At 35.8% G+C, this 57671-nt stretch carries 57 protein-coding genes and 1 riboswitch (2 of these 58 cut by a window edge); of the genes, 38 read left to right on the top strand and 19 right to left on the bottom strand.

Annotated elements, in window-relative coordinates:
- From adhE to OL233_RS05405, 4 genes are all read left to right on the top strand, one after another.
- Positions 1-1195, top strand: partial view of a bifunctional acetaldehyde-CoA/alcohol dehydrogenase gene (gene adhE, locus OL233_RS05420; RefSeq protein WP_275471347.1) — the 3' end only. It extends 1388 nt beyond the left edge of the window; only the last 1195 of its 2583 coding nucleotides appear in the window; its start codon lies off the left edge, out of view; the stop codon is at positions 1193-1195.
- A 145-nt stretch (positions 1196-1340) separates the two neighbouring features.
- Positions 1341-2210, top strand: a complete 870-nt coding sequence (gene mreC, locus OL233_RS05415; RefSeq protein ID WP_275471346.1) for a rod shape-determining protein MreC — start codon at positions 1341-1343, stop codon at positions 2208-2210.
- A complete protein-coding gene (gene mreD, locus OL233_RS05410) occupies positions 2203-2730 on the top strand; it encodes a rod shape-determining protein MreD (protein ID WP_275471345.1) in 528 nt (175 codons plus the stop codon). Before mreC ends, mreD begins: the two co-directional genes overlap by 8 nt.
- 133 nt (positions 2731-2863) lie before the next feature.
- Positions 2864-4510, top strand: coding sequence for a C40 family peptidase (locus tag OL233_RS05405; RefSeq protein ID WP_275471344.1), 1647 nt, complete (start codon positions 2864-2866; stop codon positions 4508-4510).
- Between the two features lie 39 nt (positions 4511-4549).
- Here the strand turns inward: OL233_RS05405 and OL233_RS11405 are convergent, their stop codons facing one another.
- Complete coding sequence (locus OL233_RS11405; RefSeq protein WP_367618491.1) at positions 4550-5260, bottom strand: prepilin peptidase; 711 nt, start codon at positions 5258-5260, stop codon at positions 4550-4552.
- Between the two features lie 136 nt (positions 5261-5396).
- On the opposite strand from OL233_RS11405, the gene OL233_RS05400 reads away from it, so the two are divergent.
- Genes OL233_RS05400 through OL233_RS05385 form a run of 4 tightly spaced genes read left to right on the top strand, consistent with a single transcriptional unit; the run spans position 5397 to position 9544 of the window.
- Entirely contained in the window at positions 5397-5594 is a 198-nt protein-coding gene (locus tag OL233_RS05400; RefSeq protein ID WP_126831768.1) for a helix-turn-helix transcriptional regulator, read from the top strand.
- On the top strand, positions 5587-7380 hold the full coding sequence (gene uvrC, locus OL233_RS05395; RefSeq protein ID WP_275471343.1) for an excinuclease ABC subunit UvrC: 1794 nt from the start codon (positions 5587-5589) through the stop codon (positions 7378-7380). The genes OL233_RS05400 and uvrC overlap by 8 nt, the downstream gene beginning before the upstream one ends.
- Positions 7381-8280, top strand: a complete 900-nt coding sequence (locus OL233_RS05390) for an ABC transporter ATP-binding protein (RefSeq protein ID WP_275471342.1) — start codon at positions 7381-7383, stop codon at positions 8278-8280.
- Positions 8273-9544 (top strand): ABC transporter permease, encoded by a 1272-nt coding sequence (locus OL233_RS05385; protein ID WP_275471341.1) that lies wholly within the window; start codon positions 8273-8275, stop codon positions 9542-9544. The genes OL233_RS05390 and OL233_RS05385 overlap by 8 nt, the downstream gene beginning before the upstream one ends.
- Positions 9545-9565: 21 nt before the next feature.
- On the opposite strand, the gene add is transcribed toward OL233_RS05385, so the two are convergent.
- A complete protein-coding gene (gene add / locus OL233_RS05380; RefSeq protein ID WP_275471340.1) occupies positions 9566-10585 on the bottom strand; it encodes an adenosine deaminase in 1020 nt (339 codons plus the stop codon).
- A 228-nt stretch (positions 10586-10813) separates the two neighbouring features.
- Here add and metG point away from each other — a divergent pair, with 228 nt between their 5' ends.
- From metG to rsmA, 4 genes are all read left to right on the top strand, one after another.
- On the top strand, positions 10814-12820 hold the full coding sequence (gene metG / locus OL233_RS05375; protein ID WP_275471339.1) for a methionine--tRNA ligase: 2007 nt from the start codon (positions 10814-10816) through the stop codon (positions 12818-12820).
- A 73-nt stretch (positions 12821-12893) separates the two neighbouring features.
- Positions 12894-13664, top strand: coding sequence for a TatD family hydrolase (locus OL233_RS05370; protein ID WP_275471338.1), 771 nt, complete (start codon positions 12894-12896; stop codon positions 13662-13664).
- Positions 13664-14251 carry a ribonuclease M5 gene (gene rnmV / locus OL233_RS05365; protein ID WP_275471337.1) on the top strand — a complete coding sequence of 196 codons (588 nt, stop codon included), beginning with the start codon at positions 13664-13666 and terminating at the stop codon, positions 14249-14251. Before OL233_RS05370 ends, rnmV begins: the two co-directional genes overlap by 1 nt.
- Positions 14238-15116: a 16S rRNA (adenine(1518)-N(6)/adenine(1519)-N(6))-dimethyltransferase RsmA gene (gene rsmA / locus OL233_RS05360; RefSeq protein ID WP_275471336.1), complete on the top strand. Its 879-nt coding sequence runs from the start codon at positions 14238-14240 to the stop codon at positions 15114-15116. The genes rnmV and rsmA overlap by 14 nt, the downstream gene beginning before the upstream one ends.
- 96 nt (positions 15117-15212) lie before the next feature.
- Here rsmA and OL233_RS05355 read toward each other — a convergent pair whose 3' ends face one another.
- Complete coding sequence (locus OL233_RS05355) at positions 15213-16316, bottom strand: ABC transporter ATP-binding protein (RefSeq protein WP_275471335.1); 1104 nt, start codon at positions 16314-16316, stop codon at positions 15213-15215.
- A 177-nt stretch (positions 16317-16493) separates the two neighbouring features.
- On the opposite strand from OL233_RS05355, the gene mgsA reads away from it, so the two are divergent.
- The 3 genes from mgsA to OL233_RS05340 all read left to right on the top strand — a co-directional run bounded on the left by mgsA (position 16494) and on the right by OL233_RS05340 (position 18717).
- On the top strand, positions 16494-16919 hold the full coding sequence (mgsA, locus tag OL233_RS05350) for a methylglyoxal synthase (RefSeq protein ID WP_275471334.1): 426 nt from the start codon (positions 16494-16496) through the stop codon (positions 16917-16919).
- 71 nt (positions 16920-16990) lie between these two features.
- Positions 16991-17156: riboswitch (THF riboswitch) on the top strand.
- Between the two features lie 35 nt (positions 17157-17191).
- Positions 17192-17716 (top strand): folate family ECF transporter S component, encoded by a 525-nt coding sequence (locus tag OL233_RS05345; RefSeq protein WP_275471333.1) that lies wholly within the window; start codon positions 17192-17194, stop codon positions 17714-17716.
- Between the two features lie 182 nt (positions 17717-17898).
- The gene (locus OL233_RS05340; protein ID WP_275471332.1) at positions 17899-18717 is read left to right on the top strand and encodes a ZIP family metal transporter; all 819 of its coding nucleotides are present in this window, start codon (positions 17899-17901) and stop codon (positions 18715-18717) included.
- A gap of 37 nt (positions 18718-18754) precedes the next feature.
- On the opposite strand, the gene OL233_RS05335 is transcribed toward OL233_RS05340, so the two are convergent.
- Positions 18755-18940 carry a hypothetical protein gene (locus OL233_RS05335; protein ID WP_275471331.1) on the bottom strand — a complete coding sequence of 62 codons (186 nt, stop codon included), beginning with the start codon at positions 18938-18940 and terminating at the stop codon, positions 18755-18757.
- A gap of 286 nt (positions 18941-19226) precedes the next feature.
- Here OL233_RS05335 and OL233_RS05330 point away from each other — a divergent pair, with 286 nt between their 5' ends.
- The 5 genes from OL233_RS05330 to OL233_RS05310 all read left to right on the top strand — a co-directional run bounded on the left by OL233_RS05330 (position 19227) and on the right by OL233_RS05310 (position 25460).
- Positions 19227-20417: a glycine C-acetyltransferase gene (locus OL233_RS05330; RefSeq protein ID WP_275471454.1), complete on the top strand. Its 1191-nt coding sequence runs from the start codon at positions 19227-19229 to the stop codon at positions 20415-20417.
- Between the two features lie 25 nt (positions 20418-20442).
- Positions 20443-21408, top strand: coding sequence for an NAD-dependent epimerase/dehydratase family protein (locus OL233_RS05325; protein WP_126831754.1), 966 nt, complete (start codon positions 20443-20445; stop codon positions 21406-21408).
- Between the two features lie 136 nt (positions 21409-21544).
- Positions 21545-22504, top strand: a complete 960-nt coding sequence (locus tag OL233_RS05320; RefSeq protein WP_275471330.1) for an L-lactate dehydrogenase — start codon at positions 21545-21547, stop codon at positions 22502-22504.
- Between the two features lie 120 nt (positions 22505-22624).
- A complete protein-coding gene (locus OL233_RS05315; protein ID WP_275471329.1) occupies positions 22625-23320 on the top strand; it encodes a response regulator transcription factor in 696 nt (231 codons plus the stop codon).
- On the top strand, positions 23310-25460 hold the full coding sequence (locus OL233_RS05310) for a sensor histidine kinase (RefSeq protein WP_275471328.1): 2151 nt from the start codon (positions 23310-23312) through the stop codon (positions 25458-25460). The genes OL233_RS05315 and OL233_RS05310 overlap by 11 nt, the downstream gene beginning before the upstream one ends.
- A 31-nt stretch (positions 25461-25491) precedes the next feature.
- Here OL233_RS05310 and OL233_RS05305 read toward each other — a convergent pair whose 3' ends face one another.
- The 4 genes from OL233_RS05305 to OL233_RS05290 form a co-directional block, all read right to left on the bottom strand.
- On the bottom strand, positions 25492-26346 hold the full coding sequence (locus tag OL233_RS05305) for a DegV family protein (protein ID WP_275471327.1): 855 nt from the start codon (positions 26344-26346) through the stop codon (positions 25492-25494).
- 3 nt (positions 26347-26349) lie between these two features.
- On the bottom strand, positions 26350-26898 hold the full coding sequence (locus OL233_RS05300) for a DUF1836 domain-containing protein (protein WP_275471326.1): 549 nt from the start codon (positions 26896-26898) through the stop codon (positions 26350-26352).
- A 118-nt stretch (positions 26899-27016) separates the two neighbouring features.
- Complete coding sequence (locus OL233_RS05295; protein ID WP_126831748.1) at positions 27017-27223, bottom strand: hypothetical protein; 207 nt, start codon at positions 27221-27223, stop codon at positions 27017-27019.
- A gap of 170 nt (positions 27224-27393) precedes the next feature.
- Positions 27394-28074 carry a response regulator transcription factor gene (locus OL233_RS05290; RefSeq protein ID WP_275471325.1) on the bottom strand — a complete coding sequence of 227 codons (681 nt, stop codon included), beginning with the start codon at positions 28072-28074 and terminating at the stop codon, positions 27394-27396.
- A gap of 259 nt (positions 28075-28333) precedes the next feature.
- Between OL233_RS05290 and OL233_RS05285 the strand changes: the two genes are divergently transcribed.
- The 5 genes from OL233_RS05285 to OL233_RS05265 all read left to right on the top strand — a co-directional run bounded on the left by OL233_RS05285 (position 28334) and on the right by OL233_RS05265 (position 35719).
- The gene (locus tag OL233_RS05285) at positions 28334-29932 is read left to right on the top strand and encodes a peptidoglycan DD-metalloendopeptidase family protein (protein WP_275471324.1); all 1599 of its coding nucleotides are present in this window, start codon (positions 28334-28336) and stop codon (positions 29930-29932) included.
- Positions 29933-30094: 162 nt separating this feature from the next.
- On the top strand, positions 30095-31429 hold the full coding sequence (locus OL233_RS05280; RefSeq protein ID WP_275471323.1) for a serine hydrolase: 1335 nt from the start codon (positions 30095-30097) through the stop codon (positions 31427-31429).
- A gap of 184 nt (positions 31430-31613) precedes the next feature.
- Positions 31614-34226: a pyruvate, phosphate dikinase gene (gene ppdK / locus OL233_RS05275; RefSeq protein WP_275471322.1), complete on the top strand. Its 2613-nt coding sequence runs from the start codon at positions 31614-31616 to the stop codon at positions 34224-34226.
- Positions 34227-34289: 63 nt separating this feature from the next.
- A complete protein-coding gene (locus OL233_RS05270) occupies positions 34290-34916 on the top strand; it encodes a CBS domain-containing protein (RefSeq protein WP_275471321.1) in 627 nt (208 codons plus the stop codon).
- Complete coding sequence (locus tag OL233_RS05265; protein WP_275471453.1) at positions 34913-35719, top strand: pyruvate, water dikinase regulatory protein; 807 nt, start codon at positions 34913-34915, stop codon at positions 35717-35719. Before OL233_RS05270 ends, OL233_RS05265 begins: the two co-directional genes overlap by 4 nt.
- Positions 35720-35754: 35 nt before the next feature.
- Here the strand turns inward: OL233_RS05265 and asnA are convergent, their stop codons facing one another.
- Entirely contained in the window at positions 35755-36759 is a 1005-nt protein-coding gene (asnA, locus tag OL233_RS05260; RefSeq protein ID WP_275471452.1) for an aspartate--ammonia ligase, read from the bottom strand.
- Between the two features lie 409 nt (positions 36760-37168).
- Here asnA and OL233_RS05255 point away from each other — a divergent pair, with 409 nt between their 5' ends.
- The gene (locus tag OL233_RS05255) at positions 37169-38284 is read left to right on the top strand and encodes an alanine dehydrogenase (protein ID WP_275471320.1); all 1116 of its coding nucleotides are present in this window, start codon (positions 37169-37171) and stop codon (positions 38282-38284) included.
- A gap of 45 nt (positions 38285-38329) precedes the next feature.
- Here the strand turns inward: OL233_RS05255 and OL233_RS05250 are convergent, their stop codons facing one another.
- Entirely contained in the window at positions 38330-40273 is a 1944-nt protein-coding gene (locus tag OL233_RS05250; protein ID WP_275471319.1) for a bifunctional metallophosphatase/5'-nucleotidase, read from the bottom strand.
- A 193-nt stretch (positions 40274-40466) separates the two neighbouring features.
- On the opposite strand from OL233_RS05250, the gene OL233_RS05245 reads away from it, so the two are divergent.
- The gene (locus OL233_RS05245; RefSeq protein WP_275471318.1) at positions 40467-40685 is read left to right on the top strand and encodes a hypothetical protein; all 219 of its coding nucleotides are present in this window, start codon (positions 40467-40469) and stop codon (positions 40683-40685) included.
- Positions 40686-40930: 245 nt separating this feature from the next.
- Here the strand turns inward: OL233_RS05245 and OL233_RS05240 are convergent, their stop codons facing one another.
- The 3 genes from OL233_RS05240 to OL233_RS05230 form a co-directional block, all read right to left on the bottom strand.
- Positions 40931-41359, bottom strand: coding sequence for a MarR family winged helix-turn-helix transcriptional regulator (locus tag OL233_RS05240; protein ID WP_275471317.1), 429 nt, complete (start codon positions 41357-41359; stop codon positions 40931-40933).
- Positions 41360-41441: 82 nt separating this feature from the next.
- Entirely contained in the window at positions 41442-41936 is a 495-nt protein-coding gene (locus OL233_RS05235) for a hypothetical protein (RefSeq protein ID WP_275471316.1), read from the bottom strand.
- Between the two features lie 3 nt (positions 41937-41939).
- A complete protein-coding gene (locus OL233_RS05230) occupies positions 41940-43379 on the bottom strand; it encodes a helix-turn-helix domain-containing protein (RefSeq protein ID WP_275471315.1) in 1440 nt (479 codons plus the stop codon).
- A gap of 274 nt (positions 43380-43653) precedes the next feature.
- Here OL233_RS05230 and OL233_RS05225 point away from each other — a divergent pair, with 274 nt between their 5' ends.
- From OL233_RS05225 to OL233_RS05210, 4 genes are all read left to right on the top strand, one after another.
- Complete coding sequence (locus tag OL233_RS05225; protein ID WP_275471314.1) at positions 43654-46059, top strand: SpaA isopeptide-forming pilin-related protein; 2406 nt, start codon at positions 43654-43656, stop codon at positions 46057-46059.
- A 124-nt stretch (positions 46060-46183) separates the two neighbouring features.
- The gene (locus OL233_RS05220) at positions 46184-46597 is read left to right on the top strand and encodes an Ohr family peroxiredoxin (RefSeq protein WP_275471313.1); all 414 of its coding nucleotides are present in this window, start codon (positions 46184-46186) and stop codon (positions 46595-46597) included.
- 34 nt (positions 46598-46631) lie between these two features.
- The gene (locus OL233_RS05215; protein ID WP_275471312.1) at positions 46632-47267 is read left to right on the top strand and encodes a nitroreductase family protein; all 636 of its coding nucleotides are present in this window, start codon (positions 46632-46634) and stop codon (positions 47265-47267) included.
- A gap of 15 nt (positions 47268-47282) precedes the next feature.
- On the top strand, positions 47283-47564 hold the full coding sequence (locus OL233_RS05210; RefSeq protein WP_275471311.1) for a putative quinol monooxygenase: 282 nt from the start codon (positions 47283-47285) through the stop codon (positions 47562-47564).
- Positions 47565-47608: 44 nt separating this feature from the next.
- On the opposite strand, the gene OL233_RS05205 is transcribed toward OL233_RS05210, so the two are convergent.
- Positions 47609-48763 (bottom strand): NADH-dependent flavin oxidoreductase, encoded by a 1155-nt coding sequence (locus tag OL233_RS05205; RefSeq protein ID WP_275471310.1) that lies wholly within the window; start codon positions 48761-48763, stop codon positions 47609-47611.
- A gap of 135 nt (positions 48764-48898) precedes the next feature.
- On the opposite strand from OL233_RS05205, the gene OL233_RS05200 reads away from it, so the two are divergent.
- The gene (locus OL233_RS05200) at positions 48899-49255 is read left to right on the top strand and encodes a winged helix-turn-helix transcriptional regulator (protein ID WP_275471309.1); all 357 of its coding nucleotides are present in this window, start codon (positions 48899-48901) and stop codon (positions 49253-49255) included.
- A gap of 1 nt (position 49256) precedes the next feature.
- Here the strand turns inward: OL233_RS05200 and OL233_RS05195 are convergent, their stop codons facing one another.
- A complete protein-coding gene (locus OL233_RS05195) occupies positions 49257-49823 on the bottom strand; it encodes a hypothetical protein (RefSeq protein ID WP_275471308.1) in 567 nt (188 codons plus the stop codon).
- A 330-nt stretch (positions 49824-50153) separates the two neighbouring features.
- Here OL233_RS05195 and OL233_RS05190 point away from each other — a divergent pair, with 330 nt between their 5' ends.
- The 5 genes from OL233_RS05190 to OL233_RS05170 all read left to right on the top strand — a co-directional run bounded on the left by OL233_RS05190 (position 50154) and on the right by OL233_RS05170 (position 54226).
- On the top strand, positions 50154-50531 hold the full coding sequence (locus tag OL233_RS05190) for a YccF domain-containing protein (RefSeq protein ID WP_275471307.1): 378 nt from the start codon (positions 50154-50156) through the stop codon (positions 50529-50531).
- 111 nt (positions 50532-50642) lie between these two features.
- Positions 50643-51035, top strand: coding sequence for a hypothetical protein (locus OL233_RS05185; protein WP_275471306.1), 393 nt, complete (start codon positions 50643-50645; stop codon positions 51033-51035).
- A gap of 67 nt (positions 51036-51102) precedes the next feature.
- Entirely contained in the window at positions 51103-52956 is a 1854-nt protein-coding gene (locus tag OL233_RS05180; protein ID WP_275471305.1) for an AAA family ATPase, read from the top strand.
- A 19-nt stretch (positions 52957-52975) separates the two neighbouring features.
- Positions 52976-53524, top strand: a complete 549-nt coding sequence (locus OL233_RS05175; RefSeq protein ID WP_275471304.1) for a hypothetical protein — start codon at positions 52976-52978, stop codon at positions 53522-53524.
- A gap of 30 nt (positions 53525-53554) precedes the next feature.
- Complete coding sequence (locus OL233_RS05170; protein WP_275471303.1) at positions 53555-54226, top strand: GTP pyrophosphokinase; 672 nt, start codon at positions 53555-53557, stop codon at positions 54224-54226.
- 56 nt (positions 54227-54282) lie between these two features.
- Here OL233_RS05170 and OL233_RS05165 read toward each other — a convergent pair whose 3' ends face one another.
- From OL233_RS05165 to OL233_RS05150, 4 genes are all read right to left on the bottom strand, one after another.
- Positions 54283-55173: a hypothetical protein gene (locus tag OL233_RS05165; protein ID WP_275471302.1), complete on the bottom strand. Its 891-nt coding sequence runs from the start codon at positions 55171-55173 to the stop codon at positions 54283-54285.
- 221 nt (positions 55174-55394) lie between these two features.
- On the bottom strand, positions 55395-55709 hold the full coding sequence (locus tag OL233_RS05160) for an iron chaperone (protein WP_367618490.1): 315 nt from the start codon (positions 55707-55709) through the stop codon (positions 55395-55397).
- 78 nt (positions 55710-55787) lie between these two features.
- Positions 55788-56156, bottom strand: a complete 369-nt coding sequence (locus OL233_RS05155) for a VOC family protein (protein ID WP_275471300.1) — start codon at positions 56154-56156, stop codon at positions 55788-55790.
- Positions 56157-56222: 66 nt separating this feature from the next.
- Positions 56223-56840 (bottom strand): helix-turn-helix domain-containing protein, encoded by a 618-nt coding sequence (locus OL233_RS05150; protein WP_275471299.1) that lies wholly within the window; start codon positions 56838-56840, stop codon positions 56223-56225.
- Positions 56841-57439: 599 nt separating this feature from the next.
- Here OL233_RS05150 and OL233_RS05145 point away from each other — a divergent pair.
- On the top strand, positions 57440-57671 hold the start of the coding sequence (locus OL233_RS05145; RefSeq protein WP_275471298.1) for a Na+/H+ antiporter. Its footprint extends 1706 nt past the window's final position; 232 of the gene's 1938 nt are visible here — the first part of the coding sequence; it begins with the start codon at positions 57440-57442; the stop codon falls past the right edge of the window.

Genomic DNA, 57671 nt, shown 5'->3' with positions numbered 1-57671 from the left:
CTTTGAAAAAAATTCTTTAAATTATTTAGAAGAAATGACTGATGTAGAACGTGTTTTCTTAGTCTGTGATGAAGGAATGGTTAAACTAGGCTATGCAGATCGTGTTATGGAAACATTACGTCGTCGTCATAATAAGGTTCAAATTGAAGTTTTCTCGGATGTTGAACCAGATCCATCAAGTAACACAGTTTACAAAGGAACAGAAAGAATGGTAGCTTTCCAACCAGATACAGTTATTGCTTTAGGTGGAGGGTCAGCGATGGATGCGGCTAAAGGAATGTGGTTATTTTTTGAACATCCAGATACAGAATTCTTTGGAGCTAAGCAAAAGTTCTTAGATATTCGTAAACGTGCTTATAAAATACCAACCGCTGAAAAAGCTAAATTTGTTTGTATTCCGACTACATCAGGAACGGGGTCAGAAGTAACACCATTCGCAGTTATCACAGACAGTGAAACAGGCGTTAAATACCCATTAGCGGATTATGCTCTTACACCAGACGTAGCGATTATTGATCCACAGTTTGTTTTATCAGTTCCTCGTTCAGTAACAGCTGATACTGGAATGGATGTTTTAACTCATGCAATTGAATCATATGTATCAGTTATGGCATCAGATTATACACGTGGCTTAAGTTTACAAGCGATTAAATTAGTATTCGAAAACTTACAAGAGTCTTGCGATAATCCTAACGAAGATAATCGTGAAAAAATGCATAATGCTTCAGCTCTTGCAGGGATGGCTTTTGCTAATGCTTTCTTGGGAATTTGTCACTCAATCGCTCATAAATGTGGAGGAGAATACCATATTCCACACGGTCGAACAAATGCTATTCTTTTACCACACGTGATTCGTTATAATGCGAAAGATCCATCGAAACATGCGATGTTCCCTAAATATGATTACTTCCGTGCTGATCAAGATTATGCTGATATTGCGAGATTTATGGGAATGAAAGGTGAAACAACAGAAGAATTAGTTGAATCACTTGCTAAAGCAGTTGCTGATTTAGGTAAAAGTGTTGGTATTGATATGAGTTTCAAAGCGCAAGGTCTAACGAAAGAAACATTAGATCAAACAGTGGATCATTTGGCTGAGTTAGCCTATGAAGACCAATGTACAACAGCTAATCCAAAAGAACCTTTAATCAGTGAATTAAAAGAAATAATTATCCAAGCATACAACGGAAAATAAGGATATAAAAGGTACGAAAAAAAGAAGTCTGCTATAAGTAGACTTCTTTTTGTGCGTAATTCTTTAGATAGAAAAAACAAATGAATAGTGTTAAAATAATGGACAGGTGTCAAAAGATTGTAAGAAAGGGATTTGAGGTGTTTAAGTGAAAAAAAATAATTCCAGTAAAAACATAATAATCGCCATAATAGTAATGGTAGTTGTCGTATTCTTAGTAAGTTTTACGGTGGCTAAACGAAATGAGTCTAAAAATTCAAGTGTTGTAGGGTCAACAGTAGATGATAGTGTTGGGTTGATAGACCGAGCGATTTCATTTCCTGTAAGAGCAATACAAGGTGGGATTTCATCTATTGGTAATTTATTTACCACCTATAATGAAAATGACCGACTAAAAAAACGTATTGATCAATATGAGGTATTAGAGAGTGAAAATGAAAGTTATAAAAAAGAAAATGCAGAGTTGAAAAAACAACTCGGTATGGATGATTCTTTAACTAATTATGACAAATTAACAGCCAATGTCATCAGCCGTTCGCCAGATACGTGGCAAAATATTTTAGTTATAGATCGCGGAGCGAATGTTGGAATCGAAACAGGGATGCCGGTTATTGGTGAAGGTGGCTTAGTAGGCCGTGTTATTGTAGCGAATGCGATGTCATCTAAAGTTGAGTTATTAACATCAACTAATCAAAATGCCAATCATTTTCCAGTAATGATTACTCCAGAAGGAAAAGAAGCTGCCTACGGTGTATTATCTGATTACTCAGAAAAAGATAATGTATTTGTGGTTAAGCAATTGACCTCTTTATCAGGTATTAAAGAAGGCGATAAAGTGTCAACATCAGGTTTAGGTGGTGGTTCACCACGTGGGTTACCAGTTGGTGAAGTTGTTAAAATTAAAGAAAGTGGTTTTGGACTAGATAAAGAAGTTTATATTAAAGCCAATTCTTCTATGTATGATATGTCAGTTGTAACTGTAATTAAACGATTAGTTGAGAGTGATGAAAATGAATAAGATATTTACAAACAGTGTAATGAAGCTACTGGTCCCTTTTATTTTATTATTTTTAATGTTGTTTGATGGTCAATTGAGTAACATGTTACGTCATGTTACTGACAATACAATTTACTTTAATAGTCATTTATTTTTAATAGGATTGATTATTTCAAGTTTATATTTTGATAAACGTTACGTGATGATCGTTAGTTTAGTATTAGGTGCCATTTTTGATTGGCATTACTATAATATTATAGGAATTAATATTGTAGTGTTACCTTTGACTGTACTCTTTATATATGTAGTATTTAAATATGTAAAACCGACAATATTTACATTGTTGATGAGTCTAGTGGTATTTATAACAGTAATGGATGGTACAGCTTATTTATTACAAGTGATATTCAAATTAACAAATCCGGCTTTTCAAAAATTTATAACAAATAATATAGGGCCAACACTGATTATGAATATTGCCATATGCATACTATTCAGTTATCCCCTTAATAAATTAATTGAAAAGAGAAGTAATGATTAAATGTTACTTTGAAATATTTTTGTAACATAGCTATTATATCACTGACATCTTCCTATGATACAATTCAGATGTTGATTAGGAAAAGTAGAAATTAACCAATTAGTTTAAAATAAAGTACACGGAGGAATACAACGTGAAAAAGCGTATTATATCAATGTTAATGCTAAGTTCAATCGTTTTAGGTGCAGTTGCTCCATCGGCGGCGTTAGCAGATGAATTAGATTCACAAATTAAAGATTCAAATAATAAAATTAAAGAGTTAAATTCAAAAGAGGCTCAAGCAAGTTCTCAATTAGTGGCGGTAAGATCAAATATTGATAATATTAAAGCTGAAGCAGCTGACTTACAAGCTGAGCAAGATCAAATTTCTGAAAAAATTTCAAAATTAGCTTCAGAAATTAAAGAATTAGATTCTCGTATTGATAAACGCGATGCTACTATTAAAGAGCAAGCTCGTTCAGTTCAAGTAGACGGAAAATCATCAAATTTCTTGGATGCAGTTTTAAATTCTGATTCAATTTCATTAGCAATTACTCGTTTAGCAGCAACTACTAAGTTAGTTAATGCAAGCAATGATTTAATGAAACAACAAGAAGAAGATAAAAAAGCTGTTGAAGCAAAACAAGCTGAAACAAAAGAAAAATCAGAAGAATTAAACCAAAATGCAGTAGCTTTAGAAGTTAAAAAAGGCGAACTTTTAGATCAAGAGTTACAACAAGAGTCATTAGTTAACGAAATTTCAGCTGAAAAATCAACTGAAGAAAATAAAAAATCAGGATTCTTACAAGCTAAAGCAGAAGCAGAAGCAGAACGTGCTCGTCAAGTTGCGTTACGTGAAGCAGCAGAAGCCAAAGCAAAAGAAATCGCTCAAGCAGAAGCAATTGCTCAAGCACAAAAAGAACAAATTGCTAAAGCTCAAACAGAAAAAGCATTGAATGAAATTTCAGGCGTTCAAAACTTAACAAATGAATCAGGTGCTTTTGTTAGTACAACTAACCCAGTTCAAGCACAAACAGAAGAAACTGAAAATGTAACAACAGAAGTTTCAGATTCAAATGTTGTATCTGAAGAGTCACAAACACAAACAGAGTCACAAACGGAAGGTACGCTTGGTACTGAAACGACATTAACAGAAGAAACATTACCTTCAGAAACAACACCGGTTGTTCCAGAGGTAACATTACCTTCAGAAACAGCACCAGTTGTTCCAGAAGTAACACCAGAGCCAACTCCAACGCCGGAACCAACACCGACACCAGAGCCAACTCCAACGCCGGAACCAACACCGACACCAGAGCCAACTCCAACGCCGGAACCAACACCGACGCCAGAGCCAACTCCAGAGCCAGCTCCAGCACCAAAACCAGAGCCGACTCCAGAGCCAGAACAAAAACCAACACCACCAGCACCACCAGTAGCAAACCCTTCAGGTAGCGCTATTGTTGCTGAAGCTATGAAACATTTAGGTAAACCTTATGTATGGGGAGCTAAAGGTCCAGAATCTTTTGACTGTTCAGGATTCACAGCATATGTTTATCGTCAAGTAACAGGTAGAGAAATTGGTGGATTTACTGTACCTCAAGAAAGTGCTGGAACACAAATTGCTGTTTCACAAGCACAACCAGGAGATTTACTATTCTGGGGAGGACATGGTGGTACATACCACGTAGCAATTTCAACAGGTGGCGGGAATTATGTTCACGCTGCTAACCCTAATGAAGGTGTTATCACTGGATCAGTTCAATGGTTCACACCAGATTTCGCAGTACGCGTACTATAATATAAAATTTTAAAGCAATCTCATAAGAGATTGCTTTTTTTATTGTAAAAAAATGATAATATAGGCGAATGTCAAAAATGGGACGAATGGAATTTTTTTATTTTGTATAGAAATTTTTTTAGAGTACAAATAAAGAATATATAATAGGGCGGATGAGGTCGCATAAAGTAATAGGTAAACTAAGTTGTTTATATTCAAGGTTAATGCCCAAAAACAAATTAGTTTAACATCACCTAGACCAATTTTTGATATTGATAAATAAGATATAACTGAGAATGTAAAATATAACAGCAAGGCATTAATAAAATGAATATGAATGGGTTGATAAAATAAATAACTTAGCACAAAGCTAATACCGTAACCTAATAAGAAAATAGTTGGAGAAAGTTCCAGATAAAGTATATCCATTATGCTGAGTATTATTGAAGTTAATATTATGATAATTTCAGGTAAGTAAACAATACTCAAATGATTCGTATAATAGAATATAAGAAATAAAAGAGGTATTAGGCATTCAATAACTGTTGACATTAGTTGTATTTTTGTCTGACAGTAACGACATTTTCCTTTTAAAAAAAGAAAAGAAAATATTGGGATTAGGTCAAGGGGTTTGAGCTTGTTTTTACATCTTGGACAATGAGAGGAAGGTGATACCAGAGATAGACCAATTGGAACTCTCTCTGCAATTACTGTAAAAAAGGACCCTAAACAACTTCCGACTAAAATAATAACTACTATAATAATAATCATCCTTTCACTAATGCTTTTCTTAAATATACGCAATAAAATAAATAACGGACTAGATGTTAAAAAAGTTTTACATTTAGTTTGTATAATGTTACATTTGAGAGGTGGAAAGGGTGTGTAGAAGATTATTACAAATAGAATGAAAGTGTTGCGAGCAGAACGTAATTGGACGCAGCAAGATTTAGCTAAAAAACTTGGAGTGACAAGGCAAACTATTTCTTCTATTGAAAAAGGTAAATATTCTTTATCCTTAAAATTGGCTTTTGAAATCTCAGAAATCTTTGAGGTAGAGTTATTAGATGTTTTTAATAATGAGGGGAGCGAGAAGAATGAATGAAAAAATAAAAGCCAAACTCGCTATTCTACCAGATAATCCCGGATGTTATTTAATGAAAAATAGTGAGGGTACTATTATTTATGTTGGGAAAGCTAAAGTCTTAAAAAATAGAGTAAGGTCATATTTTACTGGAAGTCACAATACTAAAACTGAAAAATTAGTTAGCGAGATTGATGATTTTGAATATATTGTAACGGAATCTAATAAAGAAGCATTATTGTTGGAGATTAACTTGATTCAAAAAAATCAGCCTCGTTATAATATCTTATTAAAGGATGACAAAAGCTATCCTTTTATAAAAATTACAAATGAAAAATATCCTCGCTTGATGATTGTTAGACAAATTAAGAAAGATAAAGCTCTTTATTTTGGCCCATATCCAGATTCAAAAGCAGCCAATGAGACTAAAAAATTATTAGATCGCCTATATCCTCTTAGGAAATGCAGTTTGAATTCTAAAAAACCGTGTTTATATTATCATTTGGGACAGTGCTTATGTCCAAGTGTATTTGATGTTTCTCCAAATGTATATGTTGAAATGGTTGAGGAAATCAAAAGTTTTTTAAATGGTAATTTTCAAGGGATTCAAAAAGAGCTGAAGCGTAAAATGTTAAATGCTTCAGAAAAACTTGATTTTGAAAAAGCTGCTGAGTATCGAGATCAATTAAGTGCGATTGACACTGTAATGATGCCACAAAAAATGACGCAAACTGATTTTGTTAACCGTGATATTTTTGGTTATGCCGTTGATAAAGGGTGGATGTGTGTTCAAGTTTTCTTTGTAAGACAGGGTAAAATTATTGAACGAGATGTTTCATTATTCCCGTTTTATGGAGATGCAGAGGAAGATTTTTTAACGTATATGTGGCAGTTTTATCAAGAAAGTTCTCATATTGCGCCAAAAGACGTATTTATTCCTCAAGGTGTGGATAAGGAAAGTGCGGAGTTATTGTTAGATTCTTCAGTTTTCCAACCGCAACGTGGTGATAAGAAGAAACTAGTAGAGTTGGCCTCTAAAAATGCAGAAGTCGCTTTAAAAGAGAAATTTGATCTAACTTTACGTAAGCAAGAAAGAACCCGAGGTGCTGTGGAACGATTAGGAGAAATTCTTGATATTCCTAATTTACGCCGAATTGAAGCATTTGATAACTCGAATATTATGGGAACTAATCCGGTTTCTGCAATGGTTGTATTCGTTGATGGCAAACCTTTAAAGAGTGCTTACCGTAAATACAAAATTAAGACGGTAACAGGACCAGATGATTATGCGTCTATGCGTGAAGTGATTTATCGTAGGTATTCTCGAGTGTTAAAAGAGGATTTACCATTTCCTGATTTAATTGTAATTGATGGGGGTAAAGGACAGGTAGACATTGCTAAAGATGTGTTAGAAAATCAATTAGGTGTCTCTGTTCCAGTAGCAGGACTAGCTAAAAATGATAAGCATCGAACAAGTGAGTTATTATATGGAGATGACCTTAGTGTTGTGCCATTAAAACGAAATTCCCAGGAATTCTTCTTGCTACAACGTATTCAAGATGAAGTTCACCGGTTTGCGATTACGTTCCACAGACAGTTAAGAAGTAAAACGAGTTTTGCTTCGCAATTGGATGGTATTGAGGGACTTGGACCAAAGAGAAAGAAACAATTATTGGTAGCATATAAATCGTTAAAGAATATTCAAGCAGCGTCAATTGAAGAGTTAGAAAAGGTTGGCATGCCAAAGAATGTTGCAACAAATATTTACGAGCATTTTAGAAAAGACAAAGTAGAAGGAGTGGAATAAATGTTAGAAGTAAAGACTATTTCTAAAACATTTGGAACGATGAAAGCCGTTGACGGTATTTCATTTACGATAAATGATGGTGAAATTTTAGGACTAATTGGCCAAAATGGAGCAGGTAAAACAACGACGTTTCGTTTGATTTTAGATTTTTTACAGACAGATACGGGTGAGGTGTTATGGAATGGTCACCCTTTAACGGCGAATGACTATAATATTATTGGGTATTTACCTGAAGAGCGTGGCCTGTATCCTAAGATTAGTATTGAAGAGCAATTAATTTATTTTGCTAAGTTGAGAGGAAAAACTAAAAAAGAGATTTTACCTAAAATTGATTTTTGGATGGATAAGTTTCAAGTTAAAGGGAAGAAAACAGACAAGGTAAAAGCACTGTCTAAAGGTAATCAACAAAAAGTTCAATTGATTTCAACACTTATTCATGAGCCAAAATTGATTATTTTAGATGAGCCGTTTAGTGGGTTAGATCCAGTGAATGCGGAGCTTTTAAAAGAAGGGATTATTGAGTTAAAAGATAAGGGTGCTTGTGTTATTTTCTCTAGTCACAATATGGATAATGTTGAAAAGATTTGCGATCACTTAATTATGTTACGTAATGGTGAGATGGTGTTAGATGGGAAAGTTGCTGACATTCGTCAAGCATTTGGTCGTACAAAATTGGTTATTGATTCAAAATTACCAGTGGAAGAAATTGAAACAGTTGAAGGTGTTCTAGGCATTGAAAAAGAGATTGATGGCTCATATAGTGTAATACTTGCTCATGAAGAAGCAGGTGAAGAAATTTTTGAAAAAGCGGCGGCATTAGGTTATATGCCTGTCTTTAATCAAGTGCCACCAACATTAGAAGAAATATTTAAAATGAAAGTAGGTGAAGGCCGTGAATAAATTTTGGATTGTAGCCTTAGAAACCTTTAAGCGTAATGTGAAAAGTGTGTCATTTTTAGTAATGATTATTTCACCATTTATTATGATTGGATTTACGTTATTAGCTAGCTTTGTAGGTGCTAAGTTTTCAGAAACGTCAGATATAGCTGTTATTTCAGCTAATCAAGAGCTTCGTCAAAATTATATTAAAGGCTCAACATTAGAAGTTGATAAAAAAGTGACAACAGAAGCTGAAGCTAAGAAAGCATTGGAAGCAAAAGATATCGACGGCTACTTGGTTATAAGTTTTAATAAAAAAGCTGAAACTGTTACAGGTGAGTATACTGGAACGACTAAAATGGGATCATCGGATGAGTTAGCGATGACGCAAAATTTAACTGCGACTCAATTAGATATTACCAGTAAAAAAATGAATCTATCAAAAGAGCAAATCGCTCAACTAAATGCTCAAGCAGAGTTGAAAAGTACGACAGTTGAGTTTAAAGATGGCAAGATGAAAGAGAAAAATGCTAATCATTTGGCGATGTCAATGGGATCTATTTTTATAACTCTTGCAATGTACATGATCATTTTAATGTATGCTCAAGTGACAGCATCAGAAGTAGCTTCTGAAAAAGGAACACGTATTATGGAGATTATCCTATCAAGTACATCAGCATCAAAGCATTTTTATGGTAAAGTAATGGGGATTTTCTTAGTTATCTTAACCCAAGTTGGGATTTATCTTCTTGCAGGTCTTGGAGGGTTCATGGTAGTGAAAGATATGCCTGTTGTTAAGGAATTCTTATCTGTTATGTCGATTAAGGAATTACTACTAGGCGTGTTTGGTTATAATATGTTGTACTTATTACTAGGTGTTATTATTTATACGATTTTATCAGCATTATGTGGCTCGTTAGTTTCCAAAGCTGAAGATGCGGGTAAAGCGGTAGCGCCTGTGACGTATCTAACGATTTTTGGATTTATGATTAGCATGATGTTTGGCATGAGTAATCCGCAGCATATTTTGATGAAAGTAACATCATATATCCCGTTCTTATCATCATTTACGATGCCATCTCGTATTGCTAATGGGGCTGTGAGTACATCAGAAATTTTGATTTCACTTGTGATTTTGGCAGTGACAACTCTTGTATTGTTGAAATTCTCAGCTTTAATGTATCATTCAACATCACTTGCTTATGGTGATGATGGCATGATGAAAACACTGAAAAAGTCATTTACTTCTATGAAACAAGAAAGAAGACAACGAAAAAACCGATGATTCCTCATCGGTTTTTTTATTTTATCGGTATTCTGCATAGCCAGCAGTTAAGTCGGCATGTAGACGTTCTTTTTCAGATTTAGACGTAAAAGCACCATTGACAGCGTTGTGATTTAATTTTTCCATACACGCATAATCAATGTGATACCAATTGGCTAATTTTTCATATTCATCCGTCAGTGTCGTATTAGATACTGTACGGTTGTCGGTATTAATGGTGATGTTTAAGCCCGCATCTAAGAATTTTTGGAAAGGGTAGTCTTTTAATTCAGTTACGGCTTTTGTTTGAAAATTACTAGTAGGGCACATTTCAATCGTGGTTTGTTTATCTAAACAGGCGTTGAGAACAGCTTCGTCTTTTTGAATAGCGATGCCATGACCAATTCGAGTAGCACCTAGTTCGATAGCTGTCATGACGTTATGAGGACAGCCGCACTCACCGGCATGTAAAGTAATAGGTAGGTCATGTTCTTTAGCAATTGATACAACCGATTCGAATAGAGCGGTTGGATAATTGGCTTCATCGCCAGCTAAATCAAACCCTACCACTCCTTTTCCGTAAAACTCTTTAACAGCAGTAACGACTGATTGGTTAGTGGTCTCGTCATGATGACGCATGCCACACAGTAGTGCATTAGCCTTAACACCAAATTCTTTTTCTCCTCGTTTCAACCCAGTTACAACGGCTGTTACAATTTGTTCAATGGTTAATCCTTTACGATTGAATAAAAGTGGAGCGAAACGGACTTCAATATAGCGAACATTTTCTTCGGCAACTTGCGCAATCAGGTCGTAACTAATCAACTCAATAGCAGCCTCTTCTTGAAGATAAGGAAGGACGACATCAAAGCGTTCAAGATAGTCTAAGAGACTGGTGCAGTCTTCGGGTGCGACTAATTTATTTTTTAAAGCCTCGCCTGTCCAAGCTAAAGGGTGATTTTGTTGCTTAGCGAGCTGTTCTAAGATATGGGGACGGACTGAGCCATCTAAATGGCAATGTAATTCAATTTTAGGTAAGCGTTTTATAATTTCTCTTTTCATAAAGACCTCCAATAGAAATTTGATTATATTGCTACTAACTATACAGCTTTTCATGAAATAAATCTAGTTAAAATTAACAGTTAGAATGAAAAGAATTTAAGGTGAAATAACTCGGTATAGACAGATTTTTTTTGAGTATCGTATAGGTAATATGGTATACTAATACGTATCTATAGTCTTTTAAGTAGAACTAAAAAGAGTGTTTAACTAGGAAAGGAGCTAGGAATGATGACAGAGAAAAAACCATTTTATATAACAACACCGATTTATTATCCTAGTGGCAAATTACATATTGGAAGCTCATACACAACAATTGCGTGTGATGCTGTAGCAAGATATAAACGATTAACAGGACATGAGGTATTCTACCTTACAGGTTTAGATGAGCATGGACAAAAAATTGAACAAAAATCTGAAGAGATGGGCATTTCACCTCAACAATACGTGGATGAAATGGCTGTTGACGTCCAAAAATTATGGAAAGATTTAGATATCAGCAATGATAAATTTATCCGTACAACAGACCCAGAACACGTGGAGCGTGTGCAACAAATTTTTGAGCGTTTACTAGCACAAGGCGATATTTATTTAGGGGAATATGAAGGCTGGTACTCAGTATCAGATGAAGAATATTTCACTGAAAACCAATTAGCTGAAGTGTATAAAGATGAAGATGGTAAAGTCATTGGTGGGAAAGCGCCAAGTGGTCATGAAGTTGAGCTAGTAAAAGAAGAATCTTACTTCTTCAAGATGAGTAAATACGCTGATCGTTTATTAGAGTACTACAACGAGAACCCTGACTTCATTCAACCAGCATCACGTAAAAATGAAATGATTAATAACTTTATTAAACCAGGTTTAGAAGATCTTGCGGTAACGCGTACGACATTCACATGGGGTGTACCAGTTCCAAGTAACCCTAAACATGTGGTCTATGTTTGGATTGATGCGTTGTCTAACTATATTACAGCTTTAGGCTATGGTAGTGAAGACGATAGCAATTTCCAAAAGTTCTGGCCTGCTAGTGTGCATATGGTTGGGAAAGAAATCGTACGTTTCCACACGATTTACTGGCCAATTATGTTAATGGCACTTGATTTACCATTACCAGAAAAGGTTTACGCTCACGGTTGGATTGTGATGAAAGATGGAAAAATGTCTAAATCTAAAGGGAATGTTGTCTATCCAGATATGCTTACAGAGCGTTATGGTTTAGACGCTTTACGTTATTACTTATTACGTGCGATTCCATTTGGAAATGACAGTGTCTTCACGCCAGAAGATTTCGTAGCGCGTGTGAACTATGATTTAGCAAATGATTTAGGAAACTTATTAAACCGTACAGTTGCGATGATTAACAAATATTGTGACGGCGTTGTCCCTAAATACAACTCACAAGTAACTGATTTTGATAGTGAATTATCAACTACAGCTGCTAATGTGATTGGTAACTACCATAAAGCAATGGAAAACATGGAATTTAGTGTGGCACTTCAAGAAGTGTGGACATTAATTTCACGTGCCAATAAATACATTGACGAGACTGAGCCTTGGGTACTTGCTAAAGACGAAGAAAAACGTGCAGAGTTAGATAGCGTTATGGTTCATTTAGCTGAGGCATTAAGAATTGTAGCGATTCTTTTACAACCAGTTTTAACAGAATCACCTAAGAAAATCTTTGAACAATTAGGATTAAATACATCAGATATGTCAATTACAGATATTCGTTTCGGTGAATTCCCTGAAAATGTCAAAGTAGTAAGCAAAGGAACACCAATCTTCCCTCGTCTTGATACTGAGGTAGAGGTAGCTTACATTAAAGAAAAAATGAATGAAAAAACAACAGAATCTTCTGAAGATTTTACTTGGGATCCAACTGAAACAGAGTTAGTATCTGTTAAAGACAAAGAAATCAAATACGATGACTTTGATAAAGTGGAACTAAAAGTAGCGGAAGTTATTGATTGTAAAAAAGTAAAAGGGGCAGACAAATTACTACAATTCCGTTTAGATGCTGGCGATAAAAATCACCGTCAAATTCTTTCAGGTGTTGCAGAATTCTACCCTAATCCAGAAGATTTAATTGGTAAAAAAGTCGTGGTCGTTGCTAACTTAACACCGCGTAAAATGCGTGGCGAAATTAGTCAAGGTATGATTTTATCAGCTGAATATGATGGAAAACTTAAAATCATGGAAGCACCAAAAGGCGTGCCGAATGGTTCAGTAATCGCATAATGACAGATAACGACTGAAAGCTAGCGATTAGTTTTCAGTCGTTTTGTTCTGTCACATAAAAGGAGTGAATGAAATGATATTTGATACACATACCCATTTAAATGTGGCGCAATTTTCAGAAGATGTTCCTGAAACGATTGAGCGTGCTAAGGAATTAGGCGTGAGTGAGATGGCCATTGTTGGATTTGATTACCCAACTATTGAAAAATCATTAGAGTTAAGCCGAGACTATGATAATTTATACAGTATTATTGGCTGGCATCCTACAGAAGCGGGAAGTTATGATAAAGAGGTTGAGGCTTATTTACAAGAGCATTTAACCTTACCTAAAGTCGTTGCTTTAGGTGAAATTGGATTAGATTATCACTGGATGGAAGACCCGAAAGATGTGCAAGAAAAAGTTTTCCGTCGTCAAATCGCGATGGCAAGAGAAATGAATTTACCAATCAGTATTCATACTCGTGACGCAATGGAAGATACCTATGCGATTCTTAAAGATGAAGGTATCCATGATATTGGCGGTATTATGCATAGTTTTAGTGGCGATACAGAATGGATGAAACGCTTTTTAGATTTAGGAATGCATATTTCACTGAGTGGTGTGGTCACATTTAAAAAAGCAATCGAAGTTCAAGAAGTCGCGCAAGCTGTTCCTATGGATAAATTGTTAATTGAAACAGATGCTCCTTACTTAGCGCCTGTACCTTACCGTGGGAAACGTAATGAACCTGGTTATACCCGTTATGTTGCTGAAAAAGTAGCAGAATTACGTGGTTGTCAGTGGGAAGAGGTTGCCAAACAGACACAAGAGAATGCTCATCGTCTCTTTAGGTTAGGTGAGTAATGACGGATAAGATAAAGATTAAAGAAATTATTGTTGTCGAAGGTAAAGATGATACAAAACGTCTACAACAAGTTGTGGAGTGCGATACGATAGAAACGATTGGTTCAGCCATTAATGATGATATACTTGAACGTATTCAACATGCTGAAGAAATTCGTGGTGTTATTGTGTTTACGGATCCTGATTTTTCAGGTGAAAAGATTAGAAAAATTGTTACGGAAACCGTCCCAAGTGCGAAACATGCTTTTATTTCGAGAAAAGAGGCAGTGCCAACCAAACGAGGCAACAGCTTAGGAGTGGAACATGCTAGTGATGAGGCTATTTTAGAAGCATTAGCTAACGTGTTGACACCTTTAGATGACACGGTTCAAACCGTAGAGATACCGAGAGAGTTACTTCTACACTTTGGGTTGATTGCAGGACCGCATTCTAAGGCAAGACGAGAAGCATTAGGTGATTATTTGCGAATAGGGTATACTAATGGTAAACAATTATGCAAACGATTGGCGATGTTTCAGATTACAGTAGAAGAATTGAAAACAGCTATGGCAGTTGTATTAGAGGAGGAAGAAAGTGGAGGAATATAAAGAGATAGCAACCCCTAGCCGTACCCGTGATATATTAAAACAGTATGGTTTTTCATTTAAAAAAAGTTTAGGACAAAATTTCCTGACAGAACCTAATATTTTAAGAAATATTGTGTTCGCAGCGGGGTTAGATCGTCAAACAAACGTTATTGAAGTAGGACCCGGTATTGGCGCGTTGACAGAACATTTAGCACGTTATGCTAATCAAGTCTTAGCATTTGAGATTGACGGACGTTTAATTGAGGTATTAGAGGATACAATGTCTCCTTACCCTAATGTTACAGTTGTGAATCAAGATGTCTTAAAAGCTGATTTAGAGACGATTACGGACGAGGTGTTTGACGAGAAATTACCTCTAAAAGTGGTCGCTAACTTACCATACTATATTACAACGCCCATTATGATGCATTTTTTACAATCTAATTTGGATGTAGCTGAAATGGTTGTCATGATGCAAAAAGAAGTAGCAGATAGAATTACGGCAGAACCAAGTACGAAGGCATATGGTTCATTATCAATTGCTGTTCAGTACTACATGGAAGCAACAGTTGCATTTATCGTACCGAAAACAGCCTTTGTGCCACAACCTAATGTTGATTCAGCGATTATCAAGTTGACACGTCGTGATGAACCTGCTGTTCAGGTGAAGGATGAGAAAGCGTTCTTTAAGTTAACAAAAGCATCATTCCAACAACGTCGTAAAACATTATGGAACAACCTACAAGCAACTTATGGCAAAGAGGAAGAAACAAAAGCCCATTTAGCGAAAGCGTTAGAAGAGGCTGGAATTGATCCTAAACGTCGTGGTGAAACATTAACATTACAAGAGTTTGCTAATCTATCAAATGCGATGGGAAGTATGTAACCATTATAAAAAAGAGCGATGCCCATTTGGGCATCGCTCTTTTATTTAAATTTTAGATAATTAAATAAATTAACTATCTAGAAAAGGGGGGCGTTTTTAGCGGATAACTTCTTCAGTTTCTTTATCGAAGAAATGTCCTTTGTTTAAGTTGAAAGCAAGGTCGATAACTTCACCTGGTGTATAAGCTGCACGAGCATCTACTTTAGAGATGAACTCTGTATCACCAACAGTTGTATAAAGCATAGTTTCAGCACCTAGTAATTCTGAAACGACAACTTCAGATTTAACGACAGTGTCCGGTGATGCATCCATAACGATAGGTTCACTGTGAATATCTTCTGGACGAATTCCGAAGACTAAGTCAGTACCATTGTAACCTTTTTCTTCTAACATTTTATATTTGCCTTCTGGAACTTTTAGCTCTAATCCGTGTCCATTAGTAATCATACCGTCTTTAAGAGAAACATTGAAGAAGTTCATAGCAGGTGATCCGATGAATCCTGCAACAAACATGTTGTTTGGTGTATCGTAAACTTCTTTTGGAGAACCGATTTGTTGAATGAAACCATCCTTCATAATTACGATACGGTCAGCCATTGTCATAGCTTCTGTTTGGTCATGGGTAACGTAGACGGTTGTTGTTTCTAAACGACGGTGTAATTTTGCGATTTCAGCACGCATAGCGACACGTAATTTAGCATCTAAGTTTGATAAAGGCTCATCCATAAGGAAGACTTTAGCATCACGAACGATCGCACGACCTAATGCGACACGTTGACGTTGTCCACCTGATAGTGCAGCAGGTTTACGGTGTAAGTACTCAGTTAACCCTAAAATATCAGCAGCATTGTCAACACGTTGTTTAATTTCATCTTTAGGATACTTACGTAATTTAAGACCGAATGCCATGTTGTCGAAAACAGTCATATGTGGATATAAAGCATAGTTTTGGAATACCATTGCAATATCGCGATCTTTAGGAGCAACATCATTCATCACAGTGTCGCCAATTTTCAATTCACCTTCACTGATGTCTTCAAGACCAGCAATCATACGAAGGGTTGTTGATTTACCACAACCAGAAGGTCCTACGAATACGATAAACTCTTTATCTTTAATATCTAAGTTAAAATCTGTAACTGAATAAAAATCATTATTGTCATATTTTTTATGAATACCTGTTAGTGCCATTTCTACCATTAGAAATCCCTCAACTTTCGGTTATTAGTTTATAGATAAAGTATAGTTGAAAGCGGTATCTTTGCGCAATGTGTAAGTTGCACAAGGAAAGTAGGTGCTTTTTCGTCAATGTGACCAAGTACTTAAATTATTAAAGGACTGTGGTACACTAAAAGAAAAAAGAAGGGTGTTGTTAGGATGAAAATTGCATTAGTAGCACATGATAGAAAAAAGGATACGATTATTAAATTGGCGACGGCTTATCAACCTATTTTAGAACAACACGAATTATTTGCTACAGGAACAACGGGTTTAAAAATAACAGAAGCAACAGGATTGAATATCCATCGTTTTAAATCAGGGCCACTTGGTGGTGATCAACAAATTGGTGCAATGGTATCAGAAAATAAAATGGATATGATTATATTTTTACGTGATCCATTAGCCTCACAGCCTCATGAACCAGATGTAAATGCTTTGATACGTTTAAGTGATGTGTATGAAATTCCTTTAGCGACAAATATAGGTGCTGCAGAGGTACTAATTCGTGGATTAGCGAACGGTTTTTTAGATTTTCGACAAGTAGTTAAAGAAGATCCTCAAAAACCAATGAGTGCGTATTAAGTTTCGATACTCTTTGATAGTGCTGGGCTTACATTCATGCTATAGTAGTAGGTGGTATTTTATACCAAATTATCAGAGTAGGAAATAAAGCGTTAAGTGTCGAGTGGATGGGATGTTGCCACTCGAACGAAGGATAATTTAATGAAAAGAGGCCTCTTTCATTAAGCGGGAGTATGGGAGGGTCACTTGAAGTAGTATTGTTAATCTATTCGCGGTTTTATTTTCGCATTCGCTGCATAGGATGTAGCAGCTCTACTAAGGAGATGCACAAAATGTTAAAAAGAAAAGTATCAACACAAGGTATCGCATTAATGGGAATATTAATGGCGCTACAATTAATTTTAACGCGTTTTTTAGCAATCGAAACGCCTTTTGTTAGAATCAGTTTTTTATTTATACCAACGGTTATCATGGCGATGATTTTTGGTCCAGTGTTAACTGGAGCAGGCTCAACACTTGCTGATTTTATTGGGATTGTCTTATTTCCAAAGACAGCGCCTTATTTTCCAGGATTTTCAGTATCCACTTTTGTAACTGGATGGATTTACGGTGTTTTCTTCTATAAAAAGAAAATGTCTCTAAAAAAAATCATGTTGGCAAGTTTCTTAATTGAAGTGATTGTTGATATCGGGATGAATACCTTATGGTTATACATCATGATGGGAAAACCAGCACTTGTAAATATCCCCGTTAGAATAACAAAATCACTGATTTTATTCCCAATAAAAACTGCGGTTATTTATTGGTTAAGTAATCACAGTGGTTTAGATCAACAAATCAAAAAGTTTAGAAGTTAGGCATTATTATCCCGCAAGAACAAGTTAATTAAATAAAACATCTACGACCTGTCATTAGTTTTCTAATGCCAGGCTCTTTTTTTTGTACGAAGAGTTCAAATAAGCACGTTTCTAAACCCTATGTTAAAATAACAGTATAGATATATTAAATGTATAAAAGTTGAGGCAGGAGTGAGACAGGTATGATCAATTGGTTAGTCAGTTTAGATGCTTGGCAACAAGCATTAGTAGGGACATTATTTACATACGGTATGACAGCTCTAGGGGCTGCATTGGTATTTTTCTTTAAGGACATAAAAAAAGATATTTTAAATTTAATGCTTGGTTTCGCATCAGGTGTTATGATTGCGGCTAGTTTTTGGTCATTATTAGATCCTGCGATCGAACAAGCAGAAGCAAATGGGTCAATTCCGTGGTTAGTAGCGGGAATTGGTTTTGCAGCAGGAGGATTATTCCTATATGCAGCAGACCGTGTGATTCCACATATGCATTTTGGTCCTAATCAAGAAGTTGAAGGGATGCCGAGTCATTTAAAACGAACTATTTTGTTAGTATTCTCAATTACATTACATAATATCCCGGAAGGTTTAGCAGTAGGGGTGGCATTTGGTGCAGCTAATCAAATGGTTAACCCAACAGCAGGTGTGCTTGCAGCTGTATCCGTGGCAATTGGGATTGGGATTCAGAATTTTCCAGAAGGAGCAGCTGTTTCAATTCCACTTCGTCAAGAAGGATTGAGCCGTTGGAAAGCGTTCTTGTATGGTCAGGCATCAGGTATTGTCGAACCGATTGCCGGTGTATTAGGTGCGATATTAGTTACGAAATTAACATCAGTTCTTCCCTATGCTTTAGCATTTGCGGCAGGAGCGATGATTTATGTAGTAGTAGAAGAATTAATTCCAGAGGCGCAACAAAATTCATCAAGTAAAAATCATCATGCGGTGTTTGGTGTGATGGTTGGGTTTATTATTATGATGGTATTGGATGTGGCGTTAGGGTAATAAAAAAGCTAAGCTGATAAAGTCAGCTTAGCTTTTTTTAATGTGAGTGGTTGTGATTAGGTTTGAAAAAGTAATTAGCTAACAAGATAACTAATCCCATTGGAATAATGATGTGAAGAATGACACCGATTAGACCACCTAACATGATTGAGAAAAATGAAAAGACGAAGATGAATCCGATAATCCCTATAATAGTTGAAAGTAAAGTTGTTTGATTTGTCATATCCGTGTCACTCCTTAAAGTTATTTTCTTAATACATTAACTATACCTTTGAAAGAGTCTCAATGTATCCACCTAAAGTCCTATCTTTTATGGGACGATGGTCTAAAGTTAGTTTGTTTATCGGTTATTGAACGGGTAGATTAAGAATTTGGCATTAATTATTATAATTGGTTAAGTATATACTGTAAGCGATTGATATTGGTAACAATTTATAGTATTTATTAGTATAATGGAACATGATAACTGACAGTGTTTTTGCTGTTCAAATAAATTATTGGAGGAATATATTATGAGTAAAGAATTACAAGCATTTTTAGATGCCAACTTAAATGAATTAAAGAATAAAGGTCTTTATAATGAAATTGAACCTTTACAAAGTGCTAATGGCCCGATTATTACAATTGGTGGCAGTGATTTAATTAATCTTTCTTCAAACAACTACCTTGGTTTAGCAACAGATGAGCGTTTAATCGAAACAGCTAAAGATGCTTTAGATAAATGGGGAGCAGGAGCAGGAGCTGTTCGTACAATCAACGGAACATTAGATGTTCATTTAGATTTAGAAAAAGAATTAGCAAAATTCAAAGGAACTGAAGCAGCGATTGCTTACCAATCAGGTTTCAACTGTAACATGGCAGCTATCTCAGCTGTAATGGGTAAAAAAGATGTTATTCTTTCTGATGAATTAAATCATGCCTCAATTATCGACGGGTGTCGTTTATCGGGTGCTAAAATTGTTCGTGTTAATCACTCTGATATGGAAGACTTCCGTGCAAAAGCGAAAGAAGTTCGCGAGTCAGGTTTATATGAAAAAGCAATGTTTATTACAGATGGTGTTTTCTCAATGGATGGCGATATTTGTAAATTACCTGAAATCGTGGAAATTGCAAAAGAATTCGATTTAATGGTTTACGTTGATGACGCTCATGGTTCAGGTGTATTAGGTCATGGTCATGGTACTGTTAAGCATTTTGGTTTGGAAAAAGAAGTAGACTTTCAAATTGGAACATTATCAAAAGCAATTGGTGTTGTTGGTGGCTATGTAGCGGGTAAACAAGATTTAATCGATTGGTTAAAAGTACGCTCTCGTCCATTCTTATTCTCAACTGCACTAACACCAGCAGATGCGGCAGCAGCAACTCGTTCTCTTAAAATTTTGGATGAAGACACTAGCTTAAATGAAAAACTTTGGGAAAATGCAACTTACTTCAAAGAAAAATTACAAGCAATGGGCTTTAAAACAGGTATTACTGAAACGCCTATTACACCAGTAATTATTGGAGATGAGCAAAAAGCGCAAGATTTCAGCAAACGTTTATATGAAGAAGGCGTTTATGTAAAATCAATCGTCTTCCCAACTGTGCCACTAGGAACAGGGCGTGTACGTAACATGCCAACAGCAGCTCACACAACAGAGATGTTAGACCAAGCATTAGCAATTTATGAAAAAGTTGGAAAAGAATTCGACTTAATTTAATTCAATATAAAGGAGAGAATTAATAATGAAAAAAGTATTAGTAACCGGTGCGTTAGGCCAAATCGGTTCTGAATTAGTTTACCGTCTGCGCCAGGATAATGGAATGGATAGCGTGATTGCAACTGATATTCGTAAAATTGAAGGAAGTCCTGTATGTGAAGAAGGAATTTTTGAAATTCTTGATGTAACAGACTATGATAAATTTTTAGCTTTAGCTAAAGATAACAATGTTGATACAGTTATTCACTTAGCAGCTTTACTTTCAGCAACTGCAGAAGCACGTCCAGCCTTTGCTTGGAATTTAAACATGACTGGTTTGATGAATGGTCTTGAAGTCGCACGTGAACTAGATACTAAATTCTTTGCACCATCATCGATTGCAGCTTACGGTCCAGACTCACAACCAGATAACACGCCACAAGATGATTTAATGCACCCAACAACAATGTACGGTGTGACAAAAGTAGCTGGCGAATTATTAGCAGATTACTACTATACTAAATACGGTGTTGATACACGTTCAGTCCGTTTCCCAGGTTTGATTTCTTATAAAGTAGAGCCAGGTGGCGGTACAACTGACTATGCTGTAGATATTTATTATGAAGCTCTTAAATCAGGTTCTTACAAATCATTTATTGCAGAAGGAACATCAATGGATATGATGTACATGGATGATGCGATTGAGGCGATTATTAAATTGATGACAGCTGATCCAAAACGATTAGTTCACCGCAATGCCTTCAATATTACAGCAATGGCGTTTACTCCTGAAGAAATTGCAGCATCGATTCAAAAAGTAATGCCAGAGTTTGAGATGGGTTATGACGTTGACCCAGTTCGCCAAGGAATTGCAGAATCATGGCCAAACTCAATCGATGCAACATGTGCAAAAGAAGAATGGGATTTCTCTCCAAAATTCGATTTAGATGGTATGACAAAAGAAATGCTAGAAAAATTAACAGTGAAATTAAAAGCTGAAGGTAAAATTTAAATTAAAACCACTTCTTAAACAGAAGTGGTTTTTTTGTTCTTTTATATGAACCAGTATCAGTCAAAATAGTTTATTTTTTCAAGCGATACCGTTACTATAATGATAGAGACACGATTAAGATTGAAGGAGTGGTCGCATGAATCAAATGAAAGAAAAACAAAAAATTATCTTAGTAGGGGCGGGCGATGTAGGCTCTAGTTATGCTTTTGCATTAGTTGCACAGAATATCGGACGTGAGCTAGGAATTATTGATCTAAATATTGGAAAAAGTGAAGGTGACGCCTTAGATTTATCTGATGGATTAGCGTACACATCTCCAAAGAAAATATATGCTGCAACTTATGCGGATTGTCATGATGCAGATTTGATTGTCTTAACAGCAGGAGCAGCTCAAAAAGAAAACGAAACAAGATTGGATTTAATCAATAAAAATTTAAAAATCACACAATCTATTGTTTCTGAGATTATGGCGAGTGGATTTGATGGTATTTTTCTAGTTGCAAGTAATCCTGTCGATATTTTAACGTATGCCGTTCAAAAATTCTCAGGCTTACCTAAGCACCGTGTAATTGGGTCAGGGACATCACTTGATAGTGCGCGTTTCCGCCGTTCGCTTGCAAAAATTATTGATGTGGATGCACGTGACGTTCATGCTTATATTATCGGTGAACATGGTGATACCCAGTTCCCAGTCTGGTCACATGCTAATGTCGGGGGCTTACAAATTTATGAATGGGTTAAAAAACAACCAGATATTACAGAAGAACGTTTGATTGATTTAGTCGCAGATGTTAGAGATGCGGCTTATAAGATTATAGAACGCAAAGGTTCAACTCATTACGGTATTGCGATTGCTTTAGCTCGTATTACAAAAGCTATTTTTGATGATGAAAATGCGATTTTTCCACTATCTGTAGCACTTGACGGAGCTTATGGGGAAGAGGATGTTTACATCGGTTCACCAGCTGTTATAAACCGTGAAGGCATTCGCCAAGTTATCGAAATCCCATTGAATGATGTCGAAAAATTAAAAATGAAAGAATCTGTTGCTACGATTAAAAAAATGCAAACAGAAGCTTTCGCAAAACTGGATTAAAAAAAACTGGCTCACTATGTAGTGGGCCATTTTTTTTGGTTAAGAAACTATTAAGAAGCTAAGTCTTTCAAGGACTTTAGCGATTGGGTATAATGAGAGAAAAGGTCTGGAGGGGTTAGTGTGACAAATACAATATTAGTGGTCGATGATGATAAAGAAATCAGACAGGCTGTTAGAATATATCTTGAACAAAAAAAATATACGGTTGTTGAAGCAGTAGACGGTTTAGATGCACTAAAAAAATTAGAGGAGACAATGGTTCACCTTATTATTTTAGATGTTATGATGCCTAGATTAGATGGTATTGCAACAATGCAAAAAATTCGAGAATCTAAAAATGTCCCAATCTTGATGTTAAGTGCTAAAAATGAGGAAGTTGATAAAGTGATGGGCTTAACGAATGGTGCGGATGATTATTTGAGTAAACCGTTTAGCCCACTCGAATTATTGGCTCGTGTTGAATCTTTGTTACGACGTTATCTATCTTTAGGTGAATTTGAAACGACTCAAAATGCCGATATCCTGGAAGTGAATGGCTTAATACTTGACAGAGTAGCAAAAAAAGTCATGGTAGAAGGCCAAAACGTAAAATTAACTCGAACAGAGTTTAAAATTACAGAGCTTCTAATGATGCAGCCAGGTCGAGTGTATTCAATCGATGAGATTTATGAAACAGTTTGGCAGGAACCCAGCTTTAATTCTGATAATACAGTCTCTGTTCATATTCGTAAAATTAGAGAAAAGATAGAAGTAAATCCTAAAAACCCTAAATATCTAAAAGTAGTGTGGGGGGTAGGTTATAAAATTGAAAAATAGAGGACTTGCTCTTACTTTAGCAGTCATCCTAGTAGCCATTACATCCATTTGGTTTAAGACGATGGGGGCGGTAATATCAAACAAAAATAGTCAGTTTGATCAGTTAACCGTAGAAAGAGAATTAAGTGATGTGTATGTCTATAATTATTTAGAAAGCTATGATAAGAATAAGATTGAGTCTTCAGATATAAGTGAAGCAGAAATAGAGGAGTATCGGTATCGTTTTGGTAATCTAGGAACACAGGTCGTAGATATTACAGAACAGTATCGAAGTAGTATTGCGCAAGCAAAGCGAGATAAGTCTCCTCAAAAAGAAGCGGCCTTAATAGAAGAACGGGATCAAAAGATCTCTGCAGTAGTAGATAACTACAGAGATGAAGGTAAAGTAAGAAAAAAAATTGTAAAAGAATACAATCAAGAAATTATAGATAATAAAGATAAAATAGTGAGGGACTATACTCCCCTAATTAAAACAATCAAAGAAAAGTATTGGTATTATTTAGTGGATGCTGAAGGCAATGTTTATAAGAATAAAGAGTTCAGCAAAGTTAATATGTCAGAGGAAAATATTTATGAATATTTAAAAAAAGAAACAGTAGCTAAACCAATAGAAATTGATATGGCAATAGAAGCCCCACAAGTTTTGACATACACTTGGAGAGCTTCTGCATCAGGCCATTCGTTACGTGGTGTTGTCGCAATTGCTAAGGGATCAGAGTTAGAAAAGGATTACCTTAGAGAAGCTCAAAAAATAAAAAATCAACGCATGTCATTTAGTGGAAGTTTAGTATTACTTATTATAGGGGCTATTATTGGTTATTTTTATTTGAAAAGTCCTAATAGATCAAGATTAGTGACAATGTGTAATAAAATTCCACTCGACAGTCGAGTGTTCGTACTTATTTTTACGTTAGGTTTGTTTGTCTTTGTGACTCGCTTAGGGACACTCCGGTATTTTCCAGTAGGCATTCTAATCCTAATCATTATGTTTTCTTTACTATTAAGTATAGCCATTATATTTTTGGTTAAAAGCAGTTATTTAAGTTTGGAAAAGCTAAGTCGTAATCATCAAGTCAAAGCATTTTTAAAAGAAACATGGCCGGTTAAGATAGTAGGGCTATGTATGGAAATGATTCGTAAATTGCCAATCTTTTTACAAGTGCTGGGAGCGGTCTGCATAGTAGTAGGAATTAGTTTTAATATGGCAACAGTCTTTTTGCAGTTTTATAGTGATACCCAAATTAGTTGGTTGATTACATTAGCAATAGGGGGAAGTTTACTTGTTATATTTACGCTGTTAATGTGGCGTAGAGAAGTCAGAATTGACCAACTAAAAGGTGAGTTAAACAAAGTTTTAGCCGCCTACAGTGATAATGTAGATCAAAGTCATACAACAGCTGATATGTTATTAGATATGGATGAATTAAAAGCTGTTATCTCACAAGTTACCGCTAATAGCAGACAATCAGAAGCACTTAAAACAGAACTCTTAACAAATGTGAGCCATGATTTAAGAACGCCTCTAACTTCCATTATTTCGTATGGTGATTTGTTAACCAAAGATAATTTAACAGAAAAAGAACGATTAGAGTACACAGAGATTATTAATCGAAATGCTGATCGTATGAAAAAATTAATTAATGACTTATTTGATGTCACTAAATTAAATAATGGTGAAATAAGGTTAAGCAAACAGACTGTGAATATGGGGCAATTACTAGAACAATCTGTAGCTGAATATGAAGAAGAATTGGAAAAAAAAGAATTGAAATTAATCGTGACAAAACCATCTGAACCTATACTAGTTTCGGTGGATGGAGATAAGATGTGGCGAGTGATTGATAATTTGATGGGGAATATTATTAAATACAGTTTACCTCATACAAGAGTTTATCTCCGTTTAGAGGAATTACCAGATAGAGTTAGCATACAATTGAAAAACATTTCAAAATATGAGTTAAATGAGAATGCGCAACAATTAGTTGAGCGCTTCACTCGTGGTGATTCTGCTAGACAAACAGAAGGTTCAGGTTTAGGTTTGGCAATTGTTAACGCAATTGTGTTACTTCATGGAGGTAAATTAGATATCGTTGTAGATGGTGATATGTTTAAAATAACCATATTATTACCAAAAGATTAAAAAAAACTCCCTAATAGTTAGGGAGTTTTTTTTAATCACGTTTCATAATAGCAAAGCCGACGCCATCAGGACCGACATGAACACCTAAGGCAGGTGTAACTTGGTCGAATAAGAAAATATTACTATGTGGAAGACGCTCTTTAATTGTTGCCATCAAGGCTTTAGCATCTTCTGGACAATTAGAATGTGCAACACCAATATCATAAAGTGTACTAGATGCGACAAATTTTTCAGCATCTTGAATCATTTTTTCTAAGCTACGTTTACGGCCACGGGCTTTTGTAACAGTATGATAGACACCTTCTTCATTACAAGAGATAACGGGATGAAGGTTTAGAGCGTGTCCAATAACAGAAGAGACAAGTCCGATACGGCCACCTTTTTTCAAATACTCTAAGGTTGGTAAGCTGAAGTAAACTTTGGCATTTGGAATATTGGCATTTAAGCGTGATTCAATTGTGGCTAGGTCTAAACCGCTATCAATTAATTCTTTGGCATAGACACCTTGAAGCGCAGCCCCCATTGTAATATTTTTAGTATCAATCATCGCTGTTTCTAGTTGTGGAAAATGTTCTAAATTAAGTTTTAGCGCATTGTATGTGCCACTTAAACCAGTTGAGATAGTTAAAACAATAGCTTGAGTGTAGCCATCAGCAAGTATTTGCTCTACGATTGCATGAATTGTATTTCCATCAGGTAGCGATGTAGATGGAATTTCCGTATCTAATCGTGCATAAATTTCATCAGAAGTAATCGTAACATTGTCAATATAAGTCGCATCTTTGTAAATAATATTTAAAGGGACTTCATAAATCCCAGCTTGATTTGAAATATCTTTTGGTAAATCTACTCCAGAGTCTACTAGTAAGGCGATAGAATTTTTCATAGGTCAGTTATCCTCAGTTTCTGTATGTTTAGTGGGTATACGATCAATCGTATGTTCGGCTATAAGCTTAGCAACAAGTGAAATTGTTGCCATTTGTATAGGTAAATAATTAGTATTTACAAGGGGCATTTCCAACTTAACTAGATTGTCAACAACTAGAAATTGTTGTATCGTATCTTCCATTTGTTGGCAAAATTGATCGTAATTAATACGGTAATCAACACCGTCACCTTGTTGGGTTGCTATCCCTTTTTGAATGATAGACATATCAAAGGATTGCTTTAGAGTTGTAATGATAATTAATTTGGCAAGATGTCTACGGTCATATTTTTTTTTCTCAGGTGGTAAAATCCATTTTTTTTTGACGTAGTTATTGATCATTGCAGATGTAATTAAATGTTGATTGCTTGAACCTAATTTAAAAGGAAGAGTATAACGTTCAACCAAAGTTACAAGTTGATCCATATAAATAGGGATATCAGGTAACTCGTGCCAACGAGGCAAATGTATACTATTAAGATTGGTTTGCCAATGAATATCTGAATCGGACATGTAAATGATCTCCTTGATTATTTTATCTAGTTTCCAAAACTATATCATAAGGTTTTGGAAAAAACAATAGAAAAAAGGGCTTCCTAATGGAAGCCCTTTTTTTCTCATAATGGGTGGATTATTTGCCGAAAAGACCTTTAACTTTGTCTAACATACCTTCAGCATTATGTAATGCTTCACCAGCATTTTCACCTAATAAACCTGTAAGATCATGGATTTTATCTCCAATATCTTCTTTGTGCTCTTCGATGAACGCTTTAGCGTCTTCTAATTTACCATCATTTAACATTTCTTTAGCTTTTGCTACTAATTCTTCTGGTTTCATAACTAGTCATCTCCTTCAATAAGATAAGAAAATAATATCACGATATATTAGCACTGTGCAATATAAAACAATCTATTATTAAAACTTAACTATCAATTTGGTTAGAAAAGTACACAAAACGATAGTTAGTAATGGATATGGAACTGAAAATAGAGTTCTGTAAATGTTTCTTAATTGAAAAATGTATCAAGTGGACCAAACCGATACCCACTTCCATGGACCGTAATAATATAACGTGGTTCTTTAGGATTAGGTTCGATTTTCTTTCTAAGATCTTTAATATGAGAATCAATAATGCGATCATGTCCATCGAAATCAATCCCTTTCACCTGATCAAGTAATTCGCTTCTAGAGAAATATTTTGTAGGATTACCAGCTAAAGTGAGTAGTAATAAGTATTCTGAATGTGTAAGAGTCACCTCTTTACCTTGAATAAAGACTTGTCGTGATGATGGGGTGATACAAAGGGTTCCTTCATCAAAGAGCAGAATATCAGAATGTGAGCTATTACCTTGATGTTTCATTGTTTTATTTATTCGAGCCAATAATTCTTGGTAACGAATAGGTTTTGAAAGGTAATCATCGGCTCCAGAAGACAAACCAGCCACAACATTAGTTTCGTCGTTAAAAGTACTAACAATAATAAGTGGCATTTGATAGGTGGTTGTAAGTTCCTCAATATAGTAGTAGTCATTTCCTTCAGAGGAGAGAGGATCGATTAAAAGTAAATCTATTTGATTAGTAGAAATAAGTTCTGTCAGCTGGCTTTTAGAATCAGCTAGGAATACCGTGTAGTTTTGTGACTCTAAAAAAGATTTTAATTTTTTAGAATCATCTACGTCATTATCCAATAAAATAATCTTCATATTAAACGTCCTTTCTAATGAAATTCAGTATGATAAGCCCATAATATCATAGCTTTACTATTTTTTACAAAAGCAAGGATATCTAAATTACTCTAAAATTATCAAATGTTATCGTTATATTTCAATCGTTACGATTCCGATATTTGGGCTTATCTCCATAAAATCTACACATCTATAAGGTATCGTATGAGGGTAGGTAAAGCTCATATTAATAAGAGTTAAAATAAAGGAGAACACAACAACTATGAAGAAGAGTTTAATTTTAGCACTAACAGTTATTACAATGGGTGTATCAAGTCCATTAGTTAGTTTAGCAGATAGTATTGATGATAAAATCCAAGCAGCAGATAACAAAATTGATGCGATTACAAAGGATAAAGCTGAAGCAGATGCTTATCTGGGGTCATTAGAGTCCGATATTTCACAATTAGAAGCGGAGTATGACGCGACATTAGCAGAGAAAGTTTCAAATGAGGAAAAATTAAATAAGATTAACGATAAAGTAAGTGTATTGAAAGAAAAAATTGAAAAACGTAAAGTTCAAATTGAAAAGCAAGCACGTAATGCTCAATTGAATGCCAATGAATCCCCACTGATTTATATCTTAACTAATTCGGAATCATTGACGGATGCTATTACTAAAGGACTGGCAATGACTAAATTAGTTTCAACAAATAATGATGTTATGGCTACACAAAAGAAAGATAAAGAGAAGCTCGTTGTACTACAAGATGAAATGGCAGAAAAAATTGAGGTCATTACAGAAAAGACAAATGAATTAGCAGCTAACAAAGAGTCTTTATTGGAAGCAAAATTAGAGCAAGCAGTCAAAATTAATGAAATTGGTGCGGCTTTAGCGACAGAAAAGGCTGAGAAATCTAAATTTGTTAAAGAAAAGAAAAAAGCAGAAGCACGTCGTAAGGCTGAATTGAAACGTTTAGCAGAAGAGAAAAAATTACAAGAGAAGTTACAAAAGCAAGCTGAAGAAGAGCAAGCACGTCAAGCGGTGATTGCGAAAGAACAAGCAGCGAAAGAGCAAGAAACTAGAATTAAAGCAGAACAAGAAGCTAGAGCTAAGGCAGAACAAGAGCAAGCGGCTAAAGAACAGGCTCAAAAAGAACAAGACGCACAACAAGTAGTTGAAGAAACTCAAGTTACAGAAGCAACAACAGAAACACAAGAAGAAACTCAGGTTACAGAAGCAACAACAGAAACACAAGAAGGAACTCAAGTTACAGAAACAACAACAGAAGCAACAACAGAAACACAAGAGGAAACTCAAGTTACAGAAGCAACGAAAGAAACACAAGAAGAAGTACAAACAGAGGCGACAACAGAAACACAAGAAGAAACAGTTACAGAAACGGAAGTGGTAGAACAAACGCAAGAAGAACCACAACCAGAAGTTGAAAAAGAAGAAGTCGCAACACCACCGGCGACAGGATCAGGTTGGGCATCGCCACTATCAGGTGCTTTAATCGTGACTAGCCCGTTTGGTTACCGTCAAGATCCGAATGGTGTATCAGGTAATGGACATGATGGAATAGACCTAGCGGGTTCACATGGCACGCCGATTTTAGCAGCTAAGTCAGGAACTGTGGCACAATCAGGTTTTGATCCTTCGGCAGGTAATTATATTATTATTGATCATGGTGATGGTTACTATTCTTACTACATGCATATGAGTAGTCTGATTGCAGGAGCCGGTCAAAGTGTCTCTACTGGTCAAACCATTGGTTTAATGGGCACAACTGGAAATTCAACAGGTGTTCACTTACACTTTGGTGTAGCAACAGGTATTTGGAGTGGATTTGTAAATCCAGCACCTCTATTAGGTATTTAATAAAAAATCTAGACAGATAAGCTGTCTAGATTTTTTTGTTTACTAAAAACATCAAAAAATGGACAGGAAATTGCAAAAAGTAGTTGATAGAATTGATAAAATGCTACAATAGTAAAGTAATATAAGAAGATTACTATCAAAGAAAAGCATAGAGGTAAAATAATGCGTTGTAGAAAATGTCATAATGAAGTTGAAACAGGAAAAATTGTGTGTGGAAATTGTCGTAAAAAGACACCTTCAAGAAAAAAAAGTAAATCTAAAAGACGAGTAACTAGAAGAAATGAACGATTAGAAAAAAATGGAGTAGAAATAATTCCAAAAGTTGAAGCTACAATTTCGAATTCTGAAGAAAAGAATGTCCAACTTAAGGGTAGCCAAGAGCAGACCGAGGTAGTTAAAGACATACAAATTCAAAAAAATGTGGATGAACCCATTAAAAAAGTGAAAAATAGAAAGATAGTACTGTTTAAAGGCCTATTATTATTTTTATTTGGTGTAGCTATCGGGATTATTGGAACGATTAATATGAGTCAAAAGCATGCTGGGGAAAAGATAGCTGTTACTGTGGAAACCATAGAGGCATCTAATGAGACTGAACAAACAGAATCGCTTTTAAAGACGAGTATGGAACAGACTAAGGTATCCCAAAAAGAAGAGGATATACACGAGACTGAGGAAAAAGAAGTTAAGAAAAAAAAGGGTTCAAGTTTTATGAAAGAGTTACCCAATAAAATTGTTGAAAATGTTAAGGGATTAAAAGGATATTATAGTTATTACTTACATGATCTTTCTGAACCTAATGGAGTAAGTGGAAGTAGTAAGAAGATGTTATCGGCAAGTACGATTAAACTTTTTATTTTGGAAAATGCATTTTTTCAAGTGAAGGCTGATAAGTTAGTGTTAGATGAGCCGTATGAATTGTTAGAGGAAGATAAAGTTCCTGGAACGGGTGATATACAGAATGCTGAAGAAGGGACTGTGTATACAACTGAAGAGTTATTGAATTTAATGATTATTGATAGTGACAATACAGCAACTAATGTTATAATCGACCGTTTAGGTGGAATTGAAGAAATATCAGATTATATTTTAGACAGAGGATATAGAGACACTATCCTTGCTCGAAAAATGGGGGATACAACAGCTATTAGTGAAGGAAAAGATAATTACACATCGGTTGATGATGTGGGGGAGTTAATGACCAAATTAGCAGAAAAAAAATTAATAGGTGAAGAAGAAGATAGGCAAATGCTAGAGATATTATCTAAAGGTAAAAATCATGATAAACTTGCAAATTCTATTTCTGATAAAATGAAAATATACTGTAAATCGGGGGAATATAGTGATTTCGGTGTCCAAAATGATACATTATTAGTTGAAGGTCCGGAAGGAAGTTATATTTTAACAGTTATGTCTGAGAATGGTGATGAATCTGAACAAATTTCTATCTTGCAAACCATTGGAAAAGAGGCATATGAGTTGATGTTAAAAAGATAATATAAATTTAAAAGAGCCTCTTGGGGCTCTTTTTTTCGTCCAGAATAGGAAGGATATAAAAAAAGTTATATAATACGTCTTGAATATATATAAGACGTATTATATAATCAACCCATACAAATGATACGTCTTATATAAAATAAAACATCTTAATAAAATTCATAACTTGGAGGTTATACTAATCATGACAAAACGTATTTACGATTTTTCAGAAGGTACTGGTGAAATGAGAAAGTTGCTTGGGGGAAAGGGTGCTAATCTAGCAGAAATGTCTCGTTTGGGATTACCTGTACCAACTGGTTTCACCATAACCACTCCTACATGTATTAATTATTTAGAAAATAATGAAAGCGTTTCTCAACTATGGTCAGAGTTAGATGGTGCTATAGAACGGTTAGAACAGCGAACTGGTAAGCATTTTGATGATCCGACTAATTTACTATTAGTATCAGTTAGAAGTGGGTCACAGTTTTCGATGCCTGGTATGATGGATACAATTTTAAATTTAGGTTTGAGTGATGAGACAGTAGAGGGATTTGCTGAATTAACAGGTGATGCACACTTTGCTTATGATTGTTATCGTCGTCTACTTCAAATGTTTGGTGAAGTGGTCTATGCTATTCCAAAGATTAAATTTGATAATATTATTGCGAGGCAAGAAGAGCAATCTAAAAAAAATGTGACAGATTTTTCGTTAACAGAACTAAAAACTATCATTACTAAATTTCATAAACTTTACGAGGAACACGGGTTAGTCTTCCCGCAAACGGCAACTGAGCAATTGAGAATTGCGGTAACAGCTATTTTTGAATCATGGAATAATAAACGCGCGATGACATACAGAGAGTTACATAACATAGATCATAATCTAGGGACAGCCGTTAATGTCCAGAGTATGGTCTTCGGAAATAGTGGTGAAGAGAGTGGGACAGGCGTTGTTTTTTCTCGAAATCCATCAGATGGTGAGAATGAATTATTCGGCGAATTTTTGATTAATGCTCAAGGGGAAGATGTGGTTGCTGGTATCAGAACACCACAACCGATTGCATCTTTAGCGGAAGAAATGCCTAACATGTATCATGAATTGAAAAAATTAGTTGAGCAATTAGAAACGCACTACCATGACATGCAAGATATTGAGTTTACAATAGAAGATAATCGTTTGTATTTACTGCAAACACGTAATGGCAAACGAACAAATCAGGCGGCATTAAGAATTGCAGTGGAGATGGCAGAAGAGCGTCTGATCACAAAAGAAGAGGCCTTATTGAAAGTAACCCCTGATATGGTTAACTCAACATTGCATGATGTTTTTTCCGAAGAGAGTAAGGCAAGAGCAACGCTATTTTCTAAAGGGTTAGGTGCTAGTCCAGGGGCAGCAAGCGGAAAAATTTGTTTTGATTCAGAAGCAGCAAAAGCTCTTCATTTAGCAGGTGATCCTGTTATTTTAGTTCGAAATGAAACGTCACCAGATGATATTGAAGGTATGATTACCAGTCAAGCGATTGTAACGAATCACGGAGGGATGACCTCTCATGCAGCAGTTGTTGCTAGAGGTATGGGGACGTGTTGTGTCACAGGGTGTGGCAATCTAGTGATTGATGAGGAAGCCGGAACGGTTTCGGTAGATCGTGTGACCTTAGAAGAAGGTGACTGGGTTTCTGTTGACGGAACGTCAGGTGTCATTTACCTGGGTGTATTAGAAAAAGAAAGCATTACAACCAATCATCATCTGACAACGTTGTTGGAGTGGGCAGATACAGTATCAGATTTAAAAGTAAGAGCCAATGCTGAAACGCCGCAAGATTTACAAACAGCGATGGACTTCGGTGCAGTGGGTGTCGGCTTAGCTCGTACGGAGCACATGTTTTTCAAGAAAGAGCGCCTACAAGAAATTCGTAAAGTAGTCCTAACAGAAGATGAGGCAGAAAAACAAGAAGCTTTAGAAAAATTATTAGATTATCAACGTTCAGATTTTGAGAAAATGTACCATATCGTGAGAGAAAAACCGATGGTCATTCGTCTATTAGATCCACCGTTGCATGAATTTTTACCCTCAAGTTCAAAAGAAATTGAAGTTTTAGCGAAAGAAATTGAGTGGGATGTTTCCAAATTAACAAATCGTATCCATAGCCTAGAAGAAACAAATCCAATGCTAGGGCATCGCGGTTGTCGTTTAGGCGTGACATTACCAGAATTATATCAAGTTCAAGTTAAAGCGATTATCTTAAGCGCGATGACATTGCGTCGTAAAGGGGTACCTGTTGTTCCTGAAATCATGATTCCCTTGGTTGCGGAGAAGGAAGAGTTGTCACAAATTAAAGCACAATTAATTAAGGTGATAGATGATGTGATGGGACGTGAAAAATGCCCATTCCCTTATGAAATTGGGACAATGATTGAGTTGCCTCGTGCTTGCTTGATCGCAGATGACTTAGCAAAAGAAGCAGATTTCTTTAGCTTCGGAACAAATGATTTAACCCAAATGACATATGGTTTCTCTAGAGATGATGCCACTAAATTCTTATCAGAGTATCTTGAAAAAGGGATTATTTCCCATGACCCATTCCAAACGATTGATGAACATGGTGTCGGGGAGTTAATTAAATTAGCTGTGGCCAGAGGGCGTAGTATTAAACCGGATATGGTGATTGGCGTCTGTGGCGAATTAGGAGGTGACCCAACATCGATTAAATTCTTCCAATCAATAGGATTGGATTATGTGTCATGTTCGCCGTTTAGAGTACCGCTTGCACGTCTAACAGCAGCACAAGTAGGACTAATGGCAAACGAGTAGTCGATTGCCCAAAAGAGCTGGCTGTACTATAATTGAGTCAGACTAAAGAGACGGTGGATGATCATGAAATTAACAGAAAGACAACAAACTATTATAAAGATTGTTAAAGATAATCAACCGATCACAGGAGATAGAATTGCCAAACAATTAGGATTGACAAAGCCGACCTTACGTAGTGATTTATCCGTGCTCACTATGACAGGAATGCTTGATGCCAAACCTAAAGTAGGTTATTACTTAGCTGACAGCCCTGTAGATCCGTTGTTATTTGAAGAAGTCTATCAAAAGAAAATAGCGGAAGTGATGACACCTGCTGTATGTATCTCTCAAGCGACAACAGTAGGAGATGCGATTACCTCTTTATTTATGTATGATGTGGGAACGTTGTACGTAACGGAGAACGATGAATTAGTCGGTGTTATTTCACGAAAAGATTTACTTAGAACGATGGTAAGTTCAGGTGATCAGACCTTACCTGTGGCGATTGCAATGACCCGTGTTCCGAAAGTAGTAGCGGTGACAGCGGACCAAACGATTCTTGAAACAGCAGATTTACTGATGAGAAGTCAGGTTGATTCATTACCAGTCGTGGCAGCAGATAATAATTACAAGGTCATAGGTAAAATAACAAAGACGATTGTCGTCAAACATTTTGTAGACGAAGGTCATAGATCGAAAGGACTTAGATAGAGATGTCAAATGAAATTACAATTTATATCATGTCAGATTCAATCGGTGAAACGATACAAAAAAATATCAACGCGGTGTTAGCTCAATTTTCGAGTGTTGAGAAAAAGAATGTTCGTCGTTTTTCTTTTATTAATTCGAAAGAAGAGCTGAGAAGCATCTTGGAAGAAGCGGTAAGCGAGCAAGCAATCGTTGCCACAACATTTGTGAGCAAGGACTTAAATCTATTTGCAGCTGAATTTTCTAAAGAAAATCAGTTAGAGTATGTTGATTTTATGAGCCCGCTATTAGAGATGATTAGCCGTCAAACAGGAGTTGAGCCAGAAGAAAAACCAGGTTCTATTTACCGTATGAACGAACGTTATTTTAAGCAAGTAGAAGCAGTAGAATTTGCAGTTCGTTATGATGATGGGAAGGAACCCCAAGGATTCTTAAAATCTGATATTGTTATCTTAGGTATTTCTAGAACGTCTAAGACACCTTTAAGTATGTACCTTGCAAATAAGTCGTATAAAGTGTCGAATTTGCCTTTAATACCAGAGGTTGCTCTGCCCGATGTCTTGCATCAGGTGCCAAGTGAAAAAATTGTAGGGTTAATTGCAGAACCGGTTTATATCCAAAAAATCCGTCAAAGTAGAGCTGACTCAATGGGGTTAACAGGGAAAAATACTTATGTTGACCTTGCTCGTATTACTGAAGAAATTGCGTATGCTAGACGTGTCTATGAACAGCTAGGCGCAACTATTATTAATATAGATAACAAAGCTATCGAAGAAACGGCTTCATTAATTGAAGCTCTATTATAAAAAAAGCCAAAGGACACCAGTCCTTTGGCTTTTTTCTATAATAAGGTTAAACGATTATGACACGCTGTTAAAGTTTCCTCGTCCCATAGAGAAACTTGAACCTCACCAATATGTACTTTTCCGAGAAGTAATAAACATAACCTACTTTGTCCGATACCTCCTCCGATAGTCAACGGCAATGTACTAGCGGCGATTTGTTGATGAAAATCATAGCGCATACGGTCCTCTGCCTGTGCTTGTTTTAATTGGTAGGCAAGGGAAGTCTCGTCAACTCGTATACCCATACTAGACAGTTCAACGGAACATTCAAGAGGTTCATGCCAAAAGAGCAAATCACCATTGAGAGCCCAATCATCATAGTCAGGTGCGCGATGATCATGAGGATGACCGCTTTTTAAAGCCTCTCCAATTTGGGTAATAAATGTTGTGTGATGTTCTTTGACAAAAGCGTGTTCTCTTTCTTTAGGAGTTAAATCTGGATAAAGCTCCTCTAGTTCTTGACTTGTAATAAAGGTAACTGACGTTTCAATATGTGTCTGTAAAGCAGGATACCTTGTTCGCAATCGACTAGCGGTTTCGGCAATCGCGTTGACAAGACTTTGGACGACCTCCTGTAGGTAAGCAGTGTTCCGCTGGTCTGCAGTAATAACCCGTTCCCAGTCCCATTGGTCAACGTAAAGAGAATGAAGGTTGTCGAGTTCTTCGTCACGTCTAATGGCGTTCATATCCGCATATAAACCATTTCCTACGTGGAAGTCATACTTTTTAAGAGCCATTCGTTTCCATTTGGCTAGTGAATGAACGACTTCACCCTGGTCTTCTAAAGAAGGAATATCGAAACGGACGGGACGTTCACTGCCACTTAAATTATCATTAAGCCCAGACTTTTCATTAACGAAAAGTGGGGCAGATACGCGCTTTAATTTCAGGCTTCCGCTTAGTGCTTCTTCAAACCATTTTTTGATAAAGCCAATAGCTGTTTGTGTGTCATAAATGTCTAGAATAGGAGAATAGTTGTCAGGAATAATTGTCTTGCTAATGGTACTCACACTTCTTTCTAATTTAATTTTAATCTATTTTAGCATAAAACAGACAAAATCGTAACATGTAACAAAAAAACTATTAAAAAAAGACCGATATAATAAAGAAACTGTCAAGTATTGCGATACTTACTACAGCTATAAACGACCCACCAAAGATATTTTTTTACAGAGGGATAGGGATTAATAGTGAGTCCCATTTTTTATTTGAATAATCGAGAAGGTGGGTTCTTGCGACTTGGTATCATACCATTTTTAAAATTGTTTTTAAGGATTAGATTAGGTGTTGTCCAAAATTAAGCGTATACTCGTGGTAATAAGAGGGAGGTTGTTTTAAGGTTGTCAGTAGTTGTCACGGAATAAGATATTGGGTAAGCAACTCCTTTAGTCACGGAATAGGGTAATAAAAATGAAAATAGGTATTTTAAAAGAAACCAAAGATGGAGAGCAACGAGTAGCATGTACACCACAGTCTGCTTTAATTCTTATTGAGGCAGAGCATGACATTTATGTCCAAAGTGAAGCAGGTTTAGGAAGTGGCTTTACAGATGGAGAGTACGAAAAAGTAGGAGCTGTTATTTGCCAAAATGCTGAGCAAGTCTATAAAGAGAGTATCCTTATTTATAAAGTAAAAGAAATTGAAAAACGTGATTATTCTTATTTAAAAGAGCATCATATTATTTTGAGCTTCTTACATACGAATAGCAATGAATCAGAGATGAGGGCACTTATAGCAAGTAAGTGCTTGGCCATAGCATACGAAGATATTACAGATGAAACGGGTGAGTTTCCTATTTTAAAACCGATGAGTGAGTTGGCGGGGAAAGTCGCTTTTATTGAAGGACTATCTCAACTCCAAACGATACATGGTGGTGTTGGAGTTTTACTTAATTCAATTTTAGGGTTGCCAACGCCTCGAGTTGTTGTCATTGGACCAGGACATGCCGGTCGAGCTGCTGCTGAATTAGCTGCGTCTTTCGGCAATCATGTCATCCTTTTAGGGAGAGGATTGGCAAATTTAGAAAAAGCTCAACAGCTTTTACCTAAAACAACGGAATTGTTATACGCAACCAAAGACACGGTACGAAATGCTTGTTTGGAAGCTGATTTGATTATCAATTGTGTATTGTGGCCCAAAAATAGAGAGGGGCATTTGATTGAAGAATCCGATTTAAAGGAACTGAAACCGGGGTGTCTTATTGTGGATGTTTCGTGTGATGAAGGGGGAGCAATTGAAACAAGTTATGCAACAACCATTTCTAACCCTACCTATGAAGTGGCTGGTATTCGACATTATTGTGTAGATAATTTGCCAGCTTTATATGGAAGAACGGCAACCCTAGTGTTAAGTAATGCAACCCTTCCGTATGTGTTAGAGTTAGCAAATAAAGGTGGCAAGAAAGCATTAAGTGATAATCCTCATTTAAGACAAGGAGTGTCAACTTATAAAGGAAAAGTGACACTGATGGAAACCGCGAGAAAGCATAGTATGGAATACTATTCGATAGTAGACATGTTAAATTAAAAAAGGTAGCAAGTAAGGTTTGAAACTTACTTGCTACCTTTTTATTTATTTTTTCAACGCTTCAGCGACCTTAGTGTAGAGTTCGCCAGTTGTTTCGCATGATTTAAAGTCATCAGGATTTAGCTTAGCTTTATCAGCAATAGCTTTAATGTCATCTGAAGTAGGTTTCTTTTTAATATTAATTGATTCAATATTAGTTACAACGCCATCATCCGAACTTGGTAAACTAATAATACCCTCGTTCATTAATTTTACAACAGCGTCTCGTCCTTCTTGATTTTTATCAAGGCCAATAACATCCCAGTTATGGAGCATTTTACCCTCGTATGTTCGGTTTACGACTTCATCAAGATAGCGTGCACATAGTTGTTGGATACGTCCATCAACCTCACCAAAATTCTCTTCGTCAGTCGTACTATAGATTTCTTTAAAGTCGCGGCCAACTAAAGGACCGTCTTCTGATTGTAAGAACTTCATACGGTAAGCATTCATCCCAACTTTGATAGAGGTATCGTCTTTAATAGGTGTACCATCTAATTTAGTTAAATTTTTAATTCGTTTTTTAGCGGGTTCACGTAAGTCGATATCATATTTTATTCCGTGGAAGCGATCGTTAGTATTGTATTTACTTGTTCGACGTTCTTTATCGAAACTAATCGTAACATCGCCATCTTCAAGCGTATTATAGTAACCAGCAGCCCATTCCATATAGTCTTTTAAGTCTTTACCTGTTACGTCATAAACAGTGACTTCACCACCAGCGTAGCGGTAATTTTTAGCAATATCTTTTTTACGGATATCGCCAACATTTAATTTAGGTGAATCCGTGTCGATTTGGAATGCAACCACATCAGCGTCTTGACTGTAATGTTGCATAACTTCACCAAGGAAATTATGGAGAGGTGTTTCTTGAATTTGGACTTGAGGAATCCCTTTAATTTCATTTTCAGGAACAAGATCCATTCCAATTAGTTTTCCTAATTCAGTGTTAGCGTCCTTTCGTGCTTTCTCATGAGAGTCAGCTAATAGTTGAGTGATTTTTTTATCTTCCTCATAGTCAGCGACTTTAATCGCTGATCCTTTTTTCTCTTTGGTTTTGAAGCCATCTTTATCTTTTTCTAGTGTTAAATCAACACGTGAAACATAGCGACCGTATTTATCAGGTTCGACAATTAGCACATCATTGATGAATTCTTCTTCAACTAAGGTATGCATATGACCGGCGAAGATAACATCTAGTTCAGGAATTTGCTTAGCCATATCGGCTACACCTGTATTTTCAACGTTATTTTCATTTTCAATTCCCATATGGACAACCGCAACTAAGATATCTGCTTTTTCTTTAATCTCTTTGATTGTTTTAATGGTTTCTTTTACAGGATCAGTTAGTTTTTTACCATCAAAAATATCAGTGTCTTCTTTAAATTCAGCAACCATAGGTGTAGTCATTCCGATAAAGCCAACTTTTACGCCATCACGTTCAATAATTTTATAGGGTGCAAAGTAGGGTGTGTCATCTTCTAGTTGAACATTTCCGGCTAGAACAGCCCCATCAAATTGTTTTGTTATATTATCTAATACATCAAAGCCGTAATCGAATTCATGGTTTCCCATTGTCCAAATATCGTATTTTAAAGCTTTTAGTGATTCAGTTGCAGGATGTGGGTCATCTTTTTGAAAGAGTTCTGCGGAGTTGTCTTGGATTAAATCTCCTGCGTCTACCAGCAACATATTAGGATCTTCTTTTCTTACTTCATTTACAATGGTACTGATCTGAGCAAAACTACCATCCGTATTAGCGACATCTGTTGCATAATCCCAAGGCATGTAGCGACCGTGGATGTCAGAAGTTCCTAAAATCGTTAATTTTTTTTCAGTGGCTCCAGTTTCTTCCTTTGATGCTTTATCCTCATCTTTTTTTGTAGAACAACCTGTTAATATTAGCGTGCATGTTAATACGATTGCTAGTGATACATATCTTTTTTTCATCTTGCTCCCCCTTTAGAATTGATAACAAATCAAATTGTAAGCGTTTTTATAGGTATTTTCAACCTTTATTAGACAATGTGTTAAAAATAGTCTAAAAAGAGGTCGTTTGTTGCAAGAGTTAGGATAACTTTTTTGAAAGCGTTATATTAAGTTGGTTTGATTAGAGGTATAATTAATTAAAGGAGGTATTATTATGCCAGAAATTGTAAGAGCACCTGATAACTACCGCTCATCAAGTATTATGGAAACTATTGTATTGCCATCAGATAAAGCAGCTGAGAGTAAGCAAGCTGCACAAGCTATAATGAATGCGCAACGTGAAAAAAATAAGAATCTGATAGAGATAGATGATTCAAAAGAGAAAAAACGAAAAGGTCGTCGTAAAGAACAGGATCAACACGAAAAAGAATAAAGGACGTGAGTAGATGGATGTTAGAATAGAAAAAACAATACGGTCGGTATGGCTAGCTGTGTTAGGTTGGGGAGTAGTTACTTTGGTTCTCCCTTATTTACTCTTTGCTCTTCAAAGAGTGATGTTTCTTAACCTTTTATTAGATCTCAATTTGTGGAAGTCAGGTATTTTAATAGTATTAGCGAGCTATAATTTGAAAATTTGGAAGTAAAAAAGAAGACTTGCCCCACGGCAAGTCTTCTTTTTTATTTTAGAACGGTATTAAGCTTTGTTAATAAATTTAATAAGTTGTTATAGTCAATGCTGGGGTCTTTTTCGCTCACCTGTGCATAGATTTTTTCTGCGATAAGAGGTAATTCTTTTTTTAGTTTTTTTCCTTCATCAGTTAGTTCCAGAACCATAACACGTTCATCTTCGTTAGAGCGTATCCGTGTTACCAGTTGTTGTTTTTCTAATTTTTTTAGAAGAGGACTTAGTGTTCCTGAGTCTAAAAAGAGCTGATCACCTAACGTACGGACAGACATACCTTCTTCAATTGCAAGCATGGCAATAAATCCAGTATAAGTTAATTGATAAGGATCTAATAACGGTTTATACAACCGAATAATCTCCTTTGACGCAACATAAAGCTGAAAACAAATACTTTGATCAAGTGTTTTTTCTTCTGATGACATAGTTTCGCTCCTAGTTTTAAATATAGCCTCAGTGTAAAGAAAATAAAAATTAAAGTCAAATATAATCGAATGGGGACCGCTGTTATCGGTTGATTGATTGAGACGTAACACCCATCCAATTTCCTAGATAAGAATGTTGAGCTGAGTCAGAACCCGAAAGCCATTGCTCTTCTTGATTAAGAATAAGCACCTCACCAGTAGGAAAGTCTGAAGTGATCACCTGTTTTTCTTCTTCATCTGATTTCGACTGCTTTTGTCTAGTCGATTGCTTATTTTTAATAGGGGGAAGGATAGCCGGGGCCACCTCCAGAGGGACTGGGAGTGCTGATGATTCATTATTATTATGTACAGGTTTATCAGGAAGAAGGGGTGCCTCCTGTTTCGTGAGCGCTATTGGGTCAGGTACAATAGGTTCTGAAATAATGGGAGTTGACCTCAGATTATCATTTATCTGAGGTGTATCGGCACTCCCTTCGATAACGACAGTCACTTCATCTTGATCTAGTGTTATACCATAGGTTTGTTGAGCAAAACTTAATAAAGCTAGACTGGAAATTAAAAGTGTAGTACGTTTCATTTATTACATCCCCTTTCTAATATCAATTAAAGTATCCCCAAATAAGCGCCAATCGTTTATAGAAGGTGGATCTTTCCAAATAATTTGAGGTATATTAATTTGATAATTGGCAAAATCTGAGACATACAAGTTAGTATTTGCAGTTACTTCGTCATCAAAAATGACTTTAAGAGCATCGAAAGCGCTAATTTTATTTTTGATATGCTTTGAGTAAGTCATACTCCTAGAGAAATCGACACAAATATGTAGCGGTGACTGAAAAGCGTTATTAGGAACATACGTCACAATTAAAAATAACAAGTCATAAAAAAGAGAGAATGCTTCTGGAGACAATTCAGACTGACCAGTTCGAGAGAGAATAAACTCACTAATAAGTTGACTTTCTGAGACGTAAAGTTCAGTAAATTGTTGGTTAATAAGGTCGTTATTAAAACTATCAGTATAATAATTAAACAGATTATACTTCAAAAATGAAGCAGAAGTTTCTTGAAGTAATTTAGCTTCACATAATTGAAACTCTTCCTCAGAGTTGCAAGCCTTTCTCATGTGTGAGATAAAATCAGATGTTTGAGCTATAAGTTGAGGAGACATAGTAAAACCATCTAATATGTTAAGGTCGGTTAGTAAAGATTCTGATAATAGGAATTCAATTAAATATAATACTTCTATATGAGTTTTTTGTTCGGATAATGCAGGGAAAAGTTGTTTGAACGTCAAAGTTAGGATAGAGTATAAACGATCAGAAGAACGACTTATTCCTTTTTTAAAAGTGAGTGAATCAGCTTGTTCAATCACGAACCCTTGTTTGATACGTATTAATGATACTGAAATAAAGTATTCCAGTTTTAATTTCATGCTGTATGAGGAAGGGAAATTCAGTTGTTTAATTAAAGCATGTGTCAAAAGATGCGCTGATTTTAATACAGAATTATTAAAAGGTGATTCAATTCCTTTAAAGAAAAAAAGCAACATCTCAAAGGTTTTTAAGCGAATATGCCGTTCTGAACCTATAAGTTTTTGGTTATGAATCTTAATAGCAAAAGGCTCTAGCTGTTTGTTAAGTTTTTTGATTAGTTTATAGGCACTTGCTTGGCTTATACCTATTTCTTTGATTTTGAGTGGGAAATTATGCTCACCCTTGTTAAAAAACATATAAATTTCAAATAATGGTGATAGCTTTAGGTAATAAAGCTTAAACTTATTAATTAATTCGTTATTAATACCATAAGCCGTTACATTTTTATTCGGTAACAGCTTGATGGCCCCTGAGCTAAAATTTGAAAGTTCATCAGAAAGCTCTTCTGTGATATTACTTGTTTTAAAAGTAGATAAGTTTAATAGTTCCTCTAATTGCCAAAGAGGAATTAGAGTATCATTATTATTTTCGAAAAAATCAAGTAAAGTTAGTTTATCTTGCTCGTTTTGAGTGAGTAAATTTAGCATAGTATCATCCCCGAATAGTTTATATTAACCCGAATAGTTTATATAAAGTAGTATACTATATTAATAGGGTAGAAAATAAGGACTGTTTTTATTGATTTATAAAAAAATATTCACTTTTGTAAAAAAAGTAGAAAACATATTGTTAAAAAGGTGGTTTTGAAATCTTATAAGGGATATTATGTATTATATAGACACGTTAAATGTTGTTTTTTCATATAAACGTTTATAAAGTGGCTATTAATTCTTTTAATATACAAAATAAGGAGGAATTGGAATGAGAAAGAAATGGCTTAATATGATGATGGTTGGTTTGCTCGTGCTTTCTAACTTATTGGGAAGTGTGTCAGTCGTAAAAGCAGCAACTAATCATGATTATATGACTCATGCAGAGTTTCAAAAAGAGGACGGTACACCTATACAAGAGGGTGAAACCGTGGGTATTTATGATAATACTCGAGTAGAGTATGAGTGGGAGATTCCAGATGGAGATACCATTCAGGAAGGCGATACGATGACATTTCCTTTTCCAGATGAGTTAGTCCCCACAATGGGAACAACCTTTGAGGTTACTGATTCAGAGGGAAACGTTATAGGGCATGCGACAGTGGATCCAGCTAGTGGACAAGTTATTGTCAAATTTACAGATTATTACGAAAAAAATCCTCAAAATGGTCGTCATGGTAAGATATTTTTCACTACAAAATGGAATGAAGATAAAGTTAATGCAGGCGATGAAATTGAAATCAACCTAGGTGATGAAGGCTCTACAACAGTCAATGTTGGAGGCGATGGTGAAATTGATGAAGATGAAAGATTGGGTAAGTGGGGAGATAACCTTGTAGAAGAAGGGCAAACAGACTGGTTTGTTCGAATTAATTATGAAGGAAAAGAAATTAAAAATGCAGTTTATACAGACTTACTTGGACCAAATCAAAAAATGATTTCAGATGAGATATATGCTTCATATGGATATTATGATGAAGATAATAATTTTATTTCTACACGTGATGTAGATTCAAGCCAAATAACTGTAACTGAAACGGGTTTTGAAATTGATTTAGGTGATTTAGTAAAACCTGAAGCCTCTGTTGAAGTTTTATATAGAGCAGAAATTACAGACGGTGGAGCTTCAAAAAGCTACACCAATGAAGGGTCATTAAAAGGAACTGAAATTGCGGATGAAAATGTTGAAAGTATGACACCAGAAGTTGAAGGTGGAGGTACGGGTGAAGGAAATAATTTAGGCCGTATTAATATAGTTAAGACAGATGAAGCGACAGGCGAGGTATTAGCAGGAGCCGAATTTGAAGTGAGAAACAGTGAAGGTGAAGTAGTTGGAACCTTAACAACAGATGAAAATGGTAAAGCAAGTTTGGGTAATTTACCATTAGGCGACTACATAGTAGTAGAAACAAAAGCACCAGATGGTTATGAATTAGATGAGATAGCTCACCCTGTATCAGTTGTTAAGGGTGAAAGTGGCAACACAGTACAAGTTGACATTACGAATAAGAAAACACCAATCCCACCAGTAAAACCAGAATTAGAAGTGGGCGCACTAGAAATCACAAAAACAGATGAAGCGACAGGCGAGGCATTAGCCGGAGCCGAATTTGAAGTGAAAAACAGTGAAGGTGAAGTCGTTGGAACTTTAACAACAGATGAAAATGGTAAAGCAAGTTTGAAGAATTTACCATTAGGCGATTACACAATCGTTGAAACAAAAGCACCAAAAGGATACGAATTAGATAAAACAGAACATAAAGTAAGTATCGTATCAGGAGAAACAGCAACACCAGTAAAAGTTGACATTACGAATAAGAAAACACCAATCCCACCAGTAAAACCAGAATTAGAAGTGGGCGCACTAGAAATCACAAAAACAGATGAAGCGACAGGCGAGGCATTAGCCGGAGCCGAATTTGAAGTGAAAAACAGTGAAGGTGAAGTCGTTGGAACTTTAACAACAGATGAAAATGGTAAAGCAAGCTTGAAGAATTTACCATTAGGCGATTACACAATCGTTGAAACGAAAGCACCAAAAGGATACGAATTAGATAAAACAGAACATAAAGTAAGTATCGTATCAGGAGAAACAGCAACACCAGTACAAGTTGACATTACGAATAAGAAAACACCAATCCCACCAGTAAAACCAGAAGGTTCATTCAAAGTTATCAAAGTAGATGATAAAACAGGTGAACGATTAGCTGGAGCTGAGTTTGATGTTATCGATAGCGAAGGAAAAGTTGTAGATCATATTGTAACTGATGAAAATGGTGAAGCTTGGACTAAAAAATTACCTTATGGTGAGTATAGTTTAGTAGAAACAAAAGCTCCTAAAGGGTATCTTTTAGATGGAAAAAGAGTTTCTGTAACTTTAAATAGTGAAACTGGAGATTTGGTAACAGTGACTATCAAAAATACGAGAAAACCAGAAGATCCAAAAGATCCAAAAGATCCAAAAGATCCAAAAGATCCAAAAGATCCAAAAGATCCAAAAGATCCAAAAGATCCAAAAGATCCAAAAGAGTATGAGGTGAAACCTAAACCAAGCTCTAAGTATCCGGCTAAACTATTGCCTCAGACAGGTGAAAAATCTGATGCTATATTAGGTCTATTGGGTATTGGACTTGCAGGTATTGTAGGAGCAGTTTATATTTTTAATAAGCGTCGCTAGTAGAAAAAGTCGTCTTGTAAAAGGCGGCTTTTTTTGTATGTCATAAAATAAAAGTGTTTCTACTTGCAAAGTCTAATTAGGTTGTGTACAATCTAATTTATCAACTAGGAAGAAGGTTAGTGTGATGAAAAAAGTGTATACAACTAAAGTTATCAATACAGGCGGACGTTCTGGTGAAATTCATTCGGCGGATGGCGGACTGAAATTGACTATTTTACCACCAGGTAAAAAAGCGGACGGCGCAACTAATCCTGAGCAATTATTTGCTGCAGGGTACAGTGCTTGTTTCAATAGTGCCTTAGATTATGTGAAACAACATAAGGGTGTTACTGGAGACTCAACGATTAGTGCAAGTGTTAGCTTATATAATGTTAGCCAATCAGACTTGCCAGATGTTCAATTAGGGGTCGAAATAGAAGGGCATATAGCAGGTTTGGATATAGCTGAGACACAAGAGTTATTAGAATTAGCACACCAAACGTGTCCTTATTCAAAAGCAGTAAAAGGAAATTGTGATGTTACGGTTAAAGCCGTTTAAAAAGTAAATTTAAAATTGAAAGAGGTAATAACAAATGACTAATATAAAAACAAATGATTTTAACGAGATTACTTTTGGAAGAAAATCAATCCGAGCATATGATGAAACAGTAAAAATCTCACAAGAAGAAATGCTAGAAATGATTGCAGAAGCAACAAAAGCACCGTCTTCTGTTAACATGCAACCTTGGCGTTTTGTTGTGGTGGAATCTGACGAGGCAAAAGCTAAATTATTACCGCTTGTTCGTTTTAATGGCAGTCAAAATAACACATCTTCAGCAATGGTTTTAATTTTTGGTGATATGAACTGTCATGAGTATGGTGAAGAAATATATGGTCAAGCTGTTGCAGAAGGAAAAATGCCTTCAGAAGTGAGAGATCAACAGTTAGCGGCGATCTTACCTTATTATCAAAACTTTACGAAACAAGAAATGAATGATGTCGTTAAAATTGATTCAAGCTTAGCAGCAATGCAATTCATGTTAGTAGCTCGAGCTCATGGTTATGATACAAATGCTATTGGTGGATTTGAAGCAGATCAATTAGCTGAAGCTTTTGGCATGGACAAAGAACGCTATGTTCCTGTGATGATTTTATCAGTAGGTAAAGCAGTAGACCAAGGTTATGAGTCAGTAAGGTTAGCGGCAGACAAAGTGACAACATTTAAATAGGAAGAAGGCGATAGTATGAAAGTGATTAATGCAATTTTTTTCATTAAAGCAGAGAAGCGTGAGGCCTTTTTAGAAAAAGCTCAGACCTTAATTGCCTCGTCACGAAAAGAAGAAGGGTGTCTAGCTTATGATTTATATGAATCAACAACTGAAGAGAATAAATTTGTAATGGTTGAGCAGTGGCGTGATGACGAAGCTGTTGCCTCTCACAATCAAACACCAGCACTACAAGATTTATTTAAAGCAATGCCTGACTATGCATCGAAAGAAACACAACTTGTTATGACAGATGCCTAAAAATAAAGCCTCTTCCTTTAATTAAGGAAGAGGCTTTATTACGGTTAACTGTCTTTAAGTTGTGTGACGACTTTTTCTGGAATTGATTGATTAGTTGCTAAGACGCCGGCGACCGTTCCAAAGTGTTTTGGAATTTTCAAATTATCCAAATCAGGAAGAGTTTCTAAGTCGATAGACTCTACTTTATTTTGATTTATTTTTTCTTTGAAGTCTGGTTCAACGATGGCAACAGATGCTAGAGCAACTAAATCACCGTAATTTAAAGCGTCTAGAGCTTTTTCGGGGCTAGTGATATCACCAACGACAATCTGTTTTGCTCGATTAGCAATCGTGTTATGGATAACTTTATTAATAGGTTCATCTAAGTGTGAACCAGCACGAGCCTTCATAGCGTAACCATTAGGACCTCCTAAAGAAATGTGGAGATAGTCAACACCTAGTGCGGCGATTTCGTCTATTAGATAAAGTGAGTCGTCGAGTGTATAGCCCATATCTTCTCCATGGACTTCTTCAGGACTGATGCGATAGCCCAAAATAAAAGGTGTCGTTGCTTCTTCAACAATCACTTTTTTGATGGCTTTTACAATGTCTAATGCAAATTTTGCACGTTTTTCTAAAGTTCCTCCCCATTCATCTGTACGAGTATTAGAAAGTGTTGAGAAAAATTGTTGAATGAGATAGTGATTAGCACCGTGGATTTCCACACCATCAAAACCAGCTTTAATAGCACGAGACGTTGCATCAGCGAAGGATTGGATCATAGTAGTAATCTGTTCATTTGATAAAGCTGTTGTTGGATAATCCAAAAAAGAAAATTGAGCATTACTTGGGCCATAAGCTAGGCCTTTATCTTGGAAACTATAACGTGCTTGACGTCCAGGATGGAATAATTGTAAAACAGCTTTAGCACCGTCCTGTTTCATTGTAGTGGCAAGTTGAGTTAAACCTGGTAGATAGGTGTCATCAAGACTAGCTAGTCCGTGACCAAAGGCATTACCAAAATCAGCAACAGCTGTCGCGCCTGTGATTAATAGAGAGGCTGTTTTAGAACGGCGATTAAAATAAGCTAAATCGTCTTCGCCAACATAGCCTTCATAAGAAGAGCCTTCAGCGACCATGGGAGCCATTACAAATTTTGAATTTAGTATAGTACCATTATTGAATTGTAATTCGGATAATAATGATTGAAACGTCGTCATATAAAAATCCCCCTTTTATTTTGTACAGATGTTATTGTACAATGAACAGGCTAAAGAAGTAAGTAGGTACTTTTTTGTACGGTAGGTACTAAAAAGTACCTATAAAAATCCAACCTATATAAGGAGGTTATGACTATGAAGAAAACCTATACTATTGCAGTAGAAGCAACCTTAGATATTATTGGTGGAAAGTGGAAGCCGATTATTATTTGTCATTTACGACAAGGCACGCTCAGAACAAGTGAGTTACGACGACGAATTCCAAAAATTACGCAAAAAATGTTAACGCAGCAACTACGTGAATTGGAAGGAGATAACATCGTTTCAAGAACGGTTTACAATCAAATTCCCCCAAAGGTGGAGTATGCATTGACAGAACAAGGCCAGTCTTTGGGGAAATTAATGAGCTGTATGTCAGAATGGGGCAAGAAAGCAATTAACGAACGGATAGCAGCAGGTGAAGAGATTGAGCTGCTAGATGAAAAGTTTTAAATTACTGGAGCGGAAACATCTCATAACCACAGATGATGTTTTCTTTCCGAATAAAAGGTAAGTGTGCTTGCATGACATAACTTGGGAAAATAGAAGTCTCCACAGTGCCGTTATGAATATGTCCGACTAAGCGTGCAATATCAGGTTCCGTATAAGGTGGAAGTGGGACTGTGATAGGAGGCATTAAGAATTGGAAATCATTAAAGTCAATAAAGATAGGATTGAACTCATCCGCATTGTATTCCAGTTCTAAGATGCAGGCATTTTTTTTTGTAATAGAGGTCCAAAAACCACCTACAGCGGGTTCTTTTTCAATCATCAACTGTCGGAATGACTCAATATTAGGGATTTCAAATAAATTAGTATTATTACTTTGTGCAAACGCGAAAACTAAGCCGGGTAAGTTGGTGTCATTGTGTGCATTAAATGAATCTAAAAATAAACCATATAAATCCATTAAATCAGGAAGCTCCTGGATATAAGAGCTCTTCTTAAAATCAGCAATATAAATGTCTTCTTTCATAATAATATCAAGTACTTCTTTGGGTTGGATTGTCCAAAATTTCATAGTTTTTCCTCCATTTTAAGATGTTTTTTAGTAGTATTATTATACCATGAGACAATAATAAGTCGTATAAGTAAACAACGTTTAATGACAAGTGTTGAAACTAGACAAGAGGTTGATACTTCCTTTTATATACTTACAGATAGTGACCTATAGGTAAGTATAAAATCAAAAAATGGGTAGAAAATTTTATATTATCGTATAACCGAATCTTCTCAGACCTTAGTCTGAAATTTAAGCTAGATTCTTGTATTCGACTTATGAGATGGTATGATACAGATATAGGATAGTTCAAGGTAGGGCTATCGAATCTGGTTGAGGAAGTGACTTAATATGAGAGTTATTGGAAATATACTATGGTTAATATTTGGAGGATTTGCAGGGGCTATTGGTTGGTTTTTAGCAGGTGTACTTTGGTGTATCAGTATCATAGGGATTCCGGTAGGGTTACAATGTTTTAAATTTGCACAATTAAGCTTATGGCCGTTCGGAAAAGAAATCATAACGAGTACATCTGGTGGATCACTGATTTTGAATATTATTTGGATTATTATTTCAGGGTTACCTTTGGCTATAGGGCACTTTATAAGTGGTGTACTATTAACCATCACAATTATCGGAATTCCGTTTGCTAAACAGTCCTTTAAATTAGCTCGCTTAGCGTTAATGCCATTTGGAGCAAAAGTTGTCAATTCTAGATATTACTATTAAAAGAGGTCATTGTGGTCTCTTTTTTTTTGCAGTATTTTAAATTGAGTTTACAAATAGCTCGATAAAAGATACTATAAAAAATAGACAGAAAAGAGTGAAAGGTGTGGGGAAATGTTTAATTATCAAGAGTATTTAGAAAAAAGTAATGCGTTATCTTTTGAAGAGGCATTAGTGATGTACAATCAGATTCATGGATCAGCAGATAGTGAAGATGAGGATTTTAATTTTTTATGGTCTTCAGTGATTGAAGCGGCTAGTGACTACGTCAAAAAACGTAACGATTGGTTGACGTATACGAAAGAACAAAAACAACAAATGGATGCCTCGCGCACAGCACAACATAATGCTTTTATGGCGACATTACAACCTTTAGCACGTTACATGACGATGAAAGAATGGGACGCAACTTGGTATGACGCTTTAATTAATGTGGAACATGAGCGTCAAAAGCAAGGCGATTTTGCAGGATATCTTTTATGTCTCGGTTGTATACAGGCGAGATAGAGAGTAGGCGTATCACAAAAAAAGTATGACGGTTAACCTAAAACCACTCACGAATGGAGAGACTTAAATGGAATATAAAGTTGGAAGATTACTAGGAAATAAACCCAAAGAGGGCGTTCTAACGGCTTTAAGTGCTAAATTAAAGGATGGAGATGTCATTAAGTTGACATCGGATATTATGGACAGCGTCTCACTTCGTGCAGCGGTGACAATTGATGGTCAAGGACACACGATGCATATAGATGAGGGAACTGTAGGGCTTAACCTTCATACGCATTGCACAATTCAAAATTGCCATTTTGTGGGGGAAACGAAGACAAACGCGATTATCTCTAGGCAAGAAGGGATTGTTTTAACACTTGAAAATTGCACTTTTTCACATAAAGAAGAGGGGAATTACTTGCCGTCGCTATTTACAGCACAGCCGTTAAAACAACTTGTCGTAAAAGAGGTTGTCATTGATTACGGTCAAATAAGTACAACTAGTGTTAGTGGGACAACTTTAAAATTGGGTAATTCTCAACATGAAAAATATTCTTACATTAATAATAAAGCACAAGATGATAGCCTAATTGCTTCAGAGCTTCAATTAGATAAACTAGAAATCGTTAAGGCAAATATCAGAGGGTATGGCAGTATTGGCGAGCTTCACTCATTAGAAACTTCAGTTCGTCCACAAGGCAACACATTGACACTTGATAACTATGTTTTGTCGCTAGCATTAGATAGTGAGTATCAGTTGAACCAGGAGGTCTTAACAGGGTTAATCATTCTAGGAAGTATCACGATAAACCAAGTTGTCACACCAGAATTTTCAGAACAAGAGAAAAAACGTATGATGGAACAAGTCAAGGTCTTTAAGATTAATACTGATAATCCAAACGATAAGGTATTAATTGGAGGGGCATGGTCAGTTGGCGCAAAGTGGTTAAACCAGATTTGGTCTGGAGAAGTTAAGTTTTTAAATTATAGTGATGCGAATACTTGGTGGATTGCAAAGGATAGTATTTCATATTCTTGGGAAAATTCTCGTGTTAAATTTAGAGAAGATTTTGAACGTCAATCACAACCCATTGTTCAAGAGGAAGAAAAGCCTGTCAATCAATCAGCAGAAGCTAAGTTAGAAGAAATGATAGGGTTAGAAGAAGTTAAGAAGAAAGTAAAAACCTATGTTTATACAAATATTGCCAATAAAAAAAGAAAAGAAATGGGTCAACCAGTTACGGCGAATAGTCTTCATCTAATATTTGGTGGTAGTCCAGGAACAGGGAAAACAGTTGTCGCGAGATTATTAGCAGACATACTGTATGAGCATGGTATTATTCAAACGAATAAAATGGCAGAAGTGACGGTTAAAGATATGATTGGTCAGTATCTAGGTCAAACCTCACCGAAAACGCACGAGTTGATTGAATCAGCTAGAGGTGGTGTATTATTCATTGACGAAGCGTATGAATTAATCCCCGAAACGCAACATGACACGTATAAGAAAGAAGCGATTACGACCTTGATAGCAGATATGGAAAATTACCGTTCAGACCTTATTGTGATCATGGCAGGCTATACGGCAGAGATGCAAAGCCTAATGCAAAGTAATCCGGGATTGGCGAGTCGTTTTATTAATAAAATTGAGTTCCCTGACTATACTGCGGAAGAATTGATTGCTATAGCTGAATTAGAGTTGAAAAAACAAGGTCAAATTTTAGAAGAAGATGCTAGACAGGCTTTAGAAAGATTCATTATCCAAGAAAAACAAGCAGGTCGTGTTGATGGAAATGGTCGATGGGTTAGAAATATTTTACAATTTATTGGGCAAGCTAGAGATATGAGAATCGTAATGGATGGCTCGATTAATCAGGATGATAGAGCGATTAGCATCATTAAAGAATGTGATGTGTTAGAAGGCAGTCAAGCAAACTAAAATTGAGGAGGATATAAGGGTGAGAGATAGATATTTTATAGTAAAAGAGAGGGATAGTGGTGGTGGCGTTCTTGGGTTTGCGTTAGTTATTGCCTTTATTATTGCTTTATTAATTATTGCACTACCACTCGGTATCCTCTGGTATGTAGTTTTTACTAAACATTTTTTGGGTAAGTATTACAATGCAATCGCTAACTCATTGAGTAGTGTAAAAAAATGGAGTATTATGGCTTGGGCGGTATTAGTTTACATTGCAGCCTTTATGAGTCAACAGAGTACGACAATCTGGGAGGTTGAGATTCAGCCCTTTTTACCTATCGGAACCTTTGTGATTATGGCTCTAGTTGGGCTAGATTACTTCTATTTAAAAAATAAAGGGTTAAACCCATGGTCGGGGACTGAAAAAGTCAGAAGTAAATCGGTGGCGAAAGCCTTAGGTCTAGCTGAGTTATTATTTCTAGGTGTTTTTGCGATAAGTGGGTTAGTCATGCAAGTGATAGCCGTCCCTCTTATTATTTCAGTTGTAGTAGGCTTAGTAAGCTACTTTATCATTGAAAACTTTTTATAAAATCTGTAATTATGTTAGGAGGGCTGTATAATGAGATCTGAAACAGCTGAAGCAAGACAACTATTGACAACTAACAGTCCAACCTTAACTGTGGAGTCATTAGAAGCCTATCAGTCGTTAATGATTTATTACCAATCAGCGATTGATGAAGTAGAAACAAAGTTAAAAATTATTGATAGAGAACTAAATAACAATGAAATTATTGGAAGAACAAATACGATTCATAACATCCAATGTCGTGTGAAATCATTTAAAAGTTTGATTACCAAGTTGGAGAAGCGTGATGTGGCGTTTACTGCAGAAAATGCTTCAAAAGAATTAACTGATATTGCAGGTATCCGTGTGATTTGTGCCTATGTTGATGATATTTATATGGTGTTAAAATCACTTAGCCAACAGGCAGATGTGGCGATTATCGAAGTGAAAGACTATATCAAAGAACCGAAGCCAAGTGGTTATCGTAGTGTGCATGTTATTTTAGAGGTTCCGGTATTCTTTTTGAAAGAAACAAAGTATATCAAAGTTGAAGTTCAGTTTAGAACGATTGCTATGGATTATTGGGCAAGTTTGGAGCATGGCTTAAGATATAAACATGATGTACCCGATACAACGCTAACTAAACGATTAGAAGCAACCGCAACTCTTATTTCAGAATTAGAAGAAGAGATGCTTTCGATTCGAAAAGGAATTGAAGGCGAATAATTGTATGTTCAGGTATGAAAAAAGAGCAACTTGTCAATCAGACAAGTTGCTCTTTTTTATTGATCAATTTTTTTAACGAGAACTTTAGGGATAGTTAATTCGTTACCTTGTGTCGTTTCGTATGAATACAAACCATCAGCAATACCTGAAATTGTAATCCAGTCGTCTTCAAGAATACGAGTACTGACGATAGAGCTATCATAGATACAGTAGATAACGCTATTGTAGTCGCCCCCCACGGCAAGTCTAATGGCATTAATCCCATCGCCTTCCATTATTTGAAGAACTTCTCCATTAAATTTAACTTTTTCTGTCGAATATTTATCTGGTGTTCGAGCTAATTGTTGGAATGTAATGCCAGTTTCATAGCCACGAGCTTCTTTTTCTGCTGCTTCAGCAAGGCGTTGTTTTCTTTCTTCGGCTAACTTAGCTTCACGCTCTTCTTTTTCTTTTTTCTCTTTTTCTTTTTTTTGTTTTTCTTCCTCTAGACGTTTCTCTTCAGCTTTTTTTAAATCAGCTATTTTCTTTTTAGCATCTGCCTCAGATAATTTTTCATAAGGTTTCATTTTTTTCTCATATTTTTCATGTTCACTAGCAAGTTCAGATAGTGCAAGCTCTGTTTCATCTAATTTATTTTTCAGATTTAGATTGATATTTTGTTCATCTTCTAAATTCTTGCTAACTTCGGAAATAGAGTGACGAGCGACTTCCGCTTCGGTTTTAAGAGTAGCTAATTCTTGGTTACTAGAAACAAATAAATAAAAAATAATGAGCGGTACAACACTGGCAATAAATTTGCTACTCGTTTTCCATTCTGACTTATTTTTCCAAACTAAATAGATTCCTAAGGGGAAAAAAATTAGTAAACTAATAATCAGTCCATAGTCTGAAGAAAAAAATTGTTTAATAAGATTAACTCCCTTTGATGTGTTTTTTTTAATTCCCATCTAATACTCCTCCAATATTATGATAGTTACACCATACAACTTATAGTTGCACTGAGCAATATTAATCCTGATATTTTACCTGTTAACGCCCTTATTTTGTTTTATAGGAAATTTTGATTATTAAGTTTTATTAGATGTTATAGCGTAAGTAAATATGTTGCAGGTTACATTTTATACAAGTTTCCTGCCGGGCAAACAAAAAGACCTGTTAAGGTCTTTTTTTATTTGCGCCAGAATGTAGTGCAGTCTTTCTTTTCATCAATATTATATTGGATAATCTCGCGAAGTAAGTCATAGTTCACTGGTTGATCCCATTTGATACGCATGAACTTTTTACCCATGTTATAGCCAGCAGCTTCGATTTTATCTGCAAATTTCTCGATGACAATTCCCTCAGGTGCAACCGCAAAATGAGGTTTTGCAATGCTGAATCCGATAATAAACGTCCCGTGATCCGTGTACATCGGTTGGTTCCAAGCTATTTTCGTTTCAAGTGTCGGGAACTCGTCAATTACCCATTGAAGAACTTCTGTCAACTGTTCGCGGTGGACAGGGTTGTCAATTTTGACGAGATAGTCATTAAAGTTATCTAGTTTTGTCATAGTTCTGTCTCCTTAATTACTTTCAGTACAAGCGAAGTAACGGCCTTCGTTGTCTGCAAAGTTAAATGTGTGTTGCCCACCGAGGTCAGTGATATCACTAACGAAAGTGCCTGCTGTTTTTAATTTAGTATGTAAGACTTCTAAATTAGTAGTCTTTAACATAAGTGAAGGAGTCTCGGTTGATACTTCTGGCGAGACCTGTTTGATAAAGTCTGATTCGAATAGTTGCATTGAAAAGTTATGGTTGTTACCTAAAACGATAGATGTTGACGGTCCTAGCTCAAGTGTTTGTTCACGAGTGAATCCTAGGTAAGTTTCCCAAAAAGTAGCGGTCTCTTCTACATTAGTGACGTATAACATCACAGTTAATTGATTAATCATGATAATCCCTCATTTCCTTGATACTACTAATATATCGTTTGAGGGAAAGATAATAAATTAATATGCTTATTTGACCTTGGTGGCAATAGTTTTATCTTGTTCATACTGTTTTATTTTTACACTCGTTACTTTGTTAGGAAAAAGATTGTGTGACAGGTGAATACTTACGTTATTTTTTTGATGAGAGTGATAGTTAAACGAAGTTAAAATATAAAGTTCTAGTGTGTGTTCGTCGTTAATTTGGGGTGAGGTGGCAAAGCCAGAGAATGTAAGGTAAGGCGGTAAATCGAAATCTATGTTGACGCGTGTATCTGTAATTTCAATTTTCTTAATTTGCTTAGGGTCATCAATCCATTTTTCGTAATGAAGAATAGAGTTGTAGCCTATATATGACATTATTAAGATAAGCAACACAACTAATCCTATAATATAGTTCTTTTGTTTCTTTCGTAAGCGCGTATCGTTGGTTATATGAGTCACGATAACATCATCTCCTTTAAGTAGTGTATCTATCGATATATCCAGGCAATAAGAGAGGTCAACAATCATTTGGATGTCGGGATAATTTCGACCGATTTCCCAATTGGATATAGTAGACCGACTAACGTGTATTTTTTCAGCTAGCTGAGCTTGTGTCATATCTAGCTCAATGCGGCGTGCTTTTATTTTTTTTCCGATTTCCAACTCAGGCCCTCCTTTCTAAATTTAATCTATCATACATTTTGCTTAATAAGAGTGTGAGTGGACGTGCGACTGTCGCACATCCTGATTTAAAGGGATTTCTAAAACCTTCATTTCGGGAATGAAGGTAAAAAAACCAACAACTGATTGAGTTGTTGGTTAGCGATTACGTTCTATTTTTGATGACATATATGACAAGATAAAAATTAATCATGAAAAATAGTGCCCATGGAATAAAATTTAGATAGCCATTTCCTACGTAATGAAATGTAAGGCTTAAAACGAGAAATTGAGCAATATTAAAATTGAGAGTATAAGCGACATGACGTTTGATAATTGAAGAGTGTGTGGGAAATTGTTTTTGCATAATAAAGACGTCCTTTCTAAATAGCGCATAAAGTAACGGACGAGTGGCAGTTCGAGTTCTTATCTTTATTATAAGTTGAATGATAATCGAAAACAATATTTAAATAAGTATGTTGATTTTAGAATAGTTAATTTTTAAAATTCTATAAATTCATATTTCCGAAGGGCTTATACTATATCTTTTCCTCTTATTATAATAAACTAGTGTTATAAATAATGAGTAAGAGAGGGAGTCTATGCAGATTGTAGAAATGATTTTATTGATGTTAGCCATGGTGTTAGCATCCAATATCATCAATCGTTTTATCCCTAATATCGCGATTCCGTTAATTCAGGTAGCGTTGGGAATTATTATTGCAGTACCAACCGGGTTACATAGCTTTGAGTTGGGTTCAGAATTGTTTATGTTATTATTTTTAGCACCGTTGTTATTTAATGACGGGGCAAATGTGGATAAGAAATCACTTT

It is taken from the genome of Vagococcus proximus (genome assembly GCF_029143285.1).
GTDB lineage: Bacteria > Bacillota > Bacilli > Lactobacillales > Vagococcaceae > Vagococcus_D > Vagococcus_D proximus.
The sequence above is the reverse complement of the archived record's forward strand: the minus strand, read 5'-3'. Positions and strand labels throughout refer to the sequence as shown.

Coding starts and splice junctions, on each gene's coding strand:
- mreD (WP_275471345.1), top strand. CDS start 2,203: ATGAATAAGATATTTACAAACAGTGTAATGAAGCTACTGGTCCCTTTT.
- OL233_RS11405 (WP_367618491.1), bottom strand. CDS start 5,260: ATGATTATTATTATAGTAGTTATTATTTTAGTCGGAAGTTGTTTAGGG.
- OL233_RS05400 (WP_126831768.1), top strand. CDS start 5,397: ATGAAAGTGTTGCGAGCAGAACGTAATTGGACGCAGCAAGATTTAGCT.
- uvrC (WP_275471343.1), top strand. CDS start 5,587: ATGAATGAAAAAATAAAAGCCAAACTCGCTATTCTACCAGATAATCCC.
- OL233_RS05390 (WP_275471342.1), top strand. CDS start 7,381: ATGTTAGAAGTAAAGACTATTTCTAAAACATTTGGAACGATGAAAGCC.
- add (WP_275471340.1), bottom strand. CDS start 10,585: ATGAAAAGAGAAATTATAAAACGCTTACCTAAAATTGAATTACATTGC.
- metG (WP_275471339.1), top strand. CDS start 10,814: ATGACAGAGAAAAAACCATTTTATATAACAACACCGATTTATTATCCT.
- OL233_RS05370 (WP_275471338.1), top strand. CDS start 12,894: ATGATATTTGATACACATACCCATTTAAATGTGGCGCAATTTTCAGAA.
- rnmV (WP_275471337.1), top strand. CDS start 13,664: ATGACGGATAAGATAAAGATTAAAGAAATTATTGTTGTCGAAGGTAAA.
- OL233_RS05355 (WP_275471335.1), bottom strand. CDS start 16,316: ATGGTAGAAATGGCACTAACAGGTATTCATAAAAAATATGACAATAAT.
- mgsA (WP_275471334.1), top strand. CDS start 16,494: ATGAAAATTGCATTAGTAGCACATGATAGAAAAAAGGATACGATTATT.
- OL233_RS05345 (WP_275471333.1), top strand. CDS start 17,192: ATGTTAAAAAGAAAAGTATCAACACAAGGTATCGCATTAATGGGAATA.
- OL233_RS05340 (WP_275471332.1), top strand. CDS start 17,899: ATGATCAATTGGTTAGTCAGTTTAGATGCTTGGCAACAAGCATTAGTA.
- OL233_RS05335 (WP_275471331.1), bottom strand. CDS start 18,940: ATGACAAATCAAACAACTTTACTTTCAACTATTATAGGGATTATCGGA.
- OL233_RS05325 (WP_126831754.1), top strand. CDS start 20,443: ATGAAAAAAGTATTAGTAACCGGTGCGTTAGGCCAAATCGGTTCTGAA.
- OL233_RS05320 (WP_275471330.1), top strand. CDS start 21,545: ATGAATCAAATGAAAGAAAAACAAAAAATTATCTTAGTAGGGGCGGGC.
- OL233_RS05305 (WP_275471327.1), bottom strand. CDS start 26,346: ATGAAAAATTCTATCGCCTTACTAGTAGACTCTGGAGTAGATTTACCA.
- OL233_RS05300 (WP_275471326.1), bottom strand. CDS start 26,898: ATGTCCGATTCAGATATTCATTGGCAAACCAATCTTAATAGTATACAT.
- OL233_RS05295 (WP_126831748.1), bottom strand. CDS start 27,223: ATGAAACCAGAAGAATTAGTAGCAAAAGCTAAAGAAATGTTAAATGAT.
- OL233_RS05285 (WP_275471324.1), top strand. CDS start 28,334: ATGAAGAAGAGTTTAATTTTAGCACTAACAGTTATTACAATGGGTGTA.
- OL233_RS05280 (WP_275471323.1), top strand. CDS start 30,095: ATGCGTTGTAGAAAATGTCATAATGAAGTTGAAACAGGAAAAATTGTG.
- ppdK (WP_275471322.1), top strand. CDS start 31,614: ATGACAAAACGTATTTACGATTTTTCAGAAGGTACTGGTGAAATGAGA.
- OL233_RS05270 (WP_275471321.1), top strand. CDS start 34,290: ATGAAATTAACAGAAAGACAACAAACTATTATAAAGATTGTTAAAGAT.
- OL233_RS05255 (WP_275471320.1), top strand. CDS start 37,169: ATGAAAATAGGTATTTTAAAAGAAACCAAAGATGGAGAGCAACGAGTA.
- OL233_RS05250 (WP_275471319.1), bottom strand. CDS start 40,273: ATGAAAAAAAGATATGTATCACTAGCAATCGTATTAACATGCACGCTA.
- OL233_RS05245 (WP_275471318.1), top strand. CDS start 40,467: ATGCCAGAAATTGTAAGAGCACCTGATAACTACCGCTCATCAAGTATT.
- OL233_RS05240 (WP_275471317.1), bottom strand. CDS start 41,359: ATGTCATCAGAAGAAAAAACACTTGATCAAAGTATTTGTTTTCAGCTT.
- OL233_RS05235 (WP_275471316.1), bottom strand. CDS start 41,936: ATGAAACGTACTACACTTTTAATTTCCAGTCTAGCTTTATTAAGTTTT.
- OL233_RS05230 (WP_275471315.1), bottom strand. CDS start 43,379: ATGCTAAATTTACTCACTCAAAACGAGCAAGATAAACTAACTTTACTT.
- OL233_RS05225 (WP_275471314.1), top strand. CDS start 43,654: ATGAGAAAGAAATGGCTTAATATGATGATGGTTGGTTTGCTCGTGCTT.
- OL233_RS05220 (WP_275471313.1), top strand. CDS start 46,184: ATGAAAAAAGTGTATACAACTAAAGTTATCAATACAGGCGGACGTTCT.
- OL233_RS05215 (WP_275471312.1), top strand. CDS start 46,632: ATGACTAATATAAAAACAAATGATTTTAACGAGATTACTTTTGGAAGA.
- OL233_RS05210 (WP_275471311.1), top strand. CDS start 47,283: ATGAAAGTGATTAATGCAATTTTTTTCATTAAAGCAGAGAAGCGTGAG.
- OL233_RS05205 (WP_275471310.1), bottom strand. CDS start 48,763: ATGACGACGTTTCAATCATTATTATCCGAATTACAATTCAATAATGGT.
- OL233_RS05200 (WP_275471309.1), top strand. CDS start 48,899: ATGAAGAAAACCTATACTATTGCAGTAGAAGCAACCTTAGATATTATT.
- OL233_RS05195 (WP_275471308.1), bottom strand. CDS start 49,823: ATGAAATTTTGGACAATCCAACCCAAAGAAGTACTTGATATTATTATG.
- OL233_RS05190 (WP_275471307.1), top strand. CDS start 50,154: ATGAGAGTTATTGGAAATATACTATGGTTAATATTTGGAGGATTTGCA.
- OL233_RS05185 (WP_275471306.1), top strand. CDS start 50,643: ATGTTTAATTATCAAGAGTATTTAGAAAAAAGTAATGCGTTATCTTTT.
- OL233_RS05180 (WP_275471305.1), top strand. CDS start 51,103: ATGGAATATAAAGTTGGAAGATTACTAGGAAATAAACCCAAAGAGGGC.
- OL233_RS05170 (WP_275471303.1), top strand. CDS start 53,555: ATGAGATCTGAAACAGCTGAAGCAAGACAACTATTGACAACTAACAGT.
- OL233_RS05165 (WP_275471302.1), bottom strand. CDS start 55,173: ATGGGAATTAAAAAAAACACATCAAAGGGAGTTAATCTTATTAAACAA.
- OL233_RS05155 (WP_275471300.1), bottom strand. CDS start 56,156: ATGATTAATCAATTAACTGTGATGTTATACGTCACTAATGTAGAAGAG.